The 57,671-nt window shown below is 36.2% G+C and carries 56 protein-coding genes (2 of these 56 cut by a window edge); 35 read left to right on the top strand and 21 right to left on the bottom strand.

Annotation, left to right across the window (positions count from 1 at the left end):
• A protein-coding gene (locus AACL18_RS00550) for a hypothetical protein (RefSeq protein ID WP_339050652.1) crosses the window boundary here: on the bottom strand, positions 1-443 show its beginning. Its footprint begins 2,551 nt before the window's first position; 443 of the gene's 2,994 nt are visible here — the first part of the coding sequence; it begins with the start codon at positions 441-443; its stop codon lies off the left edge, out of view.
• Between the two features lie 155 nt (positions 444-598).
• A complete protein-coding gene (gene hemL / locus AACL18_RS00545) occupies positions 599-1,903 on the bottom strand; it encodes a glutamate-1-semialdehyde 2,1-aminomutase (protein ID WP_339050650.1) in 1,305 nt (434 codons plus the stop codon).
• A gap of 262 nt (positions 1,904-2,165) precedes the next feature.
• Between hemL and mrdA the strand changes: the two genes are divergently transcribed.
• Positions 2,166-4,346 (top strand): penicillin-binding protein 2, encoded by a 2,181-nt coding sequence (gene mrdA, locus AACL18_RS00540; RefSeq protein WP_339050648.1) that lies wholly within the window; start codon positions 2,166-2,168, stop codon positions 4,344-4,346.
• Between the two features lie 119 nt (positions 4,347-4,465).
• Complete coding sequence (gene rpsT / locus AACL18_RS00535) at positions 4,466-4,741, top strand: 30S ribosomal protein S20 (RefSeq protein ID WP_339050647.1); 276 nt, start codon at positions 4,466-4,468, stop codon at positions 4,739-4,741.
• 9 nt (positions 4,742-4,750) lie between these two features.
• Here rpsT and AACL18_RS00530 read toward each other — a convergent pair whose 3' ends face one another.
• Genes AACL18_RS00530 through coq7 form a run of 3 tightly spaced genes read right to left on the bottom strand, consistent with a single transcriptional unit; the run spans position 4,751 to position 7,359 of the window.
• Positions 4,751-5,608, bottom strand: coding sequence for a Rossmann-like and DUF2520 domain-containing protein (locus tag AACL18_RS00530; protein WP_339050646.1), 858 nt, complete (start codon positions 5,606-5,608; stop codon positions 4,751-4,753).
• Positions 5,605-6,693, bottom strand: a complete 1,089-nt coding sequence (locus AACL18_RS00525; protein ID WP_339050644.1) for a mechanosensitive ion channel family protein — start codon at positions 6,691-6,693, stop codon at positions 5,605-5,607. Before AACL18_RS00525 ends, AACL18_RS00530 begins: the two co-directional genes overlap by 4 nt.
• A gap of 24 nt (positions 6,694-6,717) precedes the next feature.
• Entirely contained in the window at positions 6,718-7,359 is a 642-nt protein-coding gene (gene coq7 / locus AACL18_RS00520) for a 2-polyprenyl-3-methyl-6-methoxy-1,4-benzoquinone monooxygenase (RefSeq protein ID WP_339050642.1), read from the bottom strand.
• Positions 7,360-7,453: 94 nt separating this feature from the next.
• Between coq7 and AACL18_RS00515 the strand changes: the two genes are divergently transcribed.
• Positions 7,454-8,806, top strand: a complete 1,353-nt coding sequence (locus AACL18_RS00515) for a Do family serine endopeptidase (protein ID WP_339050641.1) — start codon at positions 7,454-7,456, stop codon at positions 8,804-8,806.
• A 10-nt stretch (positions 8,807-8,816) separates the two neighbouring features.
• Here the strand turns inward: AACL18_RS00515 and tilS are convergent, their stop codons facing one another.
• The 4 genes from tilS to AACL18_RS00495 form a co-directional block, all read right to left on the bottom strand.
• Entirely contained in the window at positions 8,817-10,166 is a 1,350-nt protein-coding gene (gene tilS / locus AACL18_RS00510; RefSeq protein ID WP_339050639.1) for a tRNA lysidine(34) synthetase TilS, read from the bottom strand.
• Positions 10,167-10,257: 91 nt separating this feature from the next.
• Positions 10,258-10,845, bottom strand: a complete 588-nt coding sequence (gene pnuC / locus AACL18_RS00505; RefSeq protein WP_339050637.1) for a nicotinamide riboside transporter PnuC — start codon at positions 10,843-10,845, stop codon at positions 10,258-10,260.
• A gap of 37 nt (positions 10,846-10,882) precedes the next feature.
• The gene (locus tag AACL18_RS00500; RefSeq protein WP_339050635.1) at positions 10,883-11,830 is read right to left on the bottom strand and encodes an acetyl-CoA carboxylase carboxyltransferase subunit alpha; all 948 of its coding nucleotides are present in this window, start codon (positions 11,828-11,830) and stop codon (positions 10,883-10,885) included.
• Between the two features lie 2 nt (positions 11,831-11,832).
• A complete protein-coding gene (locus AACL18_RS00495; RefSeq protein ID WP_339050633.1) occupies positions 11,833-12,129 on the bottom strand; it encodes a PA3496 family putative envelope integrity protein in 297 nt (98 codons plus the stop codon).
• A gap of 178 nt (positions 12,130-12,307) precedes the next feature.
• On the opposite strand from AACL18_RS00495, the gene AACL18_RS00490 reads away from it, so the two are divergent.
• Positions 12,308-12,898, top strand: coding sequence for a uracil-DNA glycosylase family protein (locus AACL18_RS00490; RefSeq protein ID WP_339050631.1), 591 nt, complete (start codon positions 12,308-12,310; stop codon positions 12,896-12,898).
• A 57-nt stretch (positions 12,899-12,955) separates the two neighbouring features.
• Here the strand turns inward: AACL18_RS00490 and AACL18_RS00485 are convergent, their stop codons facing one another.
• Positions 12,956-13,420 carry an Hsp20/alpha crystallin family protein gene (locus AACL18_RS00485; RefSeq protein WP_339050630.1) on the bottom strand — a complete coding sequence of 155 codons (465 nt, stop codon included), beginning with the start codon at positions 13,418-13,420 and terminating at the stop codon, positions 12,956-12,958.
• A gap of 187 nt (positions 13,421-13,607) precedes the next feature.
• Between AACL18_RS00485 and AACL18_RS00480 the strand changes: the two genes are divergently transcribed.
• The 8 genes from AACL18_RS00480 to AACL18_RS00445 all read left to right on the top strand — a co-directional run bounded on the left by AACL18_RS00480 (position 13,608) and on the right by AACL18_RS00445 (position 23,016).
• A complete protein-coding gene (locus AACL18_RS00480) occupies positions 13,608-13,928 on the top strand; it encodes a (2Fe-2S) ferredoxin domain-containing protein (RefSeq protein WP_339050629.1) in 321 nt (106 codons plus the stop codon).
• A complete protein-coding gene (gene lpxL / locus AACL18_RS00475) occupies positions 13,918-14,826 on the top strand; it encodes an LpxL/LpxP family Kdo(2)-lipid IV(A) lauroyl/palmitoleoyl acyltransferase (protein ID WP_339050628.1) in 909 nt (302 codons plus the stop codon). Before AACL18_RS00480 ends, lpxL begins: the two co-directional genes overlap by 11 nt.
• A gap of 8 nt (positions 14,827-14,834) precedes the next feature.
• A complete protein-coding gene (locus AACL18_RS00470; protein WP_339050627.1) occupies positions 14,835-16,034 on the top strand; it encodes an amino acid permease in 1,200 nt (399 codons plus the stop codon).
• Between the two features lie 8 nt (positions 16,035-16,042).
• The gene (locus AACL18_RS00465) at positions 16,043-17,230 is read left to right on the top strand and encodes an amino acid permease (RefSeq protein WP_339050626.1); all 1,188 of its coding nucleotides are present in this window, start codon (positions 16,043-16,045) and stop codon (positions 17,228-17,230) included.
• Positions 17,231-17,418: 188 nt separating this feature from the next.
• Entirely contained in the window at positions 17,419-19,419 is a 2,001-nt protein-coding gene (tkt, locus tag AACL18_RS00460; protein WP_339050625.1) for a transketolase, read from the top strand.
• 15 nt (positions 19,420-19,434) lie between these two features.
• The gene (gene gap, locus AACL18_RS00455) at positions 19,435-20,448 is read left to right on the top strand and encodes a type I glyceraldehyde-3-phosphate dehydrogenase (protein WP_339050623.1); all 1,014 of its coding nucleotides are present in this window, start codon (positions 19,435-19,437) and stop codon (positions 20,446-20,448) included.
• Positions 20,449-20,637: 189 nt separating this feature from the next.
• Positions 20,638-20,880: a DNA-directed RNA polymerase subunit omega gene (gene rpoZ / locus AACL18_RS00450; RefSeq protein ID WP_339050621.1), complete on the top strand. Its 243-nt coding sequence runs from the start codon at positions 20,638-20,640 to the stop codon at positions 20,878-20,880.
• An 18-nt stretch (positions 20,881-20,898) separates the two neighbouring features.
• Positions 20,899-23,016: a bifunctional (p)ppGpp synthetase/guanosine-3',5'-bis(diphosphate) 3'-pyrophosphohydrolase gene (locus tag AACL18_RS00445; RefSeq protein WP_339050619.1), complete on the top strand. Its 2,118-nt coding sequence runs from the start codon at positions 20,899-20,901 to the stop codon at positions 23,014-23,016.
• Positions 23,017-23,044: 28 nt separating this feature from the next.
• Here the strand turns inward: AACL18_RS00445 and panC are convergent, their stop codons facing one another.
• From panC to grxD, 8 genes are all read right to left on the bottom strand, one after another.
• Entirely contained in the window at positions 23,045-23,824 is a 780-nt protein-coding gene (panC, locus tag AACL18_RS00440) for a pantoate--beta-alanine ligase (RefSeq protein WP_339050618.1), read from the bottom strand.
• Complete coding sequence (panB, locus tag AACL18_RS00435; RefSeq protein ID WP_339050617.1) at positions 23,808-24,593, bottom strand: 3-methyl-2-oxobutanoate hydroxymethyltransferase; 786 nt, start codon at positions 24,591-24,593, stop codon at positions 23,808-23,810. The genes panC and panB overlap by 17 nt, the downstream gene beginning before the upstream one ends.
• A 260-nt stretch (positions 24,594-24,853) precedes the next feature.
• The gene (gene coaBC, locus AACL18_RS00430) at positions 24,854-26,056 is read right to left on the bottom strand and encodes a bifunctional phosphopantothenoylcysteine decarboxylase/phosphopantothenate--cysteine ligase CoaBC (RefSeq protein WP_339050616.1); all 1,203 of its coding nucleotides are present in this window, start codon (positions 26,054-26,056) and stop codon (positions 24,854-24,856) included.
• Between the two features lie 188 nt (positions 26,057-26,244).
• Positions 26,245-27,765 carry an LbtU family siderophore porin gene (locus AACL18_RS00425; RefSeq protein ID WP_339050614.1) on the bottom strand — a complete coding sequence of 507 codons (1,521 nt, stop codon included), beginning with the start codon at positions 27,763-27,765 and terminating at the stop codon, positions 26,245-26,247.
• A 146-nt stretch (positions 27,766-27,911) separates the two neighbouring features.
• Complete coding sequence (locus AACL18_RS00420; protein ID WP_339050613.1) at positions 27,912-28,640, bottom strand: TerC family protein; 729 nt, start codon at positions 28,638-28,640, stop codon at positions 27,912-27,914.
• Positions 28,641-28,862: 222 nt separating this feature from the next.
• Entirely contained in the window at positions 28,863-30,287 is a 1,425-nt protein-coding gene (locus AACL18_RS00415; protein ID WP_339050612.1) for an LbtU family siderophore porin, read from the bottom strand.
• A gap of 267 nt (positions 30,288-30,554) precedes the next feature.
• Complete coding sequence (locus AACL18_RS00410; RefSeq protein WP_339050611.1) at positions 30,555-31,979, bottom strand: LbtU family siderophore porin; 1,425 nt, start codon at positions 31,977-31,979, stop codon at positions 30,555-30,557.
• A 608-nt stretch (positions 31,980-32,587) separates the two neighbouring features.
• Positions 32,588-32,911: a Grx4 family monothiol glutaredoxin gene (grxD, locus tag AACL18_RS00405; RefSeq protein ID WP_339050610.1), complete on the bottom strand. Its 324-nt coding sequence runs from the start codon at positions 32,909-32,911 to the stop codon at positions 32,588-32,590.
• 179 nt (positions 32,912-33,090) lie between these two features.
• Between grxD and AACL18_RS00400 the strand changes: the two genes are divergently transcribed.
• Genes AACL18_RS00400 through AACL18_RS00390 form a run of 3 tightly spaced genes read left to right on the top strand, consistent with a single transcriptional unit; the run spans position 33,091 to position 36,051 of the window.
• Positions 33,091-33,675, top strand: a complete 585-nt coding sequence (locus AACL18_RS00400; protein WP_339050609.1) for a superoxide dismutase — start codon at positions 33,091-33,093, stop codon at positions 33,673-33,675.
• 22 nt (positions 33,676-33,697) lie between these two features.
• Complete coding sequence (locus tag AACL18_RS00395) at positions 33,698-34,885, top strand: aspartate aminotransferase family protein (protein WP_339050608.1); 1,188 nt, start codon at positions 33,698-33,700, stop codon at positions 34,883-34,885.
• Entirely contained in the window at positions 34,882-36,051 is a 1,170-nt protein-coding gene (locus AACL18_RS00390; protein ID WP_339050606.1) for a PLP-dependent aspartate aminotransferase family protein, read from the top strand. Before AACL18_RS00395 ends, AACL18_RS00390 begins: the two co-directional genes overlap by 4 nt.
• Before the next feature lie 4 nt (positions 36,052-36,055).
• On the opposite strand, the gene AACL18_RS00385 is transcribed toward AACL18_RS00390, so the two are convergent.
• Positions 36,056-36,238, bottom strand: coding sequence for a hypothetical protein (locus AACL18_RS00385; RefSeq protein ID WP_339050605.1), 183 nt, complete (start codon positions 36,236-36,238; stop codon positions 36,056-36,058).
• Between the two features lie 123 nt (positions 36,239-36,361).
• Here AACL18_RS00385 and AACL18_RS00380 point away from each other — a divergent pair, with 123 nt between their 5' ends.
• The 8 genes from AACL18_RS00380 (at position 36,362) to AACL18_RS00345 (ending at position 43,767) form a co-directional block, all read left to right on the top strand.
• Positions 36,362-37,402 (top strand): tRNA (5-methylaminomethyl-2-thiouridylate)-methyltransferase, encoded by a 1,041-nt coding sequence (locus AACL18_RS00380; RefSeq protein WP_339050604.1) that lies wholly within the window; start codon positions 36,362-36,364, stop codon positions 37,400-37,402.
• Positions 37,403-37,486: 84 nt separating this feature from the next.
• Complete coding sequence (locus tag AACL18_RS00375; protein ID WP_339050603.1) at positions 37,487-37,714, top strand: sulfurtransferase TusA family protein; 228 nt, start codon at positions 37,487-37,489, stop codon at positions 37,712-37,714.
• Positions 37,714-38,838: a cation diffusion facilitator family transporter gene (locus AACL18_RS00370; RefSeq protein ID WP_339050602.1), complete on the top strand. Its 1,125-nt coding sequence runs from the start codon at positions 37,714-37,716 to the stop codon at positions 38,836-38,838. Before AACL18_RS00375 ends, AACL18_RS00370 begins: the two co-directional genes overlap by 1 nt.
• A complete protein-coding gene (xth, locus tag AACL18_RS00365) occupies positions 38,835-39,620 on the top strand; it encodes an exodeoxyribonuclease III (RefSeq protein ID WP_339050601.1) in 786 nt (261 codons plus the stop codon). The genes AACL18_RS00370 and xth overlap by 4 nt, the downstream gene beginning before the upstream one ends.
• A 9-nt stretch (positions 39,621-39,629) precedes the next feature.
• Positions 39,630-39,950, top strand: coding sequence for a heat shock protein HspQ (gene hspQ, locus AACL18_RS00360; protein WP_339050600.1), 321 nt, complete (start codon positions 39,630-39,632; stop codon positions 39,948-39,950).
• A 34-nt stretch (positions 39,951-39,984) separates the two neighbouring features.
• A complete protein-coding gene (locus AACL18_RS00355; RefSeq protein WP_339050598.1) occupies positions 39,985-40,476 on the top strand; it encodes a SixA phosphatase family protein in 492 nt (163 codons plus the stop codon).
• On the top strand, positions 40,469-42,232 hold the full coding sequence (locus AACL18_RS00350) for a tetratricopeptide repeat protein (protein WP_339050596.1): 1,764 nt from the start codon (positions 40,469-40,471) through the stop codon (positions 42,230-42,232). The genes AACL18_RS00355 and AACL18_RS00350 overlap by 8 nt, the downstream gene beginning before the upstream one ends.
• On the top strand, positions 42,229-43,767 hold the full coding sequence (locus AACL18_RS00345) for a PhoPQ-activated protein PqaA family protein (RefSeq protein ID WP_339050594.1): 1,539 nt from the start codon (positions 42,229-42,231) through the stop codon (positions 43,765-43,767). The genes AACL18_RS00350 and AACL18_RS00345 overlap by 4 nt, the downstream gene beginning before the upstream one ends.
• A gap of 141 nt (positions 43,768-43,908) precedes the next feature.
• Here the strand turns inward: AACL18_RS00345 and AACL18_RS00340 are convergent, their stop codons facing one another.
• Entirely contained in the window at positions 43,909-44,538 is a 630-nt protein-coding gene (locus tag AACL18_RS00340; RefSeq protein WP_339050592.1) for a c-type cytochrome, read from the bottom strand.
• Between the two features lie 149 nt (positions 44,539-44,687).
• Here AACL18_RS00340 and yihA point away from each other — a divergent pair, with 149 nt between their 5' ends.
• The 12 genes from yihA to AACL18_RS00280 all read left to right on the top strand — a co-directional run bounded on the left by yihA (position 44,688) and on the right by AACL18_RS00280 (position 56,668).
• Positions 44,688-45,290 (top strand): ribosome biogenesis GTP-binding protein YihA/YsxC, encoded by a 603-nt coding sequence (gene yihA, locus AACL18_RS00335; RefSeq protein WP_339050590.1) that lies wholly within the window; start codon positions 44,688-44,690, stop codon positions 45,288-45,290.
• 115 nt (positions 45,291-45,405) lie between these two features.
• A complete protein-coding gene (locus AACL18_RS00330; RefSeq protein ID WP_339050588.1) occupies positions 45,406-47,397 on the top strand; it encodes an OPT family oligopeptide transporter in 1,992 nt (663 codons plus the stop codon).
• A 199-nt stretch (positions 47,398-47,596) separates the two neighbouring features.
• A complete protein-coding gene (locus AACL18_RS00325; RefSeq protein WP_339050587.1) occupies positions 47,597-49,333 on the top strand; it encodes an ABC transporter permease in 1,737 nt (578 codons plus the stop codon).
• 11 nt (positions 49,334-49,344) lie between these two features.
• Positions 49,345-50,658, top strand: a complete 1,314-nt coding sequence (locus AACL18_RS00320) for a nitrate/sulfonate/bicarbonate ABC transporter ATP-binding protein (protein WP_339050585.1) — start codon at positions 49,345-49,347, stop codon at positions 50,656-50,658.
• A gap of 217 nt (positions 50,659-50,875) precedes the next feature.
• A complete protein-coding gene (locus AACL18_RS00315; RefSeq protein WP_339050583.1) occupies positions 50,876-51,847 on the top strand; it encodes a KpsF/GutQ family sugar-phosphate isomerase in 972 nt (323 codons plus the stop codon).
• Between the two features lie 171 nt (positions 51,848-52,018).
• Positions 52,019-52,591 carry an LPS export ABC transporter periplasmic protein LptC gene (gene lptC, locus AACL18_RS00310; protein ID WP_339050582.1) on the top strand — a complete coding sequence of 191 codons (573 nt, stop codon included), beginning with the start codon at positions 52,019-52,021 and terminating at the stop codon, positions 52,589-52,591.
• Positions 52,592-52,599: 8 nt separating this feature from the next.
• Positions 52,600-53,145 carry a lipopolysaccharide transport periplasmic protein LptA gene (gene lptA / locus AACL18_RS00305; protein WP_339050581.1) on the top strand — a complete coding sequence of 182 codons (546 nt, stop codon included), beginning with the start codon at positions 52,600-52,602 and terminating at the stop codon, positions 53,143-53,145.
• Positions 53,142-53,867, top strand: coding sequence for an LPS export ABC transporter ATP-binding protein (gene lptB, locus AACL18_RS00300; RefSeq protein ID WP_339050580.1), 726 nt, complete (start codon positions 53,142-53,144; stop codon positions 53,865-53,867). The genes lptA and lptB overlap by 4 nt, the downstream gene beginning before the upstream one ends.
• A gap of 215 nt (positions 53,868-54,082) precedes the next feature.
• Positions 54,083-54,418 carry a ribosome hibernation-promoting factor, HPF/YfiA family gene (gene hpf, locus AACL18_RS00295; RefSeq protein WP_339050579.1) on the top strand — a complete coding sequence of 112 codons (336 nt, stop codon included), beginning with the start codon at positions 54,083-54,085 and terminating at the stop codon, positions 54,416-54,418.
• Between the two features lie 20 nt (positions 54,419-54,438).
• Positions 54,439-55,806 (top strand): adenylosuccinate lyase, encoded by a 1,368-nt coding sequence (purB, locus tag AACL18_RS00290; protein WP_339050578.1) that lies wholly within the window; start codon positions 54,439-54,441, stop codon positions 55,804-55,806.
• 242 nt (positions 55,807-56,048) lie between these two features.
• The gene (locus AACL18_RS00285) at positions 56,049-56,369 is read left to right on the top strand and encodes a YiiX/YebB-like N1pC/P60 family cysteine hydrolase (protein ID WP_339050576.1); all 321 of its coding nucleotides are present in this window, start codon (positions 56,049-56,051) and stop codon (positions 56,367-56,369) included.
• Positions 56,369-56,668, top strand: coding sequence for a hypothetical protein (locus AACL18_RS00280; protein ID WP_339050574.1), 300 nt, complete (start codon positions 56,369-56,371; stop codon positions 56,666-56,668). The genes AACL18_RS00285 and AACL18_RS00280 overlap by 1 nt, the downstream gene beginning before the upstream one ends.
• On the opposite strand, the gene clpB is transcribed toward AACL18_RS00280, so the two are convergent.
• Positions 56,669-57,671, bottom strand: partial view of an ATP-dependent chaperone ClpB gene (clpB, locus tag AACL18_RS00275; protein ID WP_339050572.1) — the 3' end only. It continues 1,598 nt past the right edge of the window; 1,003 of the gene's 2,601 nt are visible here — the last part of the coding sequence; its start codon lies beyond the right edge, outside the window — the gene reads right to left on this strand; it ends in the stop codon at positions 56,669-56,671.

The following is a 57,671-nucleotide window of genomic DNA, read 5'->3' as shown; positions in this document are numbered from 1 at the left end:
CAATTTCCATCGATATATTCATTATATAAATCTTCTTCTTCGGCTTTTAACTTAGCTATTAATTTTGAAGAATTTTTTTTACCAGGAGACTCGAAATTTTCTTTTTTAATTGCTAATGTGTAAAATCTTCCGATAAAAATAAAAAATAAATGAAAATCTTCAATTGAGCTTTTAATATAGTTTAGCTTTCCGATTAAAATACTTAGTTTTTTTTTCTGAGCTTCAAATCCTTCTTTTTCTTTATCTATTTTTAAAATTGAAGCTTGATCGGTAACTTTAACTAATAAATTATTTCCTAAGTCAATTTTCTTTTCTAAAACAGTTAAATTTTTCTTATTTTCAGATAATGCTTTCAATATATATAACAAGCAGGCGGGAGGTGAATTATTAAATACTTTGTTTAAATTTTCAACTTCCAAATTTGTTATATCAACTACATCCATTAGTTTGTTTTTCTCCATTAGATATTTTTAATTTATATACAATATTTGAAATTATAAATCAAATAAAAAATATTGATTAAAATTACACTAAGAGCAAAAATAAAGAAAATTTTTTATACGCTAATCATTGTTCATTTACTGAGAAATTTACATAATTAGGCAGTCACTAAATTCTGTTCGTTTAGCTTACTAAATACTTTTTCTGCCGCAACTAAAGTAAACTCTACTTCCTGCATTCCATGTACGCTCGATATAAATCCCGATTCAAAAGCAGAAGGTGAAAAATATATACCTTCCGCTAACATTCTATGGAAGAATTCTTTGAAAAGTAATTGATTTGCTAATTTTACTTGTTGGTAGTTATAAATTTCGGTCTCTTCGCTAAAAAGAAAGCCAAATAAGCCCCCAACATGATGTGCTTGAAAATAAATATGGGCGTCTTTAGCAAGTTCTAATAATCCAGATATTAGTTTTTTGTTTATCAAATTTAATTCAGAATGGAATCCTGCTTGACTAATTACCTCTAAAGTAGCAAGACCCGCTGCTACCGTGATTGGGTTTCCGGATAATGTACCCGCTTGATAAACATTTCCTTGTGGAGCCAAGCAGTCCATAATCTCAGCCCGGCCACCTAATGCACCCACTGGTAAACCACCCCCAATAATTTTACCGAGAGTGGTTAAGTCGGGCTTAACTTGATAGATTTCTTGCGCGCCACCTAAAGCTACTCTAAATCCTGAAATTACTTCATCAAAAATAAGTATGCTTCCATAATAATCACATAACTCGCGCAATCCTTCTAAAAAACCAGATAATGGTAAAATACAATTCATATTAGCTGCGATAGGCTCTACAATGACTGCAGCAATTTCTTTACCATAATGCATAAACATTTGCGTGACTTGCTCGAGATTATTAAAGTCAACGCTCAAGGTTTGTTGAGCCACTATTTTGGGGACCCCTGCACTATCTGGGATGCCAAAACTAGCCAATCCGGAACCTGCTTTTACCAACAATGCATCAACATGGCCATGATAACAGCCATTAAATTTTAAAATTTTATCCCTGCCAGTAAAACCTCGAGCAAGGCGTATTGCAGTCATGGTAGCTTCGGTGCCTGAATTCATTAAACGCACTTTTGCTAAATTAGGCATTAAACTGGAAATTTTTTCTGCTAAGTCAATTTCTGCAGACGTAGGAGCACCGAAGCTCAAACCTCGTTTAGCGGCTTCCTCGACAGCTAGCACTATTTTTTCTGGAGCATGTCCAAGGACTAATGCACCCCAGGACCCTACATAATCAATATAGGATTTACCTTGAACATCAAATAAGTAAGCTCCTTTCCCATGTGAAAAGAATATCGGATCGCCCCCCACGGCATTAAAGGCACGAACCGGGGAATTAACCCCCCCTGGGATAAACTGCTTAGCTTTACTAAATAACTCATGTGAAGAAATCATATATAACTTAGACCTGTCTTAAACCTTTAGTTTTTTATATACTCAGAAAAATTAAATATTTGATAAAATATACTTTTTTGTATCTGGCGATAATTTACTCAATTGTAAACGATAAACTAGAGCAAAAATGTCATCATTAGGCCTACATTTGTGCTTTAGAGGGAATGCAATTGAATAGCAACATAGACCAAAAATTCAAGCGTGAAGAGTATAACAAGGACCATGCTGTTATTCAGCATTAAACTAAGGCACGATCAACTTTATGCTCAAGCCAATTAATATATTTAAAAATACTCATCAAGAGCATAAATTGTTTAAGCGTAGGGCTATCGCTATCCTTATCGGTATATCTTTTCTAAGTATTTTGTTACTGGGTCGGCTAATTTATTTACAAGTCCTTCAGCATAAGCTTTATACCACCTTAGCCCGTCAAAATCAGCTAGGTCTAGTGCCGATCGAGCCCAATCGCGGCTTAATTTATGATAGAAATGGCGTCTTACTGGCAGAAAATAAACCTATCTTTAATCTTGTTATTACGCCTGATTTGGTAAAAAATATAGATGCCACTATTCAACAATTAAGCGCTTTCATAAAAATAGATGCTGAGGATTTAAAACAGTTTAAGCGTCAACGACGCTTACACCACCGCTTTGAACCTGTCCCCATACGCTTAAAATTAAATGAAGAAGAAGTCGCTAAATTTGCGCTTGAAAGATATCACTTTCCGGGTGTAGCAATTCAAGCGCAAATGATACGTTATTACCCTCAAGGCACTCCTTTTGCAGCAATAGTGGGTTATATGGGAAGAATTAATGAAAAAGAACTGCAAAATGTAGATCCGGTCAATTACAGTGCAAGTAATTTCATTGGTAAAACAGGCGTAGAGAAATATTATGAAGCCCAACTTCATGGTACGGTCGGCTATCAGCAGGTAGAAACAAATGTGCATGGTCAAATTATACGTGTACTAAAACAAACTCGACCTATAGCGGGCAGAAGTATTACTTTAACTATCGATAGCAGTTTGCAAAAACTTGCGCAACAAGCTTTAGGTAGTCAAAAGGGGGCTATAGTAGCTTTAGACCCTCAGAATGGTGAAGTTCTAGCCTTTGTCAGCAATCCCTCTTTTGACCCCAATCTATTTGTAAGTGGGATTCGACAACATGATTACGAAATATTACAAAATGAACCAGGAACCCCTCTCTTTAATCGCGCCTTACGCGGCGCTTATCACCCTGGCTCAACCATCAAACCTTTCATTAGCACGGGCGCTCTTCTTGAAAATGTGGTTACTCCCACCTTTAGCATTCATGATACAGGAAAATTTCAAATAAACGGAAAAGGAAGGATCTATCATAATTTCCGTCGTCATGCTTATGGTGATGTAAATTTACTTAAAGCACTGACTGTCTCTTCTGATATTTATTTTTATAATCTGAGCCTACGTATGGGAATACATCGGATTTATACTAGCTTAAAGCGATTTGGCTTTGGAAGCCCAACAGGTATCGATCTGCCTGATGAAAGCAGTGGAGTTCTGCCTAATCCTCAATGGAAAGAAAAATCCTATAACACACCCTGGTATGGCGGAGACACGTTGAATTGTGGCATTGGCCAAGGTTTTCTATTAGTGACACCTATACAGCTAGCATTCGCAGTCAGCACACTTGCAGAATGGGGAGAACGTTGGAAACCCCATGTGGTATTAAGCTGGCGCAAGAGTGATGGAGCGGTAGAACTTATTAAACCACAACGTTTAGAGCCCATTAATTTACCACAAGATATTTTAAGTTTTATCCGTACCGCTATGCAACATGTTGTTAATGCCCCAGGAGGAACGGCCGAACGCTTTTTTCCAGGTGTTCCCTATACCTTGGCAGGCAAAACAGGAACTGCTCAAGTTTATAGTTTAAAAAACGATGAACGTTATGATACCAAGACCGTCGCTGCCAAGCTGCGCGATAATTCATTATTTATTGCTTTTGCCCCAGTTGAAAAACCTTCTATTGCTCTTGCTATCGTTATTCAGAACAGCGTTACGCCAGCCCCTCAAATTGCTCGTAAGCTTTTAGATTATTACTTAATCCCACCTTCGCCCATACCAACTATAACTTCTCCGCAAGTTCTTCCAGTGATTGCCCCTGAAAAAAAATCGGATAACTCATTAGACGAATCTAGAAATCTATCGGATTCTCCACAAACGGGTACTTCGACTCCACCCAAAGTTAATAAAACTGAAGTCGAAGATGACGAAGACGATGAAGATAACAACGAAATTGAAGATGATATCCCTCCTGTTAAGTCTGATAAAAATCAAAATGTCCAGCCAGATGGATCTAACAAAAATCCTTTGGCTCAATATTTTTCAAAAACAAAACTCAACAAAACTCACGATACAGAAGATTCCTTGGAAATAAATGATAATAATTCTTTAGAGGATTAAATAACTCTTCTCTCGATTGACAAATAACCTCTATAAGGGCATGATTGGCGCCTATTTACTCGACTTACATTAATTCTATTATTGTAAGTTCGTTTGTTGTTAATTCAGGAGGTTGTCCATTGGCCAATACAAAACAAGCAAAAAAACGTGTACGACAAGCAGAAAAACACCGCCAGCATAATACTAGCTATCGCTCTATGATGCGGACATATATTAAACGTGTTGTTGTCGCTATTGATAGTGGAAAAGCGCCGGAAGCTGATGCAGCCTACCAAATCGCTCTGCCTGTAATTGATCGTATGGCAGACAAAGGTTTTATTCATAAAAATAAAGCAGCTAGACATAAAAGTCGTTTATTAGCTAGAATTCGCAAATTAACACCTACTGCTGCCTAAAATTCTCAGTTAACTATTAAAAATCTGCGTTAATGATCTTTTTAGGCTTTCTTCGTGCCTAGTCAACGCTAAGGTAGCTTTCCCCAAACTTTTATATATATATTCTAATTCGGGAAAAGGTTTCAACGCAGATAAATGTTTTTTTAAAGTATCTATATCTGCTCGTTGCAAAGGCCCTGTCAATGCTTCTTTAGGCTTCAACCTTTGTACTTTGCCTAAGGCTTGAGACATGAGTCCTAATGTAAGATTTTCAGCTAATGCGTCATTTAAACCGGCTTTAGAGTAACAATCCTTAGCTATAGCCGATAAGGTAATCAAATAATTAGATGCCAATATGCTGGCAGTATGATAAAGCGGCTTATCTTTTTTTTCGATTGAAAATATCTTTGCTTCTATAGCATTAAGTAATGGTAACAATCGTTCTAAGGCTTCTACATTGCCTTCAAATGCACAATACGTTCCGCTAAAGTTTTTTATATCCAGCATCAGCTCAGAAAAACTTAAAACTGGATGTAAGCTAGCTACATAACAACCTAAACTCGCTACGGAATTCAGGCATTCAGAGGATAACAACCCACTACAATGAAAAACCACGTCCCCTGGCTTTAATGCGCCTTGCGAAGTTATTTGTTGAGCTATAAATTCAATACGATCATCCGGTGTAGCAATTAAATAAAGATCAGCATGTTTAAGTTGTTTAAACGTCGAACAAACTCTACCTTGCCCTAGAAAAGCAACAGCCTTTGCACTACTAACTCTACTTAAATTAACGATATCCTGAATACAAACAAGCTTTGTACCGACAAGCAGAGCCCCTAAGGTTTTACCTAAGCGCCCACAACCTATAATACTAAGTTTTAACTTCATTGTTTATTATTTTGAGAGTTAACCAATTCGCCCGCTTCTTTATTTAAATATACATTATGACTAGGGAAAGACCATTCAGCCCCATGTTGTTGAATACACGCTAATAACTCCAAAAACAAGGCTTGTTGTATCTTTAAAAAGTCTGTGCTGCTAACGATATTGGTATAAGCTATCACTACTAAATTAAGAGAAGTATTCCCCAATTCGTTAAGATTAACAGTTATAGGTCTATTTTTATCAATCGCTGTATTTTTTTTTAATAATGCTTGCATGTCTTCTAATATAGCCGGAATCTTCATTAAATCTTGGTAACGTAAACTAATTTGACAATAGAATCGTCTATATTTTCTTCTTGATGGATTTTCTACGACTAAATTTGAAAATAAAGCATTAGGAATATACACAGGACGACAATCAGGCATTCGAACTCTACAAACACGCCAACTTATTGCTTCTACAGTACCTTCCACTTTAAGTGCAGGTAAGCTAATTTGATCACCTATCACAAAAGGCCTATCTAAAAAAAGCATGAAACTACCAAATAAGTTAGCGAGCAGATCTTTAGCGGCAAATCCTATAACCACCCCTCCCATGCCACCAAAAGCTAAGGCTCCTGCAATGCTTAAACCAAAAGTTTGAAATAAGGATAAAGCAGTTAAAATAATAATCGCGAATTTTGCGATCTGGCTCATTCCATGGACTAGGGTTTTATCAATAGTTTTGTTTTTATAGGCTTGGAGAAAAGCTTCTTCAGCAAAAGAAGCAAACCGCCATAAAAACCAAGCGAGTAACCCTATAAAGGCTAAATTCCGAACTAAATGAAATTGAGCAGCGCTAATCCCTTTCCAATCTATACATAGTGACTCTAAAGCATAAAGTATGCCCATAATAGCAATCAACACCAATAACGGTCTATAAATAGACTCTAGTAATGCAACGCTTAAAATATGGGAATTACGGCCTAAACGTTGCTGATATTTCTGATAGACAATGGGCAATAAAAAACAGAGTACAGCCGTTATTGCAAGAATAATTAATGCTTTCAGCATACAAAATTGCAGTAAAGTTTTAAATAATGTTTGCAAAAAATTTACCTTTTGACACAACGGTCAAATTCGATAAGCAACTAAAGACATAAATTTAGCCAAGCCTTGCATGCCCCATTGCATTACTAATGGTAAAGGGATAGCCCCAGCATCTTCAGCTGTTAGAGCATGCTCTAGTTCCTCTTTACGCATTTGTTCAACAATTGCACGACTTTTTTTATCCTGTAAAGGCAATTTATTCAAATGCTTATGCAAATGCCTTTCTACTTGATGTTCTGTCTCAGCCAAAAAACCTAAGCTCACCTTATCCCCCCCTAAACCGGCAATCAAACCTATTAATAAAGCACTTATATACCAAAAGGGATTCAAATAGCTAACGTGAGTATCTAATTGATGAATACGATGCTGGCACCAACTAAGGTGATCGACCTCTTCTTTCGCGGCTTTTTTTAATTTTTGTTTAGTATCTTTGCAGCGAGCAGTAATCGCTTGACCGGTATATAGCGCTTGGGCACAAACTTCACCTACATGGTTTATTCGCATTAAGCCGCCTGAAAGCTGGCGTTCTTTTTTATTTAAGCCGCTATCTTGCGTTGTCAAAATTTCGGCCGGACTGGGGCGAGTAGAAGCAGAAAGCGGCTGTACGGAAGATAACGCTTCATCGATATGAATAATTAACTGATCCCAGAAAGAATAATAGCGCATTTAATAACCTTTAGAGTGTATAATACTCAATAATTGCAACAAAACCAAAAAATACGTTAAGCTTAACTAGCTATTAATTTGATCTCATACATCTATGAAAAAACTATTATACCAATTATTAATCAGTTCCTTACTCGTGATCGGTTTTTGCCCTTTAAGCTACGCCGGCTGGCCTTTTAGTTTAGCTCATCAAATAAACAAAGATAGTATCTCTCAGATGTTGCAGCCTATTTTACCGGCTGTGGTGAATGTTTCTGTTCAAGGCGATATTCCACTCAATCAATTACCACCTCCTGTCCCTGGACATCCTTATCCACGCCATTTTGAAAGTATGGGTTCAGGCGTTATTGTAGATGCTAAAGCAGGCTATATTTTAACTAACGCACATGTTATTCATGAAGCTAAAACCATTACAGTCACTTTAAGTGATGGTCGCGTTTTTAAAGCGACACTTAAAGGTGCAGATCCCGCTTCTGATATCGCCTTACTTACCATCACGCCTGATCATTTAACCGCTATTCCTCTGGGTAATTCGGATAACCTTAAAGTAGGTGATTTTGTAGCTGCTATAGGAAATCCTTTTGGACTTAATCAAACAGTCACTTCAGGTATTGTCAGCGCATTACAGCGTACTGGATTGGGGATAGAAGGTTTTGAGAATTTTATTCAGACCGATGCTCCTATTAATCCAGGTAATTCTGGTGGTGCTTTAATTAATTTGCAAGGACAATTAATGGGGATCAACACAGCTATATTGGCGCCAGGCTCCAATGCAGGAAACATAGGTATTGGTTTTGCTATTCCCGTTAATATGGCGCACGGTGTTATGAAACAATTAGCTGAATATGGTTCAGTAAAACGGGGATTAATGGGTGTGCTAGTCCAAGACTTGACACCTGCACTTGCAACCGCGCTGCATATTTCCACAGAGACTAACGGAGCATTAATCTCCCAGGTGCCTAACTATTCACCCGCCAAAACTGCAGGAATTCAAACCGGTGATATTATTCAATCGATTAACGGCATACCCATCCATAACGGCGGACAAGTAAAAAATATCGTCGGTATGTTAAGAGTCGGAGATAAAATTAATATTAAACTATTACGCAAAGGGAAAACCATCAATACAGTAATAAACCTAACTGATCCTAAAGATTATAAAAAAGTAGCTGAACATGATAATCCGTTTCTCTATGGATTAGTATTACGCGATTTCTGTCAAACTATTACTGGCCAAGGTCATTTGATTGGCGTAGAAGTCGTTGATACAGATGAAGATAGTATGGCCTGGCATGCGGGTATCCGACCTGGAGACGTCATAATGTCTGCGAATCAAATAGATGTAACTAATGTTACTCAGTTACAAGAGGTCGCTAAACAAAGTAAACAAGAACTTTTAGTTAACGTATTATCGCGGGGCGGCATTAGATTCGTGGTGATTAAATAAAAGCTTCTAATCAATTGGTTAGAAATCGATTATTATTGGAAAAGTTTGGAATAAGTTCAATAACAAGGCCTAACTCATTTTCCTTTGCTGCAAAACGAGGATCTACATCATATCCAGCCACAGCAATTAGTTCCTTTTGATAGTAAATGAGAGGAACCTTATTGCGCTGCCATGGAGGTATGCCCCATTCTTGAAATAATTTTTTTAACGGATGAGAACCTTGACGATTGCTTGCATAAAATCTTTCTCCTCCTTGACGAAAAGTCACATCGACTTGCCGTTCATTTAGTAATGAATAGTTCAATCCTGCGCCAAAAACCTGCTTTGTTGTCAATTGATCCAATGTAGGCAATGCAACTGTCTGACCCAACTTCCATGTAATCAAACTTCTTTTTAAAATTTTTTCATTTTCTACCAAATTAAGAACATATATATAATCTCTGTAACGACGTAATTGTATATCTCCCCAATTAACTTGCGGAGATGCATCCATTCTACTTTCTAATAAAAATTCAATTTGTTGTAATTGTTTTTGACTAGGTAAAGCGCAATGTAACTGACTTAACCAATAACGTAAAACATTAGTTCGACGTTTAGCACTTAGCTTTTTTAAGCTAGAAATAATTATCATATTCGGTGCAGATCCTTGAACCATACACCAATCCTGGTAGGCTATTTCATCAAGCAATGAATGAGCTTCAGCTAAATTTGCAGCAGCTCTTGCAATAGTTTTGTCGGCTTGAGGCCAACGTTGCTGAATAAGTGGCAACACTTGATGACGAATATAGTTACGATTAAAGCGTAAATCCATATTACTATCATCTTCGATCCAAGTTAATTGATACACTTGAGCATACTCATAAAGCTCTGAACGAGTAAAATCTAGCAATGGTCGTATTAGATAGGCTTTTGAAAATACCTGACAAAATGGCATGCTAATTAAGCCTTTTAGACCTGCCCCTCGTAACAGTTGTAATAAAAAAGTTTCTGCTTGATCATTACGGTGATGCGCTGTTAACAAATAATCTCCTGTGGGAACTAGTTTGGCTATGGCCCCATACCGTGCCGCCCGGGCGTATGCTTCTGGGCTCTCACCAGATTTAGGACGAGCATCTATGGGAACAATATTGCAATAAATACCTAATTTTTCACAGTTATCTCGGCAAATATTGGCCCATTTAATTGAATCAGCATGCCAACCATGATTGACATGGATAACCCGTAAACGTTTTTTAGGGAGCATGCGACTTAATGCATGGAGTAGAACTTGCGAATCCAGCCCACCACTATAGGCAACCCAAAACCTAGCCGATGTGGGGTATTGTTTTAATAAACACTCAAGTTTTTCGTGTGTAAACATACGCCAACCATACAAAATTTGCCTAGGAATTGTAAAGCTTAATAGAAATATCTATGAAAAAATGAAATAATAAGGATAAATTAGATTTAATTTATGCGATGGAATGAGCCCATCTCGATTTATTTAAAGTTTCCCTCCATTGATAGTAGCCTTTGAAACATAGCAGCATAAAGACTAAATAAAGCAACGCTGTTACATACAAGGTTTTGCTAATATACAAATTAATAGAAATCAAATCGATAATTATCCATAAAACCCAATGCTGTAAATATTTTTTACTCATCATCCATTGAGCAATCAAACTTAATGCTGTAATCATGGCATCGGCATAAATAGTTGTAGAATCAGTGCTATATTTTAAAATAAAACTAATGCCTGCAAATAAAATAATAGTCGCTACAACTAAAGTCAAGCAAGTTGATAAACTCACTATTTGCAGAGCAATTGGCTTGTTTTCTTTACTACCATAGCGCCATTGGTACAGCCCATAAAACTGAAAAAATAAAAAAACTCCCTGTAAACTCATATCGGCATACAGCTTGGTATTAAAAAAAATGATTGCATACAGAGAAACGGTCAATATCCCAAAAAACCAATTCCATAAACTACAACGTGTTAAAAGGTAAATATTGACTATTCCTGAAGTAAAAGCTATTGCTTCGATAGATATAAGCTTCATATTTTAATCTTGGATTGGCAGCTATATGCGCTATAAATTAGACACCAATAGCTAAAATCTTGTTGTAACGCAGTTCGAGTAATTTTTCCATAGAGAAATATTGGATTTGTGCTAATTGCTTAACAAGTTCAATTTTTAGCTGATTAGCCATCTCATCAAAATCGGTATGGGCACCACCTAAAGGCTCTTGAATCACTGCATCTATCAGTTTAAGTTTATACAAACGATCAGCATTCATAGCCATCGCTTCTGCTGCTTCGGACGCTTTTTCAGCACTTTTCCATAAAATAGATGCACATCCCTCCGGGGAAATAACTGAATAAACACTATATTGCAACATCAAAATTCTGTCTGCCACACCAATGGCTAAAGCACCTCCTGAGCCACCTTCTCCAATTATTGTGGAAATAATAGGTGTCTTTAACTGGGACATCACTTGTAAATTTTGTGCAATCGCACCACTTTGGTTACGTTCTTCTGCATCTATACCAGGATAAGCGCCGGGTGTATCAATAAAAGTCAGAATGGGCAGTTTAAACCTTTCGGCTAATTCCATTAACCGAATTGCTTTACGATAACCTTCTGGTTTAGGCATACCAAAATTACGTAGAACTTTTTCATTGGTGGTACGCCCTTTTTGCTGACCCATGATAACAACCGGTTGATCCGCTAAATAAGCAATTCCACCGATAATAGAAGGATCATCTGAAAATTCTCTATCACCATGTAGTTCATCAAAATCAGAAAAAATTCTGCTAATATAATCTGAGAAATAAGGTCGTTGTGGATGACGGGCCAATTGAACTATCTGCCAAGCATTTAAGGACTGGAAAATAGATTCAGTTAATTCTATTTTCTTTTGTTCTAAACGTTTGATTTCTTCGTTGACATTAAGATCGGCATCGTTACCCAACTTACGTAGCTCTTCTATTTTTGCCCCAAGCTCTGCAATGGGTTGTTCAAAATCCAAAAACTTAAAGTGCATAGCTACTCACTTTTTGTTGCATCAGAAGCTTCTGATATGAGTTCATTTTCAAACTCATAATCGAATTCCTCTCGTAATCGTCGTTGCTCTAAATAATCTTCAATAGCTCGACGCTTTTCAAGTGAAAATCGAACAGGCGAGACTTTTGTTTTCTTATTTAATGCATCTAAGGCCAATTCTTCAGGCCATGTATCTAATTCTTCATCTTCAATATCTAAGATATCAGGTGGCAATTCAGTATCACTACTTCCATCACCATCATCTTCTTCTAATAAAGCCTCTGTTTCTTTATACTCCATAGATCCTACCTATTAAATAAAGCAGCCTATTTTTAGCGCTTACTTTAGTGGGTATAATACCCATTTGGCAAGTATACTCTTTACACTTGAATTTTTGTCTGTATTGCTGCCCAACTCGCATCCTAGCCACGGCAGATAACAAAGTCCAATTACAAGAGTATAGAACCTCCATCCTGTTATGAATAAAATTTTACCTTTAATCAAAAACATTCGTGAGTGTCAACTCTGTGCCAATCACTTACCCTTAACTCCCAGACCCATACTACAAGCACACAACCTGAGTCGTTTACTTATCGTTGGTCAAGCGCCAGGAATTCGTGTACACAACACAGGAATTCCTTGGAACGATCCTAGCGGAGATCGTTTACGGCACTGGTTACAACTTGATAAAAAAAATTTTTATAATACAAATCAAATTGCCATCATTCCCATGGGTTTCTGCTATCCAGGAACAGGACATTCGGGCGATTTACCTCCACGAAAAGAATGTGCAAGTACTTGGTTACCTAAACTTTTAGCTAATCTTCCAAACATTCAACTAACCTTATTAATTGGGCAGTATGCACAAAAACATTATTTAGGTAGTCGTGCTAAAGCAAATTTAACAGAAACCGTAGCTGCCTACACAGATTATCTTCCGAGATATTTTCCATTACCACATCCCTCACCCCGCAATAATATTTGGTTAAAGCGAAATTCATGGTTTGAAAAAATCACCATCCCAGCTCTACGTGTGGCATGCACTACCGTACTAAGTACATCTCCTTAGAGATTATAAGCTTATACACGAATTCCTAATCGAATTCATAGGCTGACGATTAAAAAATTAATCTTTTTGATCCTCCACCTTTATTTTTTTGGCCGCAGCTTTATCCCTTTTAGGAATAATTATTCTAAGTACCCCCTGTTTTCCTTCTGCAGTTATCTTATCTGCGTTTGCAGTATCAGGTAAAGCAAAGCGGCGATAAAAACTTCCTTTGGATCGTTCAATTCGTGTATATCCTTCATTTTCTTCGGTGCGCATCGCAGCTCTTTCGCCTTTAATTGTTAATATTCCACTCTCCATTGAAATTTCAATATCTTTCGGATCAACACCTGGAATATCTGCAAAAAGTACAAAACGAGTAGGCTCTTCTTTGATATCCACTGCAGGTGCCCAGTGACTAGTTTCTACCAAGGAACTATCTTCAATAAGTTGGTGACTGGGATCAAACAACTGATCCCATTCTTGCGATAGCCGGTGTAATTGGTGTAATAAAGAAGGGGATCTGTATCGTATAATATTTGACATAAACTATTTTCCTCCTTGTTTAAGTTATTAGTTTAACTCAAAAAGACTCATTTGATCACTTTAATGATTACTCCAGTTTTTTTCCAGAAATTCGAATTTTAAGGCAGATAAACCGGCTGTTTAATAGAGATACTTGCTTATTTCTGGTAAAGTAAAACTTTCTTATTTTTACTTTAAAACAAAATTTATGTCCTATTATCAACAGCATATCTTCATATGTACTAATCTAAGGGAAAATAATAAAGATTGTTGTTCTAAACGCGGCGCCAAGCCCTTATTTGATTATCTAAAAAACAAGATAAAGCAACTGACTGTAAATCACCAACAAAAAATTCGAGTAAGCCATTCCGGGTGTCTAGGACGGTGTAGTTTAGGGCCAATATGGGTGATTTACCCTGAAAGCGCCTGGTATCACTATGAAACACAACATGATATTGACGAGATTATTGAACAACACCTAATTAAACAACAAATAGCACATCGATTACTATTACCTAATGCAAAATAATTTTTTAGAACTGATACATCCTCGTTATTGGCCTACTTGGTTAGGATTAGGAATCCTATATCTCATTATCAAATTTCCTTATAGACTACAACTACAATTTGGTAAAAATTTAGGTCGAATTTCCTATTATTTATTAAAAAAGTTTCGACGTATTGGGGAAATTAATCTGAAACTTTGCTTTCCTGAATTATCCAATAAAGAACGAGAAAGTTTACTTAAAAAACAATTTCAATCCTTAGGAATGGGACTCATTGAGTCTGCCATGGCGTGGTGGATGCCTGATCATAAACTAGATTCTCTAATTCATGTACAAGGCTTAGAACATTTGCAAAAAGCACTCGCCAAAAAAAAAGGTGTACTTATTTTAAGTGCCCATTTTACATCTTTGGATATCTGTGGGCGTCTTTTTTCTAATATTTTTCCGATGTATGTTGTTTACCGTGAACAAAAAAACCGAGTCATCGATAGGTTATTAAAACAACATCGTAATTTTAACTGGATGCAACCTATACATCGCCATGCTATTCGCCAAATTATTAAAACTTTGAAACAAAACAAAGCCATTTGGTATGCTGCGGATCAAGACTATGGGCCTACGCACAGCATTTTTCCGCCATTTTTTAACATTTCTACTGCTACCATCTCAACACCAAGTCGCTATGCCAATCGAACTAAAGCACAAGTTGTCACCCTATTTTATCATCGCCTTCCAAAAGGAAAAGGTTATCAAATAACTATCGGACCTATTTTAGAAAGTTTTGGCCAGGGAGATGACTACCAAGATATGCTGCGTTTTAACCAATTGTTAGAACAAGCTGTTCGAGCACACCCCGATCAATATCTTTGGATACATCGACGCTTTAAAACACGCCCCCAAAATGATCCGTACCTCTATTAAAAATAAATATGAACAATAAACTTATCGGTGGCATTTTACTTATCATTGGTACCAGTATTGGAGGAGGAATGTTAGTCCTGCCAATTGCTACTGCACAATTAGGCTTTATAAATGCACTAATTTTTTTAGTATTGTGTTGGGCTATAATGACCGCTGCTGCATTGCTTATTTTAGAAGTTAATCTTTGGCATAGTGTAAACAGCAATTTAATTAGCATGGCTAAAACGACCCTAGGTAAGTTTGGTCAAGCCATTGCCTGGCTTAGCTATCTTTTATTGTTAGATGCTTTATTAGCTGCTTATATTGCGGGTGGCAGCGATTTCTTACAACATCTACTATTAACATTTCATTTGCACCTATCCACAAAACTTTCCGCATTATTATTTGCAGGATTATTAAGTTTAATCGTTTTTAAAGGATTAGGCTCCGTCGATTATGTTAACAGAGCTCTAATGTCTAGCAAACTATTAGCCTTTATTTTATTAGTGATTTGTATTTTTCCTTTTATTTCTTTTCATTACTTATTTAGCCTGGAAAATGCATATCAGCTTAGTGTTATTTTAAGTAGTACGACGGTTATTATGACCTCATTTGGCTTTGCAGTAATTGTTCCAAGCTTACGTAGTTATTTTAGTAATGATTTTTTTATGTTACGTAGAGCTATTCTTATTGGCAGCTTAATTCCATTATTCTGCTATATTTTGTGGGAATTAACTATAATGGGCGCCATACCCACACATGGAAATTTAGGTTTACTATTCATGTATCATTCGGGACATTCCACTAGCGACTTAATATCTGCCTTGAATCATTTACTGAATAATAGATTAGTTAATTTTTTAGCAAAAATATTTACATCCATATGTTTTGCTACTTCTTTTTTAGGAGTTGCTTTAAGTCTATTTGATTTTTTTAGTGATGGATTACAAATTGAAAAAAAAGGTTTAAAGAAGTTGGTTCTTTATGCACTTACTTTTTTTCCTCCATTATTCATTGCCAATCATTATCCTCATGCTTTCATTATGGCTTTATCTTATGCAGGGGTTCTCTGCGCCATTTTATTAATACTTCTTCCCGCTATGATGGCATGGAGTGGACGGTATATTAAAAAATGTGCTTTAGGATATCAAGTTGCCGGAGGAAAGCTTTTATTACTTAGTTTAATGATAATAGCATTATTTATTATTATTTTAAGCTTCATTTACTAACAAATCCTATGAATATAAAACAATTCGGCGGAATTTTATTAATTACTGGCAATGCCATAGGTGGCGGGATGTTAGCTTTACCTCTTGCAACTGCTCAAGTAGGCTTTTTAGATTCGTCACTTTTTTTGATTGTTTGTTGGGGTATTATGCTAGCGGGAGGGTTGCTCATTTTAGAAATAAATCTTTGGTTCCCTCCTAATAGTCATTTAATATCTATGGCGCGTGCAACTTTGGGAGTTCCAGGCGAGATCATTGCCTGGTTATGTTATTTATTATTGCTATATGCTTTGCTAGCAGCGTATATCGCGGGTGGTTCAGATTTTTTACAAGGTATCTTACAGAAAATAAATTTTCATTTTTCAACAATTGTTACAACCATTTTATTTGTACTGTGCTTAGGCCCTATTGTTTACAAAGGAATGCATTCTGTGGATTTAATGAACCGAATTCTAATGGGAGGAAAATTACTTATTTTTTTTCTCCTGATATTATTTTTATTTCCTTATATATCTGCCAAACAATTAACGCAGGGTAATATACATTACTTACCAAATAGCCTTACTATCATTATTACATCGTTTGGCTTTGCCGCCATTATTCCAAGTTTACGCAATTATTTTCATAGTAATGTTAAACAATTACGTCAAGTCATTATTTTAGGTAGTTTAATCCCACTTATTTGTTATATTTTCTGGAATGGAGCTATTATGGGAGTTATTCCTATCAATAAACTTTTAACAATTGCCCAGTCCAGCCAATCTACTAGTCATCTGACCAACACATTGAGCCATTTACTAAACAAAAATAGCATTACTTTATTTGCTTGGATTTTTACATCCATTTGTTTAGCAACTTCTTTTTTAGGTGTCGGTATTAGTTTATATGATTTCTTACTTGATGGTTTAGCGTTAGGCCAAACCGAAAAAAATAAATTTATCGTGTATTTACTTACATTTTTACCTCCTTTAATGATTGTTTTGTTTTATCCCGCTTCATTTATGCTGGCATTGAATTATGCTGGGATATGGTGTGCTGTTTTGTTGGCTTTGCTTCCCGCATTAATGGCTTGGTCTGGGCGTTACCGACAACAAATTAATGCTTCCTATCGCGTCATGGGCGGAAAAAAATTATTATGTTTGCTGATCCTGTGCTCCTCTATTATCATTGCGCATGCGATTATAGTTGATGTTTTTTAATTTATACTCTTCGCACTTGAATTTTTGTCTGCGTTGCCGTTCAACTCGCAATCCTCATGTATCTTGAATACACTCGGGTTGCTTCACTACGCGAGCCACCTCAAAAAATCCATTGCTGTGAGTATATTTAAATTGTATTTTTTGAGTTTTGAAATATTTCTGATAATGGGATAAATAGGAAATCTTAAATGTCTTACCAAAAAAAATATGCGGATGCGATTCGATTTCTTAGCATAGATGCCGTGGAAAAAGCCAAATCAGGTCATCCTGGCATGCCCATGGGCATGGCTGATATTGCAACTGTCTTGTGGAGAGAATTTTTAATTCATGATCCCAATAATCCAAACTGGAGTAATCGCGACCGTTTTATTTTATCCAATGGTCATGGATCGATGCTGCATTATGCGCTACTTCATTTGACCGGCTATGATCTTTCATTAGACGAAATTAAAAGATTTCGTCAATTACATTCAAAAACACCTGGACATCCCGAAGTTGATTTAACTCCTGGTATAGAAACAACAACCGGACCTCTCGGTCAAGGATTTGCGAATGCAGTGGGTATGGCCTTAGCCGAAAAAAATTTAGCCGCTCATTTTAATCGTCCTTCTCACACCATTATCGATCATTTTACTTATGTATTCTTGGGTGATGGCTGTTTGATGGAAGGCATTTCTCATGAAGCTGCTTCTTTGGCAGGATGTTTAGGTTTAGGTAAATTAATTGCTTTTTGGGATAACAATAACATTTCTATTGATGGTAATGTTTCAGGCTGGTTCAAAGATAATACCCCTAAACGCTTTAAAGCTTATCATTGGCATGTTATTTCTGATATTGATGGCCATGATCCTAAGCAAATTAAAATAGCTATAGAGAATGCTCGTGCTGTTACCGATAAGCCAAGCTTACTTTGCTGTAAAACCAAAATTGCATTTGGCGCCCCTAATTTAGTTGACAGCCATCAAGCGCATGGAGCCGCATTAGGCGAAAAAGAAGTTGCCGCCACCAGACTGGCATTACATTGGAATTATCCACCTTTCGAAATACCAAAAGATATTTATCAAGCATGGGATGCTCGCTCTAAAGGAAAAGCTTTAGCAACAGCTTGGGAAGAAAAATGGAATGTCTATCAAACAGCGTTTCCGGAGCTCGCCAAAGAATATCAACGCAGAATTAATCGAAAATTGCCTTCAAATTGGGAAGAAAAAACCAAAAAAATTATAGAGGATGTTTACAAAAATCCTTCAGAAAAAATAGCAACACGTAAAGCCTCGCAAAATGCGTTAAATGTCCTTGCCCCGCTTTTACCAGAACTCTTAGGTGGATCTGCAGACCTCACAGAATCTAATTCTACCTTTTGGAAAGGCTCTATTGTTTTAACTAAAAAAAACCCATCAGGTAATTATATTCACTACGGTGTACGAGAATTCGGTATGTCCGCCATGATGAACGGCATAGCCGTCCATGGAGGATTCATTCCTTATGGTGGAACTTTTTTGGTCTTTAGTGATTATGCACGCAACGCTGTTCGTTTATCCGCGTTAATGAAACAGCATGTAATCTTTATTTATACTCACGATTCGATCGGGCTAGGCGAAGACGGTCCAACGCATCAACCTATTGAACATATCAATAGTTTAAGGCTTATACCAAATCTTTCGGTTTGGCGGCCTTGTGACGCACTAGAAACCACAGTTGCCTGGCAACAAGCTATACAACATTTAGGGCCCACTTGTTTATTACTCACTCGACAAGCTATACCCTCACAAACCCACAACCAAGAAACTTTACAATCTATCCATCGTGGCGCTTATATTCTTTTGGATAGTCCATCAACACCGGAAGCCATTATCATTGCAACAGGCTCTGAAGTCAGTTTAGCTATGAGTACTGCACAATCTCTAAATCAACAAGGCAGACAAATCAGAGTGGTATCTATGCCTTCTGCTGATCGTTTTGAACAACAAGATTTAGCCTATAAAGCTAAAATTTTGCCTAATTCGATTACATTACGCCTGGCTATAGAAGCGGGAACTAAAGATTTTTGGTATCGGTATGTAGGTAATAAAGGTAAAGTGATCGGACTTAACCAGTTCGGCGAATCTGCACCGGGTACCGAAGTCTTTAAGAATTTTGGGTTTACTACTGAAAATGTTATTAAAACACTAAACCAACTATTAACCGATTAAACTAGGGGGAGCATTATGACAATACGTATCGCTATTAATGGTTATGGTCGTATAGGCCGTAATATTTTAAGGGCTTTTTTTGAAAATCCTAAGCAGCATGATGTAGAAATTATAGCAATAAATGACTTAGGTAATATCGAAATTAATGCTCACCTAACCCGCTACGATACTACTCATGGGAAATTTAAAGGAACCATAGACATCGATAAAGATTATTTAATTGTCAATAACCAGCGTATAAAAATTTTTTCAGAACGGGATCCAGAAAATCTACCTTGGAAAGAATTAGATATTGATGTTGTTCATGAATGTACTGGCCTATTCACTTCACCAGAGAAAGCTGGGAAACATATCAAAGCAGGGGCAAAAAAAGTTATTATTTCCGCTCCCGCTGGTAATGGGGTTGATGCCACTATCGTTTATGGGGTTAATCACCACACCTTAAAAAGTAGCGATACCATTATTTCTAATGCTTCTTGCACCACCAATTGTCTAGCCCCTCTAGCTAAAGCTTTACATGAAAAATTAGGGATTATTCAGGGTTTAATGACCACTATTCATGCTTACACTAACGATCAAGTGCTTATCGACACTTATCACCCCGATATGTATCGGGCACGATCCGCAACTCATTCTATGATCCCTGCTAAAACAGGAGCGGCTTCGGCACTCGGTTTAGTGCTACCTGAACTCGCTGGAAAACTTGATGGTTTAGCTATACGCGTTCCTACGATAAATGTGTCTTTAGTCGATTTAAGTTTTCAAGCTAAACGCATCACGACCGCAAAAGAAGTAAATGAAATCTTAAAAAAAGCCTCTGAAAGTACCTCGCTCAAAGGTCTCCTTAATTACAGTGCAGAACCCCTCGTTTCTATAGATTACAACCACAATCCAGCATCTTCCACTGTAGATGCAAACCAAACTCGTGTTATTGGCGATTTTGTTAAGGTTCTTGCTTGGTATGACAATGAATGGGGATTTTCTAATCGGATGCTGGATGTTACCACTGCATTAATGAATGCAACTTAATTTATCGGTAAAAATGATATTTTAACCATAAATGTGGGCTCGAAAATTAACAGGTTATGAGAAGGATTTTGAAACTTACACCCGAGAAATTAAGGGAAAAGCTATACTTTTATGGGAAATATAGTATAGATATAGCCAAATAATGTTATAGTATTAGGTTCAATTTCGCTCAATTAATAGAGAATTCATATGGCACGCGTAACTGTAGAAGATTGTTTAAAGAAGGTTAAAAATCATTTTGAATTAGTCATCATAGCTTCGAAACGGGCCAGGCAAATTGCTAAAGGCGGCATGGCCATGGTTGATCCCGAAAACGACAAACCTACGGTGATAGCCTTAAGAGAAATCGCTGATGGAAAACTCAATGCAGCAGGAGAAAAATCAAATGAGGAAATTGGCGGCATAAGTGGATCACAATCTATGGGCTTTTAAAAAGCCGGGGGAGCTTGCATGCACATGTTTAGTGACCTCAAACAAGAACTACAAGCCTATCTATCCCCTCAGCAAATAAAACAAGTTTATAACGCTTATCAATTTGCTGCTAGGGCCCATTCTGGCCAAAAACGCCATAGTGGAGATCCTTACATTAGCCATCCAATTGCGGTTGCTAAAATTCTCGCTCAAATGCGCATGGATGTTCAAACCATAAACGTTGCAATTTTACATGATGTGATTGAAGACACTCCTATTGAAAAAACTGTTTTAACTACGACATTTGGTAATGAAATAGCTGAACTTGTTGATGGGATGAGTAAACTGACCCAAATTCAATTCCAAAGTCGCGCTGAAGCTCAAGCAGAAAATTTTCGTAAAATGCTGCTAGCCATGGCAAAAGATATTCGCATTATTATCATAAAATTAGCTGATCGTTTGCATAATATGCGCACATTATCTGCAGTTTCTGTAGAAAAACGTCATCGTATTGCTAAAGAAACACTAGATATTTACGCCCCTATCGCACAGCGATTAGGTATGCATATAGTACGCATAGAATTAGAAGATCTTTGTTTTTTAAATCTATATCCATGGCGCTATCGAATATTACAAGAAACGGTACAAAAAAATCGTCGCAAGCATAAAACAAATATCCATAAAATAGAATCCGCTTTAAAAGAGTGTTTAGATAAACATCATTTACCTTTTCATACTATTTGGCATAAAAAAAAGCATCTTTATCAAATTTATAAAAAAATGCGGGAAAATCATTTAGCCTTTAATGAGATCATTGATGTTCCTATTTTTTGTATTATTGTAGATAATATTGATAGTTGCTATCGCGTATTGGGTGCTGTGCATAACCTTTTTAAACCTCTGCCGGATCATTTCCATGACTATATCGCACTTCCTAAAGCGAATGGTTATCAAGCATTACATACTACTTTATTTGGCCCTGCTGCCACTTCAATTCACATACAAATTCGTACGACTATGATGGATAATGGTGCTGATCACGGCATTGTAAGTTACTGGTTAGAAGAAAAAACTAAAGCTAACGAACTTCGTCCACATTTACGAGCACGAGAATGGCTTAAACGTTTACTTGATATTCAACAAACGACTCCTAGTTCCTTAGAATTTATGGAGACAGTTAAAATCGACCTTTTTCCCACGGATATATATACCTTTACTCCTAAAGGTGACATCATTGAACTCCCTCACAAAGCAACTTTGATCGATTTTGCTTATGCAATTCATTCTGATATTGGGAACCATTGTATTGCTGCTAAAATTGATAAGCATCTAGTACCACTCAGCACCCACCTACAAAGTGGTCAAACAATAGAAATCATAACTGATCAAAAAACTTTTCCTGATTCACGCTGGTTAGAGTTTGTAGCAACGGGACGCGCTCGTAGTCATATCAGACAATTTTTCAAAAATAAGCAACATAATGAAGCAGTACAACTAGGCCAGCGCCTGCTGGACAACAATTTAACTCCTTTAGGACAGGATAGTACAAATATCAACTCTAAAAATTTAAGTAAGACCTTACAAAAGTTTCAATACGATTCTTTGGAAAACTTACTCGAAGCTATTGGACTCGGTTATATACACCCTGCTTTAGTCGGTTATTCATTATGTAGTTTGAAACCCAATTTTAAAAATCAAATTAATTCATTACCATTGTTTCTAAAAAATGCAGATAATGGTTTAATCAAGTTTGCCGAGTGTTGTCGACCTATCCCAGGCGATGAAATTATAGGTTTACTCAATGCCGGGCATGGTCTTACAGTGCATTTACAACGATGTAAATATGCAGCGCGACTTATTAAAAAAAATCCTGAACGCGCCATTTCCATACAATGGGAAAAACAAACTAACGGTTTTTTTAAAACTGATATTTATATTGAAACTATTAATCAACACGGTGTATTAGCATTATTAACACATAACATTGCTAAAGCCGATGCTAATATTGAAAATATTAAAGTAGAAAGTCGCGATAGAAAACATAGTATTATTCATTTTACTTTATCAGTATTCAATCGCAAACATTTAGCCAAAGTCATCCGTTTTTTACGTACAATCCAATGTATAATAAAAATTAGTCGTCATCTTTCTTTATAAAAAATTATCCTAAATTTTACTAACACAGTCAAAAATTCAAATGTGAAGATCTAATAGGAAAAGCATCGATTAGCCTAATATCTCCGACGTAAATTGCTGCTAACCGCCTTCCCCAATGATCCGCAACGTAATCGACCTTAAACCCTCTGTTTTTTAATTGTTTCTCAGCAGCTTTTGAGCTTGGAGCTAGTTTTAAAATTGTTGGAAAATGACTCGCCTTCGCGCGTTGTTCTAAACTCAAGCGAGTATTCCTCGAACTTAAAGCTAAACCATCTGTTGCACGAATTATTGAACAACCAACGATTTCTGTTTCCAAAAAAAGTGCTCGGACCATTTTTTTGATGAGTAATAATTGTTGATAATCTTTTTCGCCATAATATGCATGGGTCGGTCTTACAATATTCAAATATTTTAACACCACTGTTAACATCCCAATAAAATGTCCCGGACGAAACTTTGCTTCTAATTCTTTGCTAAGATCACTGGTATCGTGAATTTGAATTTGATAATTATCAGCATAAACAGTTTCAGAATCTAACAATAGCAAATAATCTACTTTCTGCTTGTTTAGTAAAACAATATCTTCATCTAAACTACGTGGATATTGTATAAAATCCTCTATTTGATTAAATTGCTTAGCATTTACAAAAATAGCTACTATAGTCAAATCATTTTCAGCCTGAGAACGGGCACAAAGACTTAAATGTCCTGCATGCAAATGACCCATGGTATGAACAAATCCTATATTTTTATTATTATTTTTTTTCCTTATGGTTTGCCAATCTTCAAGATTAGTAACTATGTTCATAACCAGGAAATTCTTTGTGTTTAACAGAATGACTATATTGATCCACTGCTTTTCGAATCAACTGATTACCATTAAGAAAGTGGTTAACAAATTTTGGTTTGAAATCCAGATTGAGTCCTAATAAATCTTGCAAGACTAAAACCTGACCGTCAGTATCAACACCAGCTCCTATACCAATTGTTGAAATTTTTAGTGAAGTTGTTATTTCTTTTGCCAGTTGTGCTGGAACACACTCAAGAACTATGGCAAAACAACCCGCTTGCTCTAAAGCAAAGGCATCTTCTTTAAGTCGCTCTGCCTGCGTATGGGTTTTTCCCTGAACTTTATATCCACCCAAACTATGAACGAATTGGGGAGTTAAACCTAAATGACCCATAACTGGAATACCTGATTCGACTAAATGCCTTATCAAGGAAAGATTTCCTGCTGCACCTTCTAATTTAACAGCTTGTGCACCTGCTTGCACAAGCCTTCGTACAGCGATGACACTACGACTTAATGATCGGCGATAACTTAAAAAAGGAAGATCGGTAATGAGAAATTTAGAAGGAGCACCTCGGCATACCGCAGCAGTATGAAGTTCCATTAAAGTCATTGTAGCCATAACGGTATCTTTAAACCCATGCATAGTCATGGCAAGACTATCACCAATTAATAATGCATCTAACGGAGAATCATTAAGGATTTTTGCGGTACTATAATCATAACAAGTTAAGATTACGATTTTTTCTTTAGTTATTTTTTTTTTAGTAAATTCTAGAACGTTCATGCGCTAGTCACCAAAAAGAGATAACAATAGCGTTGAACATTAGGTACCTGTCGCATGATCAAGTCCTCATTGCTTTTTGAAAAAAAAATTACTGTCTCCTTTCACCAGGAATAGGAGCAACGACATAGTTTAAAGTGCTAATGTTCAATTATCAAGCAATCCGCCTATATAGTTGTATTTTTGGAAATGATCGTAGGATCAAAAAAGTATTTCTTTGCATTTTGCAACTATTAAAGAAATAAAAGAATATTATGAGAATGTTAGCATTTTGCAGTATTATGCATACGATTCGCCACTATTTGCAGTAATTGTTGGGCTATTAATTGTTTAGGTGCACGCGCTAAGTGGATAGGAACATCAGAAGATAATACAGTTACTTCATTTTTATCACTATCAAAACCAATATCCCCTTGACTAACATCATTAACCACCATTAAATCTATGTTTTTACTCCTACGCTTCTCTTCAGCAAATTTTAAGGTATATTCAGTTTCTGCAGCAAAACCAACCAATAAAGGTTTAGCTTCTAAGTGCATTTGACTGACAGTATTCAAAATGTCAATGGTAGGTTTTAGTTGTAAAGTTAACGGTGCATTCGATTTTTTAATTTTGTGTAACGCTGGGTTTACAGCTTGATAATCTGCGACAGCAGCAGTACTTATAAAAACCGTCTGTTGACTAATTTCCTGCTTCACAGCCGATAGCATTTCGTTGGCAGTCTTCACTGATATAAATTTCAATTTCCTTGGAGGTGTTAAAGCGACTGGTCCACTAATGAGTGTAACTTCAGCACCCGCTTCTATGGCAGCCTGGGCTAAAGCAAATCCCATCTTACCCGAACTACGATTTGATAAATAGCGCACGGGATCGATACATTCTTGAGTCGGACCTGCAGTAATTAAAATTCTTTGCTTGTATAAGTAGGGTTTGATAAATACTTTTGATAAAGAGTCCACTATCTCTAAAGGTTCCAGCATGCGCCCTAAACCAAACTCTCCACAGGCTTGACTCCCTTCTCCAGGCCCTATAAATAAACAATCCCTTTCTTTAAGCGTATTAACATTATCTTGCGTTGCTTGATTAAACCACATCGTTTGATTCATCGCAGGTACGATAATTAAACGTGTGTTGGACGCCAAACATAATGTACTCAATAAATCATCAGCAAAACCGTGAGCTAATTTAGCAATCACATGTGCTGTCGCAGGAGCTATCAAAATACAATCGGGCCATCGTGCAAGGTCAATATGACTCATTGCAGCTTCAGCTTCAACATCTATAAGTTCTTCATATATTTTGTGTTGTGAAACTGTTTGCAGTGTCAAAGGTGTTACAAAAGCTTTGCCACAAGAAGTTAAAACAACTCTGATATCATGATGTTGTTCTTTGAGTTTTCTAATAAGTTCCGGAGTTTTATAAGCAGCAATACTACCTGTAATACCCAATAATATGCGTTTGTTCATTGGTTTAGAATAACAAAAAGGAGCATTAAAAGTAATGCCCCTTTTTGTAACATTTTAATTTTTATTCACAGCAAATTGGATTTTTAGAATGGACTGCGTAGTAAAACATCTGAATGTATTCAAAATACATGAGGATTGTGAATTGAACGTCAACATAGCCAAAAAATCAAGTGCGCAGAGTATGTTTTTTAAAAATATAAACCTATTTGTAAAGTAATTGTATTACCACTTTTTCCTGTTCCATTAATGGGATTAAAGCCGGATTGACCAGTGGCAACATCCATTGCGCTATAGTCAATATCGTGACGAAATTCTAAACTTTCAATGGTATCTTTCCAAACAGATGTACTTAGAGTGGCTATATAACGCTTCTTAGGAAAAAGTAAACCTAAGGCATCCTTTGATTGATCATATCCAATAATAATTGCACTTGGTTTTTCTAAGACATCAAACTTATAAGCCGCTTCTGTGTGAAAAGCTGCTGGCTTAGCACCTTGCCCATTAATGGATAATACTGACTGTGCAAATGAGCGGCTAGCGGTAACATACTCGCTAGTTAAGCTAAAAGCACCCACGCTTAAAGTTCCGCGTGCATCCAACCCTGACACAGGGTTCATTAACTCAGTATTATTATTAGTAGCAAATCCTTCAAAATTTCCAAGGCCATTGTTACCGTTATGTTGCATACCTAAAGAATCTGCAATATTACGAATATAACTTCCTCCTATATCAATATTCCATTTTGGCTTAGTGAAAATATATTCAGCATTGGCACCATAATTTCGTAGACCATTATTATCTAGGCTAGTTCGGCTTGGGCCTCTGAAAATAAAAGCCGATAAATTTAAATCATTTTCATCATTAAATTGTTTTGAAAAACCTAGCTCCAGAGCTCTAGCTTTAGTTCTACCTAAGGTTTTAGTAAATGGATCACTAATCATCGAAGATGAATATTGACCAAATGGCACATAAAACTGACCCATAGTTGCATACAGAGGAAACTTAGCTAAATTTCCTATTGTTAAAAATCCTCGTTCTAAAAGAACACGAGAATTATCAATTCGTCTAGGCGACATATCTGTTGGAGGGGTATTATCATAAACGAACGCAATAAGTCCTGTTACCCATTGATTGACTAAAATCTCAGTATCTAATTCGATGCCAGTCAAATCAATATCTGTGGCCGAGTTATTTTGAAAATTACCAAAATGATTGGTATGATAAATTTGCGATTCTATTTTTCCGCTTAAATTGATAACAGGAGTATCTGAAAGTTGATGTCCACTTTGTTGTAAATAGTTAAAAATTTGTTTTCTTTGTTGTAGTAGATACAAATCCTCATTCACATAAGGCTGATTAACGACTAAATCGGAAGCATTATATTCTGAGTTGATCCCTATATAAGGCGAACTAATAACTGGAGTACCTATAATAAAAAAAGGATGCAAAGAAGTAACCAAACTTTGATGTGCAGCTGTTTCAGTAGTATTGGAAACTGCTGTCTGGTTTGATTGTCTACGCAAGGTGGCCACTTGATTTTGCACGCGCTGTAGCTCGGATTCTAGGGCTTGAGTCCGTTGCGACAATCTTCTAATTTCATTGTCATTACTTGTCTGGTTGGTTTCATTAGCTAATGCAACATTTCCTTGTAAACTTAACCAACACACACCTGCCATAAGCGTCGTTAATTTATATTTGTTACTTAGCATGAGGAACACCTTATTATTAAAATAAGTATTAAGTTCCCTATGTATCAAAAAAAAGTGATGAATGCAAGCCTAATTTACCTAGGGTCAGGCCTATTTAAGGGTTCCATCCCTTTTAATGTCAGTTAGAAGTTTTAAGAAATAACCCCCTAATTCGAATTTTTCTTCTGTCGCCACCGGTTAGCCAGAATATTTAACCATTCTACAAATACAGAGAAAGCAATAGCAAAATACAGATAAGCTCTAGGTACATGCATCCCAAATCCATCAGCTACTAGTACTAATCCTATTAATAATAAAAAACTTAAACCGAGAATCTTTAGATTCGGGTAGATATTAATAAAATGACTTAGTGGGCCACTTGCCCATATCATTAATGCAATTGCGATAATAATAGCTAAGGCCATAATTATAAATTCTTGGGCCATTCCTACTGCGGTGATCACACTATCCAATGAAAAAATAATATCTAAAAACATAATTTGAATGATAACCATCGAAAATCGCGAATACCGATGTAGACTGCTTTTGTTTTTTGTCGGAGTAGTTACATTAAAATGAAGTTCACTGGTCCCTTTTGCAAGTAAAAATAATCCTCCTAGGATAAGAACTAAGTCCCTTCCTGAGAAAACATGCCCTACCAGAGTAAAAAGCGGCTGCGTAAACTTAGTCATCCAAGCAAGCGTTGCCAATAAAAGTAAGCGTGTTATACAGGCGAGTAATAAACCAAATTGACGAGCTGAACGTTGCTGAGATTGCGCAAGCCTATTTGTTACGATAGAAATGAAAACCAGATTATCAATACCCAAAATAATCTCTAAAGCTGTTAAAGTAAGTAAACTAATCCAAGCTTCCGGAGAAAAAAATAATTCAAACATAAATTAGCCTCAGGAGAATTTTAGCTACTAAACCATAAAATAACCGGTTGTAACAAAGATACTATAACTGTAAAGTTGCAGATGATTTTAATGAATTTTTTCAAAGAAAAAAACAAACTAAATAGTCACCATAGATAAATTATTAGCAAAATTTTGTTTATCCACCAACAAAAAAGCCCGCTAATGCGGGCTTAATGCTATTTGATTTAAACTGCAAATCGTTTAAGCGAATTTAATGCTGGCGCGTAATTGACCAACCGTTGATTTATTACCAGTTGCACCTTGATGTACTATGGTTCCAATCGGTTGTACTTGATCAGGTGCAACCGTACTCGTAATAGCCCCTTCACCAACGTTGTAATCTCTGTCTTGGAAGACGGCTATACCCACATCAAACCATTTGGCTAAATTAACCATATAGTCCGCATAGATACGACGCTGTGGCAAGAAAGTTGCTAAGTGTGTAGTTTTTTGATAACCAATTGCCACGCGTGATTGGTGCGCCATCACTGGGAACGTCAATCCGGCTTCTAAGCCCCACACGGTAGGTTTACCTAACTGTGCGGGTGGATTTAATAACACTGCCATTCCTGGTGCTGAGTTACCACTTAAAAAGATAGGGTTCGCTAAACTACGTGTTGTTTGAATATAATGTCCATTCGCGTCAAAAGGTCCGAAGCTTACATCGGCATTGAAGTTCCATGCAGGCACTTTTTCATTTGGTAAACCGGGAACCGTTGTACCTTCAACAATCTGATTAAGATAATAGGAGGATAAGAAGTTTGAATCCGCTATATTCGCAATATAGCCAGCGTTTACATTGAATTTACTATTAAGCCATCTAAATCCCCAGCCTAAATCTGCACCACCATTTTGGATACGACGTGTCGAACCACCGTCTGAGATCTTAGGATTACCCGCAAAGGTGTATAAGGAACCATAGAAACCACCTGGTGCAATAAATCCTAATTGCGCAGCAGTTGAAGTAATCTCAGTGAATAATTGTGTTGGGTTTTCTTGTGTTACAAATCCATAAGGGTCATAGGCACCAAATGGGATGTATTCTTTACCCACTCTAAAATAAATAGGTGAAGCTTGGAAATTACCAATAGTCGCATACGCGGTATCTATTGAGGTTCGATTCAACGGATGATACACAAAAAGTGAGTTAGCAATATTGTAAGGCCCCGTTGAACCTGGTAGACCTGATAAAGAACTATAGACCACCGACATATTCGCCGTCACCCAGTTATTCACTCGAGCATCTACGAATAAATTCGCATTATTTAGCAATAGATCACTGGCTCGACCGGATGTTGGAAGAGTTAATACGTTAGGTGGTATCGAAGTTGGATCTATCGGAATGGTTGGGTTAAATGCTGGGTTAGGTTCCCAAAAAACCGGTGGCTTATTCGCTAAATAAGCATCGGCATTGATCCAACCACTGACATTGATGCGGCAAGTCCAACCACAAGGTTGATCAAATCCGCCAGGTTGATTTCGGTCAAGGATCGAATCAAGTTTATTGACTTGATAACGCATTACATCCATTTGATAGGATGTATCCATCATATACGGCTGCATCGCCAATACAGGACCGCTAAGCCCAAGTGTTACAAGTGAAGCAACAATCGCTTTGAGTTTCATCCTAAACCATCTCCTTGTATAATTAATTAACTCCATCTATCGCTTTTTCTTGACAAACCTAAGAAGAATAATCTTTTAAACTGCTACAAGATTTTCTTAGATTTGTTTTTCTATCTATGAAAAATTATTATAGATAAAATAAGCTCAAATCGTGTTTATCTTAGCAGTACTTTATAACTATCTCAATAAGATAAATTTATTTGTATGGTGTCCCATAAAAAAAGCCCGCTAATGCGGGCTTAATGTTACTTAAGTTTGTTATACAATTTAAGCAAATTTAATGCTGGCACGTAATTGGCCAACTGTAGATTTATTACCGGTTGCACCTTGATGTATGATAGTTCCAATAGGTGGTGCATTACCATCATTAGTGTTGTTAATAATAGCCCCTTCGCCAATATTGTAGTCTCTGTCTTGAAATATCGCTATACCCACATCAAACCATTTGGCTAAATTAACCATATAGTCCGCATAGATACGACGCTGTGGCAAGAAAGTTGCTAAGTGTGTAGTTTTTTGATAACCAATCGCTACTCGTGATTGATGCGCCATCACGGGGAATGTCAATCCTGCTTCTAAACCCCAGACGTTAGGCTTACCTAACTGCGCGGGCGGATTCGTTAACACGGGAAATCCTGGTGAAGAATTACCGCTTAAAAAGATTGGATTTGCTAAACTACGAGTGGTCGCAATATAGTGACCGTTTGCATCAAAAGGTCCGAAGGTCACATCTGCGTTCACGTTCCAAGCCGGTACCTTTTCATTCGGTAAACCTGGAACCGTTGTTCCCTCAACAATCTGATTTAGATAATAGGAAGATAAGAAATTTGAATCCGCTATATTCGCAATATAACCTGCATTTAAATTCCACTTACTATTAAACATTCTCCAACCCCAGCCTAAATCCACACCACCGTTTTGAATACGACGTGTAGAACCACCGTCTGAGATCTTAGGATTACCCGCAAAGGTGTATAAGGAACCATAGAAACCACCTGGTGCAATAAATCCTAATTGCGCAGCAGTTGAAGTAATCTCAGTGAATAATTGTGTTGGGTTTTCTTGTGTTACAAATCCATAAGGGTCATAGGCACCAAATGGGATGTATTCTTTACCCACTCTAAAATAAATAGGTGAAGCTTGGAAATTACCAATAGTCGCATACGCGGTATCTATTGAGGTTCGATTCAACGGATGATACACAAAAAGTGAGTTAGCAATATTGTAAGGCCCCGTTGAACCTGGTAGACCTGATAAAGAACTATAGACCACCGACATATTCGCCGTCACCCAGTTATTCACTCGAGCATCTACGAATAAATTCGCATTATTTAGCAATAGATCACTGGCTCGACCGGATGTTGGAAGAGTTAATACGTTAGGTGGTATCGAAGTTGGATCTATCGGAATGGTTGGGTTAAATGCTGGGTTAGGTTCCCAAAAAACCGGTGGCTTATTCGCTAAATAAGCATCGGCATTGATCCAACCACTGACATTGATGCGGCAAGTCCAACCACAAGGTTGATCAAATCCGCCAGGTTGATTTCGGTCAAGGATCGAATCAAGTTTATTGACTTGATAACGCATTACATCCATTTGATAGGATGTATCCATCATATACGGCTGCATCGCTAATACAGGACCGCTAAGCCCAAGTGTTACAAGTGAAGCAACAATCGCTTTGAGTTTCATACTCATCCATCTCCTTAATAGGTTGTTAACTCAACATTAGACTTATTTAAAGCTAAATTTTTTGCTTTCTATTATCGACAAACTAGTTTGTCGATTCAAACAAAAAATTAGTTTTACAAAAATCTATTACTTCTTTAATTTCATGCCCGCAACACACCGATAAAAGTTGGAATATGCTACGTTCATAAAAATAATTCAAAAACAATTTATTTATACTTATCCCTTGTTATTTCCTACCAAGGCTGTTTAATTTCCATTCCTGCTTTATAAAAGCGATATCGGCGAAAATTAAACAACCCTGGTCTTGGCACCGCTGTAAATTTAAAATTTACAGTTTCGCAAACTCTAAACGGAGACTTGCTTAGCGGTTTACCAGAACCGTTTTACAAACATTTGTTTTTTGTTTTTTTAAGTTTTCAGCGATTTGGAAGGTACAAGACTTTGTTATTAGTGCTGAAAATAGCTTTTCTTAAAGACCAGATAGCTATTGCATTTTATACCTAACACCATGACCTATGTCAATGGTTTCATTATAAAATACGCCTTACTACCTTAACTATAAAGAAAACTTACCAATTAAAGGAAAATAGATGCTAAATCAATTTAAATCAAGTTTCTGATAATTTTTTTTGTAGGTCGCCAGTTTTATAAAGCTGTTCAACTATATCGCATCCACCCATTAACTCTCCTTGGTAAAAAAGCTGTGGAAAAGTTGGCCAGTTAGAATATTGTGGTAATTCGCGACGGATATTACTATTTTCAAGTACATCAACATGTGCAAATTTTACACTGCAGATTTTTAGAATTTGTACTACTCGTGCCGAAAAACCGCAACAAGGATTTTCGGGAGTTCCTTTCATATAGAGAATCAACGGGTATTTCGCAATTTGTTGCTTAATTGTTTCTAAGGTATTCACTTCAGTAATAGACATTTATTTTCCTCATTTATAATATATTTTGGTAATTTTAATCTAAAACTACGCTCAGATTTTCTAGGTAAAACTATTTAACGAAAATACAATTAGCCATATTTAAATGCTTGCCTTATCATTATCTGGATTTTAAACTGGTACTAGCAATTTTAGCAAATCGATAAAAATAGGATACCCCCATGAAACATGAGTTACCCCCATTACCCTATGCCTTAGATGCTCTGGAACCCGTTATTTCAAAAGAAACCTTAGAATATCATTATGGCAAACACCATAAAGCTTATGTCGACAAACTGAATGAATTAATTCCTGGTACAGAGTTCGAAACTTTATCTCTGGAAGAAATTATCAAAAAAGCCCCTCCAGGCCCTATTTTTAATAACGCTGCTCAAGTATGGAATCATACCTTTTATTGGCATTGTATGACACCCGAAGCACCAAAAAACAAGTTGAAAGGGCCTCTAGAAGATGCAATAAATAAAACCTTTGGTTCTGTCGATAAATTCAAAGAAAATTTTGTTAAGGCCGCCATTGGACAATTCGGCTCTGGATGGGCTTGGCTGGTAAAAGATGCGCAGGGGGTGACGATAAAAACAACGAGTAATGCACAAACTCCTATCCAGGATAGCAAATCTTGTCTTTTTACTTGTGATGTCTGGGAGCATGCTTACTATATTGACTACCGCAATGCACGCCCAAAATATCTTGAAAAATTTTGGGAAGTAGTGAATTGGGGTTTTGTTGCTGAAAATTTCGAAAAATAACAAGTTAACTGAGAAAAAAACTATGACATCTGCCTTGATGCCTATTTATCCAAATCGACTTCCTGTCGCCTTTGAAAAAGGCTCAGGAGTGTGGCTGACAGATACTCAAGGTGAAAAATATTTAGATGCTTTAGCAGGTATTGCAGTTTGCGGTTTAGGACATGCTCATCCTGCAATCACTGAGACAATTTGCAAGCAAGCTGCAAAATTAATTCACACATCAAATACTTATCATATTCCGGAACAGGAAATATTAGCGTCAGAACTGGCGCGACTATCTGGAATGGATCAAGTTTTTTTTTCTAATTCAGGCGCAGAATCAAACGAAGCGGCTATCAAAATGACGCGACTTTATGCCCGCAAAAAAGGGATCGATCAGCCCATCATTATTGCCATGAAAAATGCTTTTCATGGCAGAACCATGGCAACTTTAAGCCTTTCTGGCAGCGAGCGTTTACAAATTGGTTTTGAACCTTTATTAGAACGTTTTATCCATATCCCATTTAATGATGTTGTTGCATTAGAAAATGCTATAAAAAAACATAAAAAAAATATAGTCGCAATTATGTTAGAACCTATTCAAGGAGATGGTGGAATTAAAATAGCCACGTCCAATTTTTTAAAAGCTATTCGAGATTACTGTGACCAACACGATTGGTTGATGATACTCGATGAGATACAAACCGGCCTTTGCCGTACCGGGCCTTGGTTTGCCTACCAAACTTATAATATTTTACCTGATATAGTTACTATTGCAAAAACCTTAGGCAATGGCTTTCCTATTGGAGCTTATTGTTCTCGTGGAAAAGCAAATAATATTTTTCCCATTGGAAAACATGGTTCTACGTTTGCTGGTAGCGCATTAGCTTGTGCCGTTGCAATTACAGTTATAAATACCTTAGAAAAAGAAAGATTCTCTGCGCATGTAAAAAAAATTGGAGCTTATTTGCTTTCAAAATTACAAAATAGTTTTGATAACCATCCACATGTCGTCACTATAAAAGGACAAGGGCTTATGCTAGGTATTGAGCTTGATGTTGAATGTCGTAACATCCCTAGAATTGGATTAAAACATCATTTACTTTTTAATGTCGTTTCTAATAATACGATTCGTCTTCTACCTGCTTTAATTTTACAAGAAGCTGAAGCGGATGAAATTTGCCTGCGTTTAATTAAAACCATAGCCGAATTTTATAATTCATCTTTATGAAAAATAGTGAAAAAAAATTAGAATTTGCCACTCGCTGCATACATTCTGGACAAATACCTGATCCAAGTACTGGTGCTTTAATAACACCCATTTATGCAACATCAACTTACGTTCAAAAAAGCCCAGGGGTACATCAAGGCTTTGAGTATTCCAGAACTCACAATCCTACTCGGTTTGCTTACGAACGTTGTATTGCCGATTTAGAAAATGGTCAGGCAGGATTTGCTTTTGCTTCTGGAATGGCGGCTATTAATACGCTACTTGAGCTATTAAATCCCGGCGATCATATCATAGGTATGGATGACTTATATGGTGGCACCGTACGTTTATTTAATCAAATTAAGCAACGATCATCAGATTTAAATTTTTCATATGTGGACATGACTGATTTAAATAATTTAATTAAGCAAATAAAACCTGAAACTAAATTATTATGGATGGAATCCCCGACTAATCCTTTATTAAAATTAGTTGATATACAACAAGTAGTAAAAATTGCTCGCCAACATAAATTAATTACTGTACTTGATAATACGTTTGCAACTCCTTGGGCCCAGCAACCCATAACATTGGGCTGTGATCTTGTTGTCCATTCTGCCACAAAATATTTGAATGGACATTCCGATATGGTCGGAGGTATTGTAGTCGTCGGTGAGAATGCTGAATTAATTGAGAAAATAACTTATTTACAAAATGCCATGGGGGCCATACAAGGTCCTTTTGACAGTTTCCTTGCCTTGCGAGGCTTGCACACTTTAGCGTTACGTATGCAAAGACATTGTGAAAACGCATTAAAAATTGCTCAGTTTTTGGAGCAACACAATATGGTTGAAAAAGTTTTTTATCCTGGCTTAGCGAGTCATCCTCAACATGAATTAGCTAAAAAACAAATGCATAACCGCTTCGGAGGGATTGTAAGCTTTGTGTTGCAAGGAAATTTAGAAGAAACACGTCATTTTGTTGAACGTTGTCGTTTATTTAAATTGGCAGAAAGCCTAGGTTGTGTAGAGAGTCTTGTTGATCATCCTGCCATTATGACGCATGCTGCTTTACCTATAGAAACTCGTGAGCGTCTTGGCATTACTGATAGTCTACTGCGCTTATCAGTAGGAATAGAAGCTGCCCAAGACCTTATTGATGATCTTGAACATGGATTAACATTCTAAAAATTTATTTTTTTATTATGCATAAAAGTAAATTTTTATTACTTTTTTTTTCTTTATTTTTGTTAGCTTGCCATTCAAGTCCAAGCTCTGATAGGTGGTTAATTTCGTCAGAACCATTTACTTTTAAAATTATTCCTGGGAAAGCCAGGACCCCTTCCAGTACGATGCCCGCTGGATTCGGTCCCATCCGAGGACCTTCTATACCCTCATCAAATGTAGAACATTCTTTTAGTAAGGATTTGAGCAGATGTCGTGATAGCTTACTAAATCAACAAGTACATTTTGTATTTAATTTCTGAATGGTTCGATTATGAAAAAAGCAGTTGCTCTTATTTCTGGCGGCTTGGATTCTATGCTTGCCGTCCGTGTTATCCAAGAACAAGGGATTTATGTTGAAGGTATTAATTTTTATACTGGATTTTGCATTGAGGGACATACAGGAGCTATTCGTAATTTACAACCTAGCAAACCTAAACGCAACAACGCGTTATGGGCTGCTGAACAATTAGGAATTAAATTACATATTATTGATATTATTCAAGACTATAAACAGATAGTCTTGAACCCTAAACATGGCTATGGCGCTCATCTCAATCCTTGTCTCGATTGTAAAATTTTTATGGTGAATAGGGCCAAGCAATGGATGGAGGAAAATCACTTTGATTTTATTATTACTGGAGAGGTCATTGGTCAGCGTCCGAAATCGCAACTTAAAAGAAATATGCCTATAGTCGCGCATGAATCTAAAGCAGACGGCATTCTATTACGCCCACTTTGTGCCAAACTATTAGCACCCACTTTGGTAGAACGTGAGGGGTGGGTAGATCGTGAGAAACTTCAGGGATTTTCTGGTCGTAGTCGTAACCCTCAATTCGATTTAGCAAGAAAATTTGATTTTCAAGAATATGCACAGCCTGCTGGAGGCTGTTGTTTTTTAACTAACGGTCATTACACAAAAAAACTAAGAGATCTGTGGACGCATCGAGGAAAAAAAGACTATGAATTTGATGATATCATCTTGCTGAAAGTAGGTCGGCACATTCGACCCAATCCCGATTTTAAGCTCATTATTGGCAGGGATGAAGGTGAAAATCATTTCCTTGAAGCCTATCAACATCAATATACCTCGATAAAGCCCATTAGTCATCTAGGTCCTTTAAGCCTAATTGATGGTAAAATTAATGCTGAATACATCCATTATGCCGCAAAAATCGCTGCTCGCTTTACCGACGCTAAATCCAATGATAAGGTAACTTTGGAAATTTGCTCATTGAGTGGTTCTGTGCAAACAGTGGAGGTTAACCCTTTTACTGCAGATCAGATCCCTAAAGAGTGGTATATTTCGGGCTAATCTTATTTTCTAAGAAAAGAATTTTATTAAAAGCAAGTCTAATCCCAATAAATTAATATAGATTATCTACAAAAACCAATGATTATGACTCACCAATTAGATGCTCGACGTTTACTGTGTCCTTTACCTGTTATTAAGGTACAAGAATACGTAAAAAAGTTAAATCCTGGTGATATTTTAGAGGTCGTATGTACTGATAAAGGTAGCCTCTCTGATATTTCAGCTTGGTGTCGCATCCATGGTCACTATTTACTGTCTAGTAGCACACAATGTCGAGAAATTTTCATGTCGATACAAATAGGTACTTGTTAATGAAGACTTCTCGCTATCAACAAACACGCTTTATCGCATTGTGGGGTGGATTAAAAAATATCCTATTAGCGGGATTGAAAATAATCTTTGGTATTATTGGTCATTCTCATGGCTTACTAGCTGATGGAATTCATTCCCTATCTGATTTAATTGTTGATAGCGTTGTTATTATTGCCTCAAAATTTGGCAATAAAGCGGCGGATGAGGATCATCCTTATGGACATGGTCGTATTGAAACAGCAGCTACCGTTTTTTTAGCATTAATTTTAGCTATTGCAGCTTTTGCTATCATTGTAAACGCTTTTAATACTATCGCTGCGGTTCATGTCCATATCGTGCCAGCTCAAATTGTTTTATGGATTGCTCTTAGTTCAGTTGTGCTCAATGAGATACTTTATTTCTGGACCAAACAGATAGCAAATAAAATTAAATCCAGACTGTTAATGACCAATGCCTGGCATCATCGTAGTGATTCAGCTTCTTCTATAGCCGTTGCTTTAGGTGTGATTGGAGCTTGGCTTGGTTTCCCTAAATTAGATGCTGTTGCAGCTATTATTGTTGGATTATTGATTTTAAAAATGGCTTGGGATTTTGGTTGGCATAGTATTCGTGAATTAGTTGATACCGCTCTCAGCATAGAAGAAACTGAAAAAATTAAATTATTTATAAAGGAAATCCCTGGTGTAAAAGCAATTCATCAACTTCGCACCCGCTCAATTGCAGGATCCATCTTTTGTGATGTTCATGTTTTAGTGGATCCCTTTATTAGTGTTTCAGAAGGACATTATATAGGCCAAGAAGTCGATAAACGTTTGATTGCATCATTTCCAGATATTACTGATGTTACCGTGCATATTGATACAGAAGATGATGAATTAACTAATCCTTCTTATAATTTACCTAATCGAACTACATTACAAAAAATTTTGCAGAAACATTGGCAACATTTACTACCAGAAATAGCAATTAAAACAGCTGCTTTTCATTATTTGGAAAGTAAAATCACGATTGACTTGAAATTACCGATTGAATTCAGTAAACAAAATGACTTAGAAACTAAATTAAAAAAAATTACAGCAACCGAAAGCTTTATCACTGATATTAAAATTTTTTATTATAAATGACTCAATTATTTAAAATTGCCACTTGGAATGTTAATTCATTGCGCGTACGTTTAGAACATGTTTTAACATGGCTGACTTCCTATGAACCTCACCTGCTTGCGATACAAGAAACGAAAGTTGAAAATCACCATTTTCCTGAAGAGCCATTTAAAAAAGCGGGTTACCATATCTTATATAATGGCCAAAAGACCTATAATGGTGTTGCCTTCATTAGTCGTATTCCCATGCAAAATGAAATGACTTTCTTGCCGGACTTTGATGATACACAACGACGTATTTTAGTGGTAAATATAGGATCTATACGTATTGTCAACGTTTACGTGCCTAATGGTTCAAATGTAGGGTCTGAAAAATTTATCTATAAATTGCAATGGTTAAAGCAATTAAAAAATTATTTACAACAGGAATTAAGTATACATCCACATTTAATCGTACTAGGAGATTTTAATATCGCTCCGGAAGATAAAGACGTTCATGATCCGCAAATTTGGCAAGACAAAGTGTTAGTTAGTCCCGAGGAACGTCACGCTTTAAATGATATATTGGCTTTAGGGTTAAAGGATAGTTTTCGGTTATTTAATAATGAGCCCGGTTATTACACATGGTGGGATTACAGGGCTGGTGCTTTTCGACGAAATCATGGTTTACGTATCGATCATATATTAAGCAGTAATGCTTTAATTTCTCAATGTATTGCTTGCGAAATTGATAAAGAAATACGATTGTGGGAAAAACCGTCGGATCACGTTCCCGTCATAGCAACTTATCAAAATATCAACTAGGATTTATTTATGAGGGAGCCTATAAAAGCACGTTTTGGAATCGGAGAAATTGTTCAGCATAGTTTATTTGGCTATCGCGGTGTCATTATTGACGCTGATGCTGGCTTTCAAGGAGATGATGCTTGGTATAGCAAAAACGCGCCCGGAAATCCTCCTAAAAACCAACCTTGGTATCATATTTTAGTTCATGGCTCTGTTCATCATGCATATGCAGCCGAAATGAATTTAACTAAGGACGATACATTAGATCCAATTGAACATCCTGAATTAGATTATTTTTTTGATAACTTTGAAAATGGTGTCTACTATCGTCGTCGATATAGCAATTGAACAACAATATAATTGATTAATAAAAAACTGAATTATGAAAAATTTGACGTTTATTCGACATGCCGAAACCTATCCGCAACAGATTTTTGAAAGTGATAAAGATCGGACTCTCACTCCATTTGGTCTTCGCCAAATTGAAAATATTTCAAACCAATTAATAGAAAAAAAAATCTTGCCAGATTATTTGCTTTGTAGCCCAGCTACACGTGCGATACAAACAGCTCAACTTCTCTGCGAAAAATTAAAAATAAACCCAAGATTGCTGAAGATTAGTCCTATACTATATTCAGGCGATATCAAAACTATTTTACAAGCCTTTTTATTGTTAAATTTAGCTCAACAGGCTTTCATAATTGGTCATAATCCTACATTAAGTTGCTTGGCCCACAAATTATGTTTAACTACAAAATCTATCATTTTGCCTCCCGCAGGTATAATCTCAATAAATTTTGATATTGAAAAATGGGATGATCTACTGACTAAACAAGGATCGTTACTGTTTTTCATCGAGCCTGGACATGAATAATACACATGATGAAATGGCACAGTTAGTCCAAGCTGAAAATCTTCCTACTATTGAAGTTCTTTTTCAGCAAGCTTTGAATGCCCATGAATCAGGCAATGTAAAATATGCTAGAGATATTTATGAATATATACTCAACATACAGCCTGATCATGTAGAAACTATGCATGCTTTAGGTATGCTTGCTTCTGAATTAGAGCAATGGGAGACTGCGATTGCTTGGATACAACGCGCTTTATCTATTCAACCCGATTCAACACGTTTTCACTTTCATTTAGCAAATCTTTTTAAAAACATAAATCAATTTGAATTCGCATTAACACATTATCAAACTGCTTTGCGTTTAAATCCACACTATGCTGAAGTTCATAATAATTTAGCGAGTTTATTTTATAAACAAAATCAATTAAATGCGGCTCGGCAACATTATATTCTAGCCATCGATATAAAAACGGACTACTTGGAAGCACATTTTAATTTAGGTTTAGTATTTTTAGCTCAACAAGAAAAAAATGCTGCAATAACTCAATTTAAAAATGTAATAAACTTACATCCAAATTCTATTCAAGGACATTGGCAACTCGCCAATATTTATTGGCAAAATCAAGATCTAGAAAAAGTCCATTATCATTATCAAAAAATATTCGATTTAGATCCAAATTCAGTAGAATTATTAAATAATTTCGGTGCTCTAATGTTAAAAAAAGAGCAAATTAATGTAGCTATCGATTATTTTAAACGGGCACTCATTATTGATCCTAAGCATAAAACCGCAAGAAACAATCTTGCAGCTATTTTATTACAAAACAATCAATTAAGAGAAGCCATATGGCATTATTCTTTATATCTAAATTTAGATCCTTTAAATATAGAGGCGCTTTTTAACCGAGCACATAGCTTAATGTTGATTGGTAATTTGCATGAAGCCAAATATGATTTAAAAAAGATTTTGACTATAGATGATACACAAATAGATACTCATTGTAATCTTGCTGCCATTTATTTAAAACTTAACAATCCAGTTACTGCTTTAACCCATTATCAAACCATTTTAAATTTAAACAACAAACATTCCATTGCTAATTATATGATTAGTGCACTCACTCGACAATCTCTACCTGAAACCGCCCCTTTAGATTATATTAAAAATTTATTTGACAATTACGCCTATCAATTTGATGCGCATTTGCAAAACGTATTACTCTATAAAACACCTGAACTACTGCGTAAACAATTAAATCCATTTTTGGAGAAAAAAAAATATAATCTTTTAGATCTAGGTTGTGGTACCGGTCTTAGTGGTCGTTGTTTCGTTGATATTTCTAAAAAAATAACTGGTATAGATATTTCACCGAATATGCTTAATAAAGCTAAAGAAAAAGCGTGTTATGATGTCTTAATAGAAAATGATATTTTGAATAGCTTAGCTGAATCAAAAGAGAATTTTGACCTTATTTTATGTATCGATACATTAGTATATTTTGGCAAACTTAGTGAGTTTTTTACTAAAACTTTACATTGTTTAACTGCTAATGGTTTGTTGGCTATCTCTATTGAGCTTTCTGAGCAAGCTTTCTCTTCATACACTTTACAAGCTAATGGCCGATATCAACATGCTGAAATTTATGTAAGAGAATTAGCTAAAAAAAATCAGTTAACACTCTTAAATTATAAAAATATAGTAGGTCGTCAGCAAGAAAATAAAGCTATTCAGACAGGCTTATTTATTTTTCAGAAAAAAATAATGGTAAACTTATGAAATATATACCTATAAAAAAATTAATCTGTTTAATTTTGTTTTCTTTACCTCTTTTTTATCCTGCAATAAAAACTTATGCTTTTCCTTTGGATTTGAAAAACTGCGAAAATACTCTTTATCTATTACAACATCCTCATCATGTATTGCCCTGTGCTGGAAAGATATTACCTAGTCACACTTCACAATTAAGTTATCTAGGCGAAGAAAAAACAAATCAATACACTCAATATAGATATGGTTTCGTATCACTTATTTGGCCGAAAGTTTTCCAGATGGGTATTCCAGATATCATTACGCCCAATGCTTGGAAGCACGAAGTAGATATTTTCATTCCTAAAGAAAATTCTAATGTTCATACGGCTGCTCTTTATATTACTGGTGGATATATCCATTCTAATATAACAAGAAACAACACTCCGGATAAAATTATTAGTCAATTAATTCAACGTAATATTGTTGTTGTACTTAAAGATGATCCTAATCAATATTTAACTATCAACGATAAACAATTAAAAGAAGATGAAATTATTGCTTTTACCTGGAATCGTTTTATTCATAATCCAAAATTAGCTTATTATCCCTTACATATTCCTATGGCAATTGCTGCACAGCAAGCCATGACCTTAGCACAAAATATATTACTGGAACATCATATAAGCATCAATCATTTTGTAGTCATAGGCGCTTCAAAACGCGGATGGGCGACATGGATGACTGCCTTGCTTGATCATCGAGTTATTGCAATGATTCCCATTGTAGTTGATGTATTAAATCTAAAAAAACAATTACCACATATTTATAAAGTTTACGCTCAGCATTGGCCGATAGCATTGAAGGATTATTATCAACAATACATACCTGAATATGCTGACCCCAAAAGTCCTTTTTTCAGAAATTATTTAAAGTTATTACAAATAGAGGATCCTTTCACTTACTTTACAGACACAGCTTATCAAAAAAAGTTAGCTGAGATGTCTAAATATATTATTAATGCAAGTGGAGATGATTTTTTTCCACCCGATAGTTCTCAATATTATTATCAAGCATTATCAGGAAAGAAGTTATTATTTTATTTACCGAACTCCCCTCATTATGTAGAATATTCCTCTTCGATCTCGCAATTAGCTTCTACATTATCCGCTTTTTATAAAAGAATTATTTCTCATCAAACGTTACCGATCATTACTTGGAATAGGAAAACGACTGGTGAATTAAAAATTCATTATTCTGAAAAACCTGAAAAAATAATAGTATGGTCTGCAAATAATCCCCTTACCCGAGATTTTCGTTACTCCTGTGCAATTCATTATCAACCAACGGATATAATAGTAAACGAGCAAGAGAGCAAATTAATAATTCCAAACGTTAAACAAGGTTGGCGCGCATCGTATGTCGAATTAGATTTTCCTGATGGTTTACGAGCAAGCACACCTATTTTTATATCGCCAGATACTTATCCTAAAAAAAACCAAATTATGCCACCTCAAGGAATGTGTCTATTGATAACACCTGGGCATGAAAATATCGCTGAATAAATTTTAGGTTCTGTTCCTAAAGTGATGAGTGTAGTCATCCGCTACGCGAAAACCGCGAAAAAACAGGGTTTACACGAAGTAAATGAGTATTTTTGAGCTATTAATGCAGCAGTGACTGCAAGGGTACTTTAGAGGCAGAACCTAAGAATATAAACCTGAAATATAATTGGCTACTGCAATTATTTCAGTGTCATTCATTTTCTTACTAATTACCGGCATCATCTGAAATTTATCATTATGCCGCTTGCCATCACGAAAGGCTTTTAATTGAGTGGCAATATACCGTGCATGTTGTCCACTTAAACGAGGAAATCCAGCCGATGGATTCCCTAAACCTGCAGGTCCATGACAGGCTAAACAAGCCGGCAGTCCTTTATTTGCATCTCCGCCACGATAAATTCTTTGTCCTAAAGAAAGTAAACGGGGTTGTGCGCTATCAATAGTTCCTAACAAAGTTGCATAATAATTTGCTATTTTGATTTTTTCTTTTTTCGATAATGCTATAATTAACGCGTTCATTATTGGATTATCACGCCCACATTTCGCCTTCGGTTGAAAGTCCTGCATTTGCTTGATTAAATAATTAGCGTTCTGTCCCGCCAATTTTGGCCAATTTTCATTTACCGTGGAATTTCCTTCGATACCATGACATAACTCACATCCAGCAATAATATCTTTGAATTTTTCTTCAATAATTTGGGCATCACTCGGCGGAAAACCGAATAAAAAAAAGAATATAAAGAGAAAAGTAAAATTTTTGTAATCTAACATATGAAAATTTTTTTCTAACGCAATTGCAGGAAATAATTAATATTGCTAAACGCAATTTTTTAGTTTATAGTTTTCTCAGGCTTTGACAAATTATAAAAATAACATAAAGGCCAGGGAATTTTTCTTTTTTAATTAAGCGGAAGATAAGCTTGAGTTCCCACGTCTTTCCACTTACCATTTTCTTAAAAAGCGTAGCTCAATTAGACCAATTGCCTAAAGATCAAGGCGCAGAGGTTGCATTTATTGGTCGTTCCAATTCTGGAAAATCTACAGCAATTAACTCAATTACTGGAAAAAAAGGTTTAGCCAAAACCAGTAAAACTCCAGGGCGCACTCAATTATTGAATTTTTTTCAAATCAACGAACATCTACGTTTAGTCGACCTTCCAGGTTATGGTTTTGCCAACGTCCCAAAAGATATACAAGCTAATTGGGAGAAAAACATAGCCAGTTATCTAAAAATAAGAAAATCTTTAAAAGGTCTTGTTATCACTATGGATATCCGTCATCCACTTAAGGATCGGGATCAAACTATGTTAGCGTGGGCGTCTCATCATCAAATACCAATATATATTCTTCTGACTAAAGCCGATAAGCTAACACGTAATCAAGCCGCAAATACCTTGAAATTAACGACCCAACAATTGGCTATTCTTGATAGCCACTATGAAATACAAACCTTTTCTGCGACAAAATCCATAGGTATTGAAAGTGCCCGTCGTAGGATATTAACTTGGCTGAACCCAAAATAAATCAGAATTTTTCTTAATAATTATCCCAAAAGCTTCCTTTTTTCTTACATCAATTTTTTGACCTATACATCACAATGTGATAAATAAAATGATTACTAAAAAAAATTCGGATTTCATGTCATCACAACCATCTGAAATAAGTTTTCGTGCCATCCTATTAGCCATTTTGCTTGCTGTCATTTTAGCTGCTGCAAATGCTTATCTAGGACTAAAAGTCGGCTTAACTATTTCTGCATCTATTCCGGCGGCTATTCTTTCTATGGGTATCCTGCGTTTTTTTAAAAATTCTTCGATACTTGAAAGTAACATTGTCCAAACAGGTGCATCGGCTGGAGAAGCATTGACCGCAGGGACCGCGTTCATTCTCCCTGCCTTAATAATTCTTCACTATTGGCAACATTTTGATTATTGGCAAACTGTAACAATTTCCCTAACGGGTGGAATATTAGGGGTCTTATTTTCTATTCCTTTACGCCGAGTTTTATTAGCGGATCCTACATTGCGTTTCCCAGAAGGTACTGCGATAGGTCAAATTTTAAAAATTAGTCAAGATGCTAAAGGAAATTTTAAAGAATTAATCCAAGGCGGACTTTTAGGTGCTTTTGTGGCGCTTTTTCAATCGGGTTTCCAAATCATAGCGGATAATTTTCCAGTATGGTTTAGAGCAGATAACAAATTTATTTTTGGATTTACGTTTGGTTTTGAACCTGCATTATTGGCAGCTGGATATATAGTCGGCATTGGTGTAGCGCTGAGTACATTACTCGGTGTGGCAATCGGATGGATAATTGGAATTCCTATTTTTAGTTACTTACACCCTCTGGCAATGGCTACTAGTCAATCTGCTAACAGCTTAGCCAATAGCATTTGGCAATCCAGTATACGTCCAATTGGTGTAGGCACGATGTTAGTAGGGGGCTTATGGACGATGGTTCTGCTCGTTAAACCTATTATTAGAGGAGTACATTCATCTTTTGTCTCATTAAGAACCATTAAAGAAAGCGGGTATACTTCCTTACCTAAGCATGAACGTGATATACCTATTCACTATACTTTAGCTTTATTAGGTATTTTAATATTACCATTAGGATATATTTTATTTAGCTTTATAAATCATCCTGCATTGGGACTAACCAGTAGTATCCAAATAATAACTCTACTTATCGGTATTGTTTTTATTTTAATCACTGGCTTCTTTTTTTCCTCACTATGTGGCTATTTTGCAGGGCTTATAGGAAGTAGCCAAAGTCCCATTTCAGGTGTTTCTCTTTCTGTACTATTGTTCGCATCTCTAACATTACTTGCTATTTTTAGTTGGGCTCCTGGCTTTACTCACGATACTAAGCATTTACTTGAAGGGGAAGGTTTAGCAATCATTATAGGAACATTAGTAAGTAGTAGTTGCGCCATTACCAACGATACCATTCAAGATCTAAAAGCTGGCCAAATTGTAGGGGCAACTCCTTGGAAACAACAGGTTATATTAATTTTAGGTGTCGTAGTTTCTGCTTTAATTTTAGCACCCACATTAGAACTATTATTTAATGCTTACGGAATTGGGGGTATTTCCCCCCCAGGACGGCATATGGATCCTGCCCAAATGTTATCTGCCCCTCAAGCTACTCTTATGGCAAGTTTAGTTGCCGGCGCATTTAAACATAACTTACCCTGGAATTTAATTAGCATTGGTTTCGTCGTAGCTATTTTTTGTATTTTCATTGACCGAATATTGCAAAAACGCGGTATGCGCTTACCTGTATTGGCGGTCGGTATAGGTATTTATCTTCCTTTGGATACCTCATCTGGATTAATTTTGGGTGGGCTCGCTTCCTATTTCGTAGAAAGAACATTGATTAAACAACATCCCATTCAAACAGAAAAATCAGCCGATAATACCGCCAGGCAACGCGGGCTCACTTTGGCCTGTGGCTTAGTCGCTGGAGCTTGCCTAATGGGCGTGGTGTTAGCAATTCCTTTTACTTTAGCACAATCTACAGATGTATTACGTCTTATGCCCGAACATCTCACTTTGCTAGCTAGCCTATTTGGCGTGTTATCAACACTCGGTATTTTAGGATGGATCTATCGTTCAGTCTGTAAAAGTTAAATGTTTAAATTAGCTATTGACAAAATAAAAAAATATAACTAGGCTCCCGTTAAATTTCAGGGGGTAAATATATGCCTCCCCTAGTTTGACTTATTCACTATGTAATTTGTTAGCTGTAACGCAACAAAAATTCCAATGCGAAGAGTATAAGCTAGTGGGGTCAAATATCTACCTCCCCCAAACTCAGTGGGGGTGGTCCGTGTCAACTTTCTACAATCGATTTTCTTTTAGAAATTCTTTTAAAATCCTTCCAAATGGTTGGGATTTAATTGCCTTTATTTTTGTGTTAGGGATGCTTGCTGCATTTGTTTGGGCAGGCAAACAAATGTCAGCTCCCTATCAAGTCGGTCAAACCTTAGCTCTATCCTTAGATCCTCATCAGCTACCTAAATATGCCTTGTTTACCATTTTACGTTTATTTACGGCCATGGCATTTTCTTTATTATTCACCTTTACTGTGGGAACTCTAGCCGCTAAAAATAAACGCGCGGCTAGCATTATCATTCCTTGCATTGATATCTTACAGTCTGTCCCTGTTATTGGTCTGTTATCTATTACCATAGTAGGATTTATCGCTTTATTTCATGGAAGTAGGCTTGGTCCTGAAGCTGCGGCAATTTTTGCAGTTTTTACTGCTCAGGTTTGGAATATCACACTCAGCTTCTATCAAAGCCTGCGCGCAGTACCTACTGAATTGAAAGAAGCCGCTGATATGTTTCATTTATCTGCCTGGCAACGTTTTTGGCGTCTTGACGTTCCTTTTAGTATGCCTGGGTTATTATGGAATATGATGATGTCTATGTCAGGCAGCTGGATATTCCTAATTGCATCGGAAAGTATTTCTGTCAATAATCAAACAATCGTATTACCTGGCGTTGGTTCTTATCTAGGACTTGCTATCAGTCAAGCCAGCATTTCAGGTGTGATTTACACTATCTTGACTATGCTCATTGTCATTTTGCTTTATGACCAACTCCTTTTCAGACCTTTATTAAATTGGTCAAAAAAATTTACATTTGAGCAAGTTAGTCAAGAATATGTATCTCGTTCATGGATTAATATACTCTTACAACAAACCTATATATTAAAATACTTAGGTCGTTTTTTTGGGAAATTAGGTGATGCCATCGTCAATATTTCTTTTTCAAAGGATATAAAAAAGAAAGTTATATTCAAAAAAGCTAGCCCCAATAAATCGATCGAAATTATTTGGTATAGCTGTATTACACTTATGGTGTCTATATCACTTTGGCTATTATTACACTTTATTTTCAAGCATCTTTCATCACATGAAATAATTCATGTACTATTTTTAGGTTGTGTAACTTCATTAAGAATCATTACCATTATTTTAATAGCCAGTATCATTTGGATCCCTATTGGAGTTTTCATAGGATTAAATCGTCGTATTGCGGAATGGGTACAACCTATTGCACAATTTTTAGCGGCATTTCCAGCAAACGTCTTATTCCCTGTTGCAGTTATTTTAATCTTAAGATACCACTTAAATATCGAGATATGGTCCACACCATTATTGTTGCTAGGCACACAATGGTACATTTTATTTAATATTATCGCTGGCACAGCCGCCCTACCAGAAGATTTAAAAGAAGCAACCAGCAACTTTGGTGTCAAAGGTTGGCAATGGTGGCATCGTTTAGTTTTACCTGGAATTTTTCCTCATTGGATAACAGGTACCATCACCGCAATTGGCGGAGGTTGGAATATGACTATCTTAACCGAAGTAATCAGTTGGGGCTCTACTACACTTACTGCAACAGGACTAGGCGCTTATATTGCAAAATCAACTGATGCGGGTGATTTTCCAAGAGTGGCGCTCGGAATGGCAATGATGAGTGTATTTGTTTTAGTTATGAATCATTTAGTTTGGCGTCCATTATATAATTTAGCTCAGTCACGTTATCGATTGGACTAGGAGGGAATAACATGAATAAGAAACCCATTTTTACTGTAAAAGATATCAGTAAATCCTTTAAAAAAGCTGAACAACAAGAATTATTAGTACTAGATAAAGTTAATTTCCAACTTTATGAAGATGAGATTGTTGCACTACTAGGTAAATCAGGCTCAGGAAAATCTACACTATTACGTATCATTTCTGGTCTCTCTGAGCCGAGCAGTGGTACAGTAACTTATCGAGAAAAAGTTGTAAATGGACCTGTACAAGGCATGGCGATGGTTTTCCAAAACTTTGCTCTCTTACCCTGGTTAACCGTTTTAGAAAATGTTGAATTAGGTCTTGAAGCTTTGCGAGTCCCTCGAGATGAACGCAGAACTCGAGCTTTAAAAGCTATCGATATTATCGGCCTCGATGGATTCGAATCTGCTTATCCAAAAGAATTATCCGGTGGAATGCGCCAACGTGTAGGTTTTGCACGTGCGCTCGTCATTAATCCAGATGTTTTATTAATGGATGAACCTTTTTCAGCCTTGGATGTACTCACGGCTGATAATCTTAAAAGCGATCTGCTTGATTTATGGGAAGCAAAACAAACAGGGACTCGGGGAATTTTATTTGTAACACACAATATTGAAGAAGCTGTTTTGCTCGCAAATCGTGTCATCGTATTTGATAGCGATCCTGGCAGTATACGCGCAGAATTGATCATTGATTTACCTTATCCACGAAATGAACAAAATCCTGAATTTCGAAAATATGTCGATCAAATATATTCCTTAATTACTCGTCAAATGGATGAACGTAAAAAATTGTTACTTAAAGAGCAGTTACCTCGCATCACCGATATAGGTTATCGTCTTCCAGATGCTGATATTTCCGAATTAACGGGTTTACTTGAAACTTTAGATCAATCTGAATACCAAGGACATATTAGTTTACCTGAGCTTACTGAATCACTCCATTTAGATGTCGATGATTTATTTCCATTAACCGAAGTATTAGATATTTTAGGTTTTGCTCATGTCAATAATGGAGAATTAATCCTAACCGAAGCTGGAAAATTATTTGCAAATGCCGATATCTTAGAGCGGAAAAAAATCTTTGCTGCTCATTTATTACGTTATGTGCCCTTGGCAAAGCATATACGGCAAGTTCTAGAAGAAAGACGCACAACCGGTCAACGTGCGTCTAGAGAACGTTTCTTGAATGAATTAGAAGATTATTTGAGCGAAAAAGAAGCTGAACGTGTTCTGCGTACCGTGATTGATTGGGGTCGTTATGCAGAGCTCTTTGCTTATGCGAACAATACAGGGATGCTAAGCTTAGAGAATCCGAATTAATTCAATAAAATATAACATCAAGCAAAATTTAAATGGTAATTTAATTTATTAGGCAACTTGTATAATTCAGTGATGGACTTGAGTTCAAGGCAAACGATAAATCGAGGACGGAGTTTACATGAATAAATTAAGGCAGTAGATTAGCGTTTAACGATGAAATCATGTCTATCATGCCTACGCAAGTGGTCTATTCTAATTTTCTCTATGGTTAAAACTGATGCATACTAAAAAATTTTCCGAGTCTGCTCGAAAAGTAATTGAAACAGAAGGAAAAACCATTTTGAGTTTATTAAACCAAATTGACTCAAATTTTGAACAAGCGTGTGAATTCCTTTTAAATTGCCAAGGCCATATCGTTGTCATTGGGATAGGTAAATCAGGTCATATTGGTAATAAAATCGCAGCTACTTTAGCCAGCACAGGGAGTCCCGCCTTTTTTATTCATGCAGCTGAGGCGAATCATGGTGATCTTGGCATGATCAATTCCAAAGATGTGGTCGTTGCTATATCACATTCAGGAGAAACGGACGAGCTCATTACTATTCTTCCTACACTCAAACTACTCAATATCCCTTTTATACTTATAACTGGGAATGTTCAATCTACTTTAGCGCAACAAGCAACCGTCACTATCCATATCCCTATAGAGCAAGAAGCCTGCCCTTTAGGCTTAGCTCCAACCTCTAGCAGTACAGCAGCGTTAGTTTTGGGTGATGCCATCGCAATATCACTGCTTGAAATACGTGGTTTTAGTAGTGATGATTTTGCTAAGGTTCATCCAAAAGGGCAACTGGGTCGGCGTTTATTATTAAAAGTAGCTGATATAATGCACACCGGAACAGCTATCCCAAACGTAAAATCTGGAACTCCTTTAGTTCAGACTCTATTTGAAGTTTCACAGAAAAGACTGGGAATGGCCATAGTTACTGACAAAAATCAACGTCTCTTAGGTATTTTTACTGATGGCGATCTTAGGCGAGCAATAGATCAAGGATTAAATCTTCAGAGCACTCTGGTCGATCAAGTAATGACCTCTAATTGTAAAACAATAAGTAAAGATAAGTTAGCTGCTGAAGCTTTGCGAATAATGGAAGCTAGCAAGATAACTACTTTAATTATTGTAAATGAAGATAAAAAACCTCTCGGCGTTGTGCATATTCATGATATTCTGAGCCAGAGAATTACTTAAAATATTTCTTAGCACAGAACAAAAAAATTAATGAGCCGTCATGACCAAACCGAAACGTTAGTGAGGGGTGGCATCAGGAAAATTAAGCTTTTCGCTGGGTTGCCGTGATCAGATGCTCATAATGATTAAAAACACTTAAATTAAACCATTTAAACTAGCGCATATAATAGTATGTTTTCTAAAACGCTATTCATTAATCTTATTCTTATTTTTTTAATTTTATTAGGCACATGGTATACATGGTTACAGCTAACTAGACCTGTTAACTCGGCTATTACTGGAAACCAACCTGACGCCTATGCAACAAAAGTCATAGTCTACCATATTGATAAATCAGGGAACCTTTATGATCAATTAAAAACACCTTTATCAATCCATTATCCCTTATACGGAATTATTTCTCTCACCACACCTATTTTCACTTTATTTTTAAAAAATAAAGAGTCATGGCAACTTTCATCTCGTTATGGCAAACTGAAAGAAGGTAAAGATCTTCTACAGCTTTGGGATAATGTCAAACTTGAACAAAAACAAGGACCAGCCAATAAAACTGTCTCTACCCTAACGACATCCACTTTAGATATTCATCTAAAAGAAAAAACGGCTGACACGTCCGCCCCAGTCGTAATAACGCAGATAAATCAAGAGATACACGCTGTAGGATTACACGCTAATTTTAATACGAAAACGATTCGACTGTTATCTCAAGTAAAGGGGCAACTCAAACCTGCAAAAAGTAAATGAGGTTTAAGATGTTGGTTCAAGAACATTTGAAAAAAAAGCCATCTAAAATAAATAAAAGCTATTTATTATTCCTAGCCACATCAATAATTAGTACTCTTTCTATCCCTGTACATGCTAATCCAGAAGATCTAGCACAAACTATCTATTTTGAATCTGATACCTTGTCATATAATAATGAAACAAAATTAGGCATCTATCAGGGACATATTAAGCTGACTCAAGGGAACGGAGTTCTCACAGCAGAATATGCCACCAGTTATTCTGACCAGAATGGTCAAGTCACCAAAGTAATCGCTATTGGAAATCCAGCTCGCTATCGGGCACTTATATTTCCTAATCGACCCAAGTTAATTGCTACTGGAAATACGATCTATTATTATCCACAGAAAGATTGGTTAGAAGCTGTGGGTAATGCTGAGATTGTGCAAGGACAAAATCATGTCAAAGGGCCCCAAATTAACTATGATTTTAAAAAGAAAACCGTTGGTTCCCCTATCTCAAAAGAAGGGCATACTCAAATACTAATAGCACCATTGCAACCTGTTCGCTCATGAGTAAATTACAAGCTATCAATTTGGCTAAACGCTACCATTCTCGCGTTGTTGTCAAAAATGTTTCTTTAGAACTAGAAACCGGAGAAGTAGTAGGTTTGTTAGGCCCTAATGGCGCTGGAAAAACCACAAGCTTTTATTTGATTGTGGGTTTAATTGAAAGTGCGCAAGGTAAAATTTTATTAGATAATCATAATATTACTCGTTTGCCGATGCATGCTCGTGCTAAGGCAGGCATCGGTTACTTACCTCAGGAACCTTCAATATTTCGTAAATTATCTGTCGCTGACAATATTCTCGCTATACTCCAATTACGTAAAGATCTTTCAAAAGAACAACGTAAACAACATCTCGAAAATCTTCTTCATGAGTTCCATATAACTCATATCCGCGATACATTAGGAATTAGCTTATCGGGGGGGGAACGGCGTCGTGTTGAAATTGCCCGCGCTTTGGCCATGGAGCCAAAATTCATGTTATTAGATGAACCTTTTGCTGGAATCGATCCCATTTCTGTTGTTGATATTAAACGCATGATTATTCATCTTAGCCGGCGTGGCATCGGAGTTTTGATTACCGATCATAATGTTCGAGAAACTCTTACGATTTGTAAACGTGCTTATATAGTGAGTGAAGGAGAAACTATCTATGTGGGGACTCCAAAAGAAGTATTAAATAATCAACGTGTTAGGGAAGTCTATTTGGGTCATGAATTTGATCTATAGTCATAGATCTGTGTAAAATAGAATAAAAATTGTTTAAATTTTACTCGAATTGTCCTATGAAAAAATTAAATTTCCACCTTTCTTTAAAAATTCCCTTAGGGTTAAAAAATACTCTAGGAAATAGATTGCGCTCTACTTTACTGTTCAACCTAAGGTATAATCACTAAATTATTTTAGAATATCAAAGACAATACATTATAAAGATAGAGGGTCTAATGCAAATTACTATTACAGATGATGGTATTAAAGTTACGGACGCTTTAAAACAATATATACTAGATAAGTTTAAACGACTGGAACGTATAACTCAAAAATCTACTGCCATACATATCACATTAAGTCTTGAAAATTTAGATCAAGTCGCTAAAGCGCTAGTTCATACGCATGGCACTGAATTTTATGCTAGTGCTGAAAATGCAAATCTATATTCTGCAATTGACAATTTAATTGACAGAATAGAGCAGCAAATTAATAAACATAAACAAAAAATTAAAGAAAAAAGACATGATAGATCAGAAAAATATGGTCCAGAGGAATCCGAAGAGCTTTAAATAAACTTATCGAGGCCCCTGTGCAACTCAATCCTTTAACCGCAATTTCTCCTGTTGATGGTCGTTATTCAGATAAAACCGATAGTTTGCGTCCCTTATGTAGCGAATATGCTTTATTTTATTTTAGAGTGTTAATTGAGATACGCTGGCTACAAGCCCTGGCTAACCATTCTGGCATCAAGGAAATTCCCGCATTTTCTCAAACAACTCAGCAACAATTAAATCATATTGTTGAAAATTTTAATTTGGAAGATGCTGAAAGAATTAAAACTTTAGAAAAAAAAACACGACACGATATTAAAGCCGTTGAGTATTTTTTAAAAGAAAAACTAGCTAAAAATCCAGAGTTCGAATCAATCCGTGAATTTATACATTTTGGCTGTACGTCTGATGATATTAATAATTTAGCTTATGCTTTAATGCTCAAGGACATACGGGCTCAACATTTACTCCCTGCAATTCAGCAATTAATAATTTATTTAAAAAAATATTCGCATCAATACTCCACACATCCTATGCTGGGTCGTACGCACGGCCAACCCGCTGTACCTACGACAATGGGTAAAGAATTTGCGAATTTTACTCAACGCTTATTAGCTCAGGAAAAAATATTCGCTGCAGTAAAAATTTACGGTAAATTTAATGGCGCTATTGGTAATTACAATGCTCATAGAATTGCTTATCCTGACATTAATTGGCCTGAACTTAGTAAAAATTTTGTAAACAGTCTACATTTAGATTGGAATGCTTATACTACACAGATTGAACCTCATGACTATATTGCAGAATATTGTGATAGTTTAAAACGGATTAATAATATATTAATTAATTTGACAGCCGATTTTTGGGGTTATATTTCTTTGGGTTATTTCAAACAAAAAGTCAAGATAGGTGAAGTTGGCTCATCTACCATGCCGCATAAAATTAATCCCATCGATTTTGAAAATGCTGAGGGAAATTTCAGTTTAGCAAATAACTTATATCAACATTTTTCAAGAACCTTACCTATCTCCCGTTGGCAGCGTGATTTAAGAGACTCAACATTATTACGTAATCTTGGAACAGCGTTTGCATATAATTTAATTGCTTACAATAGTTTACAGTGTGGTTTAGAAAAAATTTCCATCGATGATACTAAATTGCTTGAAGATCTTAATCAACATTGGGAAATCTTGGCAGAAGCCATACAAACTATTTTAAGACGATATGCTACTGAAATGCCCTACGAAAAATTAAAAATCTTAACGCAAGGTAAAAAACTTAATCAAGAAACACTTCATCAATTTATTAACGACTTAAAAGTACCCGACAATATTAAACAAAAATTACTCGAATTATCGCCTATGAGTTATTTAGGCTATGCGACTGAGCTGGCACAATCAATCTGAAATTTTAGTGCATTAGTTTTAAGACTCTTATACTATTACCAAATGATATTTAAAAAAAATTGTATTTAAAATACTATTATGCAAATAGATTTAACAAATAAACTATTTAACTTTTTTTAAAATGGCTAAATGAGGAAATAGAACCACTTCAACCTGTTCTACTTAGTGATTTTAATAAACTTCGTTATAAATCACGTCCTTGCGATATTTTATTAATAGAAGGTCGCAGCCGTATTAGTCAAATGATTAAAGTCATTACTCGTTGTTCCTGGTCCCATGCTGCATTGTATATTGGCCGTTTATATGACATTGCAGATAAGGGTAGGCAAAAAAGAATAACCGAGTTTTACTCTGGTGATCCAAACGAACAACTAGTATTTGAAAGTTTGTTAGGAAAAGGGGCTTTAATCTCGCCATTAAAAAAATATGAAAAGGAGCACTCTCGCATTTGTCGTCCAAGAAATATTTCACATCAAAAAGGACAAAAAATCATAAACTACGCTATAAAAAGATTAAGCATACAGTATGATTCTAGACTAATTTTTGATTTAGGACGTTTTTAATGCCTTGGCCACTTTTACCTCGTAGATGGCGCTCTACAATATTTAATTACAAGCCAGGCATGAGAATCAAAGAAAGCTGCTCTTCCTTATTAGCTGAAGCTTTTCAATCCGTCAATTTTCCAGTATTACCAATTTTAAAAACTGAAAAAAATAGCACTAAACTTTACAAAAGCAATCCAAGACTGTATGCGCCGCGGGATTTCGACTATTCTCCTTATTTTGATATTATCAAATATCCTATGCATTTAACTACATTCCAGAATAATCAAAGATTAAACGAAAAATTAAATAAGGAATAATTACTTTTTAGTTTTATTTGTTTTTTTTGCCGTTAATTTTATTTTTTCATTAATGTAGTCTACAAAAATTTTATCTCCGGGTAAGAATTTTTCTTCGAGCATATCTTTAGCAATCGGATTCTCCAATTCTTGTTGAATAGTACGTTTTAGAGGGCGTGCACCATAAACAGGATCGTAACCCATTTTAGCAATATGATTAATCGCAGCTTCGCTAACTTCTAATTGTAAATCACGATCACTGAGACGTTCGCGTAGGCTTTCCAATTGAATTAAAGTAATTTTATGAATCTTCTTTTCAGATAACGCATGAAACACAACTACCTCATCAACACGATTAATAAATTCCGGTCGGAAATGTTGCGCAATAATATCCATAAGCATACTTTTTAAAGCAGCATAATCTTTTTTCGACGTCAACTCTTGAATAATTTGCGAACCTAAATTTGATGTCATTACTATTACAGTGTTACGAAAGTCCACTGTGCGTCCTTGCCCATCTGTTAATCGACCATCATCTAATACTTGTAATAAAATGTTAAACACATCTGAATGTGCTTTTTCAATTTCGTCTAAGAGAACTACAGAATAAGGTTTCCGACGAACTGCTTCGGTAAGATAACCCCCTTCTTCATAACCGACATATCCTGGCGGAGCACCAATTAGACGTGCAACAGAATGTTTCTCCATAAATTCTGACATATCTAAACGCACCATTGCATCGTCAGAGTCAAATAAAAAGCCTGCTAATGCTTTGCAAACTTCTGTTTTACCAACACCGGTGGGTCCTGAAAAAATAAATGACCCTATCGGACGCTTAGGATCTGACAAACCTGCGCGTGAACGTCGAATAGCATTTGATACAACAGCAATCGCTTCATCTTGACCTATGACACGTTTGTGGAGTGCATCTTCCATGTGTAATAATTTTTCTCTTTCGCCTTTTAGCATTTTAGCCACGGGTATACCCGTCCATTGTGAAACAATTTCAGCGATTTCTTTTTCA

Source organism: Rickettsiella endosymbiont of Xylota segnis (assembly GCF_964019545.1).
Taxonomy (GTDB): Bacteria; Pseudomonadota; Gammaproteobacteria; order Diplorickettsiales; family Diplorickettsiaceae; genus Aquirickettsiella.
The sequence above is the reverse complement of the archived record's forward strand: the minus strand, read 5'-3'. Positions and strand labels throughout refer to the sequence as shown.

What these genes read in the sequence shown, in the direction of transcription:
- AACL18_RS00495 (WP_339050633.1), bottom strand. Translation starts at nt 12,129, where the DNA reads ATGGAGTATAAAGAAACAGAGGCTTTATTAGAAGAAGATGATGGTGAT.
- rpoZ (WP_339050621.1), top strand. Translation starts at nt 20,638, where the DNA reads ATGGCACGCGTAACTGTAGAAGATTGTTTAAAGAAGGTTAAAAATCAT.
- AACL18_RS00330 (WP_339050588.1), top strand. Translation starts at nt 45,406, where the DNA reads ATGTCATCACAACCATCTGAAATAAGTTTTCGTGCCATCCTATTAGCC.
- tilS (WP_339050639.1), bottom strand. Translation starts at nt 10,166, where the DNA reads ATGTTTACACACGAAAAACTTGAGTGTTTATTAAAACAATACCCCACA.
- AACL18_RS00370 (WP_339050602.1), top strand. Translation starts at nt 37,714, where the DNA reads ATGAAGACTTCTCGCTATCAACAAACACGCTTTATCGCATTGTGGGGT.
- pnuC (WP_339050637.1), bottom strand. Translation starts at nt 10,845, where the DNA reads ATGAAGCTTATATCTATCGAAGCAATAGCTTTTACTTCAGGAATAGTC.
- xth (WP_339050601.1), top strand. Translation starts at nt 38,835, where the DNA reads ATGACTCAATTATTTAAAATTGCCACTTGGAATGTTAATTCATTGCGC.
- grxD (WP_339050610.1), bottom strand. Translation starts at nt 32,911, where the DNA reads ATGTCTATTACTGAAGTGAATACCTTAGAAACAATTAAGCAACAAATT.
- AACL18_RS00280 (WP_339050574.1), top strand. Translation starts at nt 56,369, where the DNA reads ATGCCTTGGCCACTTTTACCTCGTAGATGGCGCTCTACAATATTTAAT.
- AACL18_RS00395 (WP_339050608.1), top strand. Translation starts at nt 33,698, where the DNA reads ATGACATCTGCCTTGATGCCTATTTATCCAAATCGACTTCCTGTCGCC.
- coq7 (WP_339050642.1), bottom strand. Translation starts at nt 7,359, where the DNA reads ATGCGCTATTATTCTTTCTGGGATCAGTTAATTATTCATATCGATGAA.
- hspQ (WP_339050600.1), top strand. Translation starts at nt 39,630, where the DNA reads ATGAGGGAGCCTATAAAAGCACGTTTTGGAATCGGAGAAATTGTTCAG.
- hemL (WP_339050650.1), bottom strand. Translation starts at nt 1,903, where the DNA reads ATGATTTCTTCACATGAGTTATTTAGTAAAGCTAAGCAGTTTATCCCA.
- AACL18_RS00490 (WP_339050631.1), top strand. Translation starts at nt 12,308, where the DNA reads ATGAATAAAATTTTACCTTTAATCAAAAACATTCGTGAGTGTCAACTC.
- AACL18_RS00320 (WP_339050585.1), top strand. Translation starts at nt 49,345, where the DNA reads ATGAATAAGAAACCCATTTTTACTGTAAAAGATATCAGTAAATCCTTT.
- AACL18_RS00385 (WP_339050605.1), bottom strand. Translation starts at nt 36,238, where the DNA reads ATGGGACCGAATCCAGCGGGCATCGTACTGGAAGGGGTCCTGGCTTTC.
- AACL18_RS00470 (WP_339050627.1), top strand. Translation starts at nt 14,835, where the DNA reads ATGAACAATAAACTTATCGGTGGCATTTTACTTATCATTGGTACCAGT.
- AACL18_RS00315 (WP_339050583.1), top strand. Translation starts at nt 50,876, where the DNA reads ATGCATACTAAAAAATTTTCCGAGTCTGCTCGAAAAGTAATTGAAACA.
- lptC (WP_339050582.1), top strand. Translation starts at nt 52,019, where the DNA reads ATGTTTTCTAAAACGCTATTCATTAATCTTATTCTTATTTTTTTAATT.
- AACL18_RS00480 (WP_339050629.1), top strand. Translation starts at nt 13,608, where the DNA reads ATGTCCTATTATCAACAGCATATCTTCATATGTACTAATCTAAGGGAA.
- AACL18_RS00500 (WP_339050635.1), bottom strand. Translation starts at nt 11,830, where the DNA reads ATGCACTTTAAGTTTTTGGATTTTGAACAACCCATTGCAGAGCTTGGG.
- AACL18_RS00285 (WP_339050576.1), top strand. Translation starts at nt 56,049, where the DNA reads ATGATTAAAGTCATTACTCGTTGTTCCTGGTCCCATGCTGCATTGTAT.
- AACL18_RS00390 (WP_339050606.1), top strand. Translation starts at nt 34,882, where the DNA reads ATGAAAAATAGTGAAAAAAAATTAGAATTTGCCACTCGCTGCATACAT.
- lptA (WP_339050581.1), top strand. Translation starts at nt 52,600, where the DNA reads ATGTTGGTTCAAGAACATTTGAAAAAAAAGCCATCTAAAATAAATAAA.
- mrdA (WP_339050648.1), top strand. Translation starts at nt 2,166, where the DNA reads ATGCTCAAGCCAATTAATATATTTAAAAATACTCATCAAGAGCATAAA.
- lpxL (WP_339050628.1), top strand. Translation starts at nt 13,918, where the DNA reads ATGCAAAATAATTTTTTAGAACTGATACATCCTCGTTATTGGCCTACT.
- AACL18_RS00530 (WP_339050646.1), bottom strand. Translation starts at nt 5,608, where the DNA reads ATGAAGTTAAAACTTAGTATTATAGGTTGTGGGCGCTTAGGTAAAACC.
- AACL18_RS00400 (WP_339050609.1), top strand. Translation starts at nt 33,091, where the DNA reads ATGAAACATGAGTTACCCCCATTACCCTATGCCTTAGATGCTCTGGAA.
- AACL18_RS00375 (WP_339050603.1), top strand. Translation starts at nt 37,487, where the DNA reads ATGACTCACCAATTAGATGCTCGACGTTTACTGTGTCCTTTACCTGTT.
- gap (WP_339050623.1), top strand. Translation starts at nt 19,435, where the DNA reads ATGACAATACGTATCGCTATTAATGGTTATGGTCGTATAGGCCGTAAT.
- AACL18_RS00350 (WP_339050596.1), top strand. Translation starts at nt 40,469, where the DNA reads ATGAATAATACACATGATGAAATGGCACAGTTAGTCCAAGCTGAAAAT.
- AACL18_RS00340 (WP_339050592.1), bottom strand. Translation starts at nt 44,538, where the DNA reads ATGTTAGATTACAAAAATTTTACTTTTCTCTTTATATTCTTTTTTTTA.
- AACL18_RS00485 (WP_339050630.1), bottom strand. Translation starts at nt 13,420, where the DNA reads ATGTCAAATATTATACGATACAGATCCCCTTCTTTATTACACCAATTA.
- AACL18_RS00445 (WP_339050619.1), top strand. Translation starts at nt 20,899, where the DNA reads ATGCACATGTTTAGTGACCTCAAACAAGAACTACAAGCCTATCTATCC.
- lptB (WP_339050580.1), top strand. Translation starts at nt 53,142, where the DNA reads ATGAGTAAATTACAAGCTATCAATTTGGCTAAACGCTACCATTCTCGC.
- AACL18_RS00355 (WP_339050598.1), top strand. Translation starts at nt 39,985, where the DNA reads ATGAAAAATTTGACGTTTATTCGACATGCCGAAACCTATCCGCAACAG.
- AACL18_RS00465 (WP_339050626.1), top strand. Translation starts at nt 16,043, where the DNA reads ATGAATATAAAACAATTCGGCGGAATTTTATTAATTACTGGCAATGCC.
- AACL18_RS00420 (WP_339050613.1), bottom strand. Translation starts at nt 28,640, where the DNA reads ATGTTTGAATTATTTTTTTCTCCGGAAGCTTGGATTAGTTTACTTACT.
- AACL18_RS00380 (WP_339050604.1), top strand. Translation starts at nt 36,362, where the DNA reads ATGAAAAAAGCAGTTGCTCTTATTTCTGGCGGCTTGGATTCTATGCTT.
- tkt (WP_339050625.1), top strand. Translation starts at nt 17,419, where the DNA reads ATGTCTTACCAAAAAAAATATGCGGATGCGATTCGATTTCTTAGCATA.
- AACL18_RS00515 (WP_339050641.1), top strand. Translation starts at nt 7,454, where the DNA reads ATGAAAAAACTATTATACCAATTATTAATCAGTTCCTTACTCGTGATC.
- AACL18_RS00345 (WP_339050594.1), top strand. Translation starts at nt 42,229, where the DNA reads ATGAAATATATACCTATAAAAAAATTAATCTGTTTAATTTTGTTTTCT.
- coaBC (WP_339050616.1), bottom strand. Translation starts at nt 26,056, where the DNA reads ATGAACAAACGCATATTATTGGGTATTACAGGTAGTATTGCTGCTTAT.
- AACL18_RS00410 (WP_339050611.1), bottom strand. Translation starts at nt 31,979, where the DNA reads ATGAAACTCAAAGCGATTGTTGCTTCACTTGTAACACTTGGGCTTAGC.
- AACL18_RS00415 (WP_339050612.1), bottom strand. Translation starts at nt 30,287, where the DNA reads ATGAAACTCAAAGCGATTGTTGCTTCACTTGTAACACTTGGGCTTAGC.
- hpf (WP_339050579.1), top strand. Translation starts at nt 54,083, where the DNA reads ATGCAAATTACTATTACAGATGATGGTATTAAAGTTACGGACGCTTTA.
- panB (WP_339050617.1), bottom strand. Translation starts at nt 24,593, where the DNA reads ATGAACGTTCTAGAATTTACTAAAAAAAAAATAACTAAAGAAAAAATC.
- AACL18_RS00425 (WP_339050614.1), bottom strand. Translation starts at nt 27,765, where the DNA reads ATGCTAAGTAACAAATATAAATTAACGACGCTTATGGCAGGTGTGTGT.
- panC (WP_339050618.1), bottom strand. Translation starts at nt 23,824, where the DNA reads ATGAACATAGTTACTAATCTTGAAGATTGGCAAACCATAAGGAAAAAA.